Source organism: Mesorhizobium sp. M0058 (assembly GCF_040323095.1).
Classification (GTDB): Bacteria; Pseudomonadota; Alphaproteobacteria; order Rhizobiales; family Rhizobiaceae; genus Mesorhizobium.
In genome coordinates, this window is the sequence record NZ_JAMYUQ010000030.1 from 1 (window position 1) to 50,904 (window position 50,904).

A 50,904-nucleotide genomic window follows, 5' to 3' on the forward strand; every position below is an offset into this window, starting at 1 on the left:
AAAACACCACTGACGCTTACACGAGAGCGTCAGAAGACACAGCCGACGACGTCGGCGCTGATATCAGTGCGCCTCTTTACCCTGGAAGCCGAAAAGAACAAACAAAATCAACGCAAAATGCTTCCCGCGCACAGGTCTCATCTAATACCAAGTCTCTTGAGCCCTGACTCATGAAGGGGCTTTCCAAAATGGCTGGTGTCTGATTCATTGATCGCGAACCCAAGGAGGTTGGCGATGGCAGCGGCAGTGAAGCTTCGAGATGGTTATACGGCGTCGGCGATGCGGGCACTGGCCCGGTCGAGCGATAATGCGAACCAGGTTCGCCGGTTGCTGACGTTGGCGATGATTTACGAGGGCAGCACGCGCTGCGAGGCGGCGCGGGTTGGCGGCGTAGGTCTTCAGACGGTTCGCGACTGGGTGCTGCGCTTCAACGCCTCTGGCCCTAACGGCCTGATCGACGGGGTGCCTCCTGGTGGCGTGCCCCTGCTGGATGATGCGCAGCGCCGGACCTTGGCGAACATTGCCGAGAGTGGCCCGATCCCGGCATCGCACGGCGTTGTGCGCTGGCGTCTGATCGACTTGGCGCAGTGGGTCCGGGACGAGTTCACCATCTCCATCAGCAAGCAGACGCTGAGCCGGGAACTGCGCGCCATGGGCTACCGGCAAACTGTCGGCGCGGCCCAGCCATCATGCGCAGGATGCTGACGCCATTCCGGCTTTTAAAAAAACTTCCCCGCCGCAGTGGCGGCGATCCGGGCGACACTTCCCCGTGGCACACCCATAGAGTTGTGGTGGCAGGACGAGGCCCGGGTCGGTCAGAAAAACGGGATTACCCGCCGTTGGGCAAGGCGCGGAACGCGACCATCAGCCCCAAAGGATCAGCGCACCACGTCGGCCTACATCTACGGCGCGATCTGTCCGGCCGAAGGCAAAGGCGCGGGGCTCGTGCTGCCTCGCTGCAACACCGAAGGAATGACGCTCCATCTGGCGGAAATCTCTGGCGCCGTGGCGCCGGGCGCTCATGCTGTACTGCTGATCGATCAGGCCGGGTGGCATCTCTCCGCCGCCCTCGTGGTGCCCGAGAACATCACTTTGTTGCCGCTGCCGTCGAAATGCCCTGAGCTCAATCCGGTCGAAAACATCTGGCAATTCATGCGCGACAACTGGCTCTCCAACCGTATCTTCAAATCCTATGACGACATCCTCGACCATTGCTGCTTCGCGTGGAACCGTCTCATCGACCAACCGTGGCGCATCATGTCCATCGGTCTACGCCGCTGGGCACACGGGTGAAGATGAGCGAGACTTGGTATAAGGCGTTGATATTCCGAACGCGTGAAGACGGGTGGAAGCATCCGATTTCGCCGTTTTCGGCTGGAGTGCTTGCAGGCACCAGGCAAGCCAAAGAGCGAGAACCGTGAGGATCAGGCGCAGATTTTGGCCTGCGGCGGCGAGCAGCGCATTGATCGCATCGCCAGCATGGCCGAGGAGGAAGTTGCGGTCCAGTCGGCCGTCGGTCTTCATGTGACCGATGGTGGCCTCGATGGCCGATCGTCGTTTCAGTTCCCGACACATGGTGGCCGTCAGGCCACGCTTGCGGCCGGCGATCATCACCGATCCCGAGCCGGCATAGTCGTGACCGCGATAGCCCTTGTCGACGTAGATGCGGACCGGGTCTACGCCGCCGATCTCCACCGCCTGATCAACCGTTGCTGCGAGCGTGTGGCCATCATACGGATTGCCCTCGAACGCCTTGGCCGCCAGCACGAGGCCCTCGCGGTTGGTTGCCGCGATCCCGACCTTGCAGCCGAATTCGTAAGGGTTGCGGGCTTTGCCCTTCGAGATGCAGACCACCTCGGACGCGTGCAGGGAGTAGATCTTGTTCCTGTCCTTCGGCTTCTGCGCCAAGAGCCGCTCGACGAGCCCGAGCAACCGGGCAAATCTGGCCTCGAGTTCGGCATTGCCGGCGATCTTGCGGCCGATGTCGCGGAACACCCGGCCGAGATAGGTGCGAAGGCGCTTGAGTTCGCGACGCATCCGGCGGAACTGCCGGGCATGCGCATAACGACCTGCCCGCACCGCCGCTGCCTTGGCCAGCCGCATGTGGCTCTGCCTGAGCATGATGCCGTACCGCTTGGCCTGACGCACCAGGATCTGGATTGCCTTGAGGTAGAGCCGGCTGTCGGTGAGGTGGGCGATCGCCTTCGGCTGCACCGTCGTGTCGACGGTGATCCGCTCCAGCGAACCGGGCTTCGCAGTCCCCGTCTCGAGCGCGACGTCGACGCTTGCCTTCAGCATTTCCTCCAGCCCCTCGGGCCCGATCCGCTTGCGCCAGCGCGTCATCGTGCTGGCATCGATCGGCGGCTCGTGCTGGAAAAACTCCAAGCCGCAGAAAAACTGCCAATAAGGGTTTTCCACCCAACGCTCCACCACTTCTTCGTCGGACAGGTCGTGGACGTGCTTGAGGTAATGCAGACCGACCATCAGCCGCGTCGGCTTGGCCGGCCTGCCGACCGGGCGATGAAACCCGCCAAACGCCTTGTCAAAGCGCGACCACTCCATCAATGCCGACAACCGGACCAGCGGATGGCGCGGATTGATGATGGTATCGAGGCGCTCGCGGAACAAATCATTCTCGTGGAAAGCCCTTCCATGCGCGCGCGGCCGTGGCGTTGCGCATCTTGTCGAAATAGTCGAGGTAGAATTTGACGTCGCCGTGGCTGCCCAAATTGCCGTGACCATCATTGACGAAGTTCCAGGTCATCCCCTGCAGTTCGATCATGTTGTCTTCGAAGTTCCGCAAGTTCTCCTGGGGGCCGAAATGGGGGAAGAGCATACATTCCGGTTCGATCATGAATGGTCGCCGCGAATGTGCAATCTGTACCGCATGGAAGAACCCCATGGAATAAGGATTGGGTTGCGAAATGGGCTCAGAACGCTGAGAGCATGATCAATCTCGTGCCGGCGTACCAAATGAACCGGGATCACATGGGGCCGATCGTGCGCAATACGGCCGATGGAAGAAAGCAGCTGGTGCATGGGCGCTGGGGTCTGCCCTCCCCACTACTCGCTCTCAAGCAAGAAGTAGACAAGAAGGTCGAAAAAATTCCGAGATGAATTATTAGCGAAGCAGGGCACTCACTTCTCTCGCCGAACGGAAGCCGCTCTCAATTGCTCCGTCAATGAACCCTGGCCAATGTAATGCTGTGTGCGCTCCAGCAAAACTTAGCAATCCTTCCGTAGTGCGCACATGTTTGTCGTGGCGTGTGATCTGTCCGGGACGGAAGACGGCCCACGTCTCCAACGAAAATGGGTCATGTCGCCAGTCATGGCCAGCGATGGCAAGTACCTCGGCGTCCGGCAAAAACGAGCGGATCGCGCGCTGAACAGCTGCGTGGTTGGTGACATCCAGCGCCTCTGCATCAGAGCCATAACCGGCCATCAGCACACCGCCATCAATGATTATGTCTTCACTGGAGAGCCAGTCTAAGCCCGCCCCATTGCCACAGCCGAAGAAATTTGTAGGCGCTCCCTTCACGGTGGCCCAAACCTTGGTGCCGATACAGGCGAGCTCCTCAGTGGAAAGACGTCGTTTTCCCTCGCTTAGCGGCGGCTCGAATTCGATATGCTTCAAGACATTCAGAGGCAGTGCAATGACTGCTGCCCGCCCTCGAAACGTACCCGACTCCCATTCGACCGTCACACCGTCTACGTCTTGGCGGATCGCTCTAACACGATGCGAAAGGCGCACATCCGCCTTTGCATCAGCTAGGATTGCGTCAACCAGTGGTGCCGTACCGGAGCTCAACCGATAACCCGCGCTCGACATCACAAACTCGCTTACGCTTCCAGCGGCGGCAACGCGACGGATCAGGTGCAACGCGGAGATGTTCACCGCAGGAGCAGAGGCATAAGCTTGTAGATATGCTTCTGCGATCGTGCGCGTCTTCACCGTGAGACCCACGTTCTCCAGAAAATCGGTTAGGGATATATCGAGATCTGCCAGAGCCTGCTCGGAGAGTGGTCGGCTAACATCAATTCTGCGGGCCGCCTGATTGATAGCGACGATCAGTCGTTCGATGTCCGGGAGTTCCGACAATGGGATAGGCAGCGAGCTTTGCTTCAGCCCATCGGATGTCAACCAGGTCGATGGCCAATCGACAATGATCGGCTCCACCAACGAATGTCCGTATCTATCAGCCTCTGCCCAGATAAACCGCTCCGTCGGATAGAACCATTTGCCGCCCATCTCAAGCGGCTCATTTCCGATGGCATTCTGCTTGAACCACGCGCGACCGCCTACGCGATCGCGGGCCTCCAACACCAAAACATTCCATCCTTCTCGTCGCAGTTCACGTGCGGCGGTGGCGCCGGCGAAGCCGCATCCTACAATGATCACATCATATATTTGCCCCTCAATCTCAGCGCTGGATGAGAGTCTGGGACGTTCAATCATTTGGTCACTGGTCATGTAAGATCACCGAATTTTGTGCAAGACTGTCTTTCGAGTGCGTTCCCAAAAGCTGATATCAACAGCCACGGCGCTCGTCTTGAACACGATTGCTCTTCTGTGACTGGGCGACCGATTGGGACGCAGAATGCTATTTTGTACGACTGAGTTTGAGGCTGAGGGCAGGATTCACTTTGGTGCCGCGATACATCTCACGGACTGTCTTGCTGACCGCATCTGCATCTACGGCAGTTACCACAAAGGAGCTCGTCAAGCAGTGAAGCTCAATTGATAAGGTGGTCGGATATTGTTCTTCACAAGAATGGGAGCAGACGCGGCAACGATGCGGCGAGCGAGTGCTGCACACGAACGCAATCGATTCGCTTGTGTGATCAGCGAAAATTGCGTTCTCACTCCAACCCAGAGCAGGCTGAACAGATGACCTAATTGGATTCTGTATAGCGAAATCGAGGTCTAAGCGTCGAGCTATGCCGGCACATGTGCTACCCGGCCCAATTGCCCCCCGCCGACAATGCAGAACTGATAGCGACTATAAACCCTATTCTTTGAGGGACCCCATATCGATAACAAAACGGTATTTCACGTCGCTCTTTAGCATTCTCGAAAACGCATGTTCGATCTCTTGAATTTTGATAATCTCGATGTCTGCAGCGATGCTGTGCTTGCCACAGAAGTCGAGCATCTCTTGCGTTTCAGCGATACCGCCGACTTGCGAACCAGCGAAGCTCCGTCGACGACTCATCAGTTTCAAAGCGTCGACCGCCAAGGGGCCTTTCGGCGCACCAATCTGAGTCATGGTACCGTCGAGTTTCAAGAGTTCGATATACGCATTTACATCGTGATCAACCGCCACGGTATCGAGTATGAAGTCGAAACTGTCCCGGTGAGTTATGAATTCGCTGGGATTATTCGAGACAATCACCTCATCCGCCCCTAGGCGCATGGCATCTTCGCGTTTACTGGGCGACGTCGTAAATAGCGCGATGTGAGCGCCGAGTGCATGTGCGAATTTGACGGCCATATGGCCAAGCCCTCCGAGGCCCACTATCCCCACTTTTTGCCCAGATCCGACCTTCCAATGCATGAGGGGTGAGTAGGTTGTGATGCCGGCGCAGAGGAGCGGAGCAATAGCGGCCGGATCAAGGTTAGCGGGCAATATAAGTACGAAGTCCTCGTCAACGACAATATATTCGGAATATCCGCCGTAGGTTTTCGCCCCCGTATGTTTGTCAAAGCTATTGTAGGTACTGATCGCCCCGACCTCACAAAACTGCTCCAGCCCCCGTCGGCAACTATTGCACGTTCTGCATGAATCTACTCGGGTTCCAACACCTGCCATGTCGCCGACTTTGAACTTTGATACGCCTGAGCCAACTTCCGTTACCCGCCCAACAATTTCGTGCCCAGGCACAAACGGGTACATCGTATCCTGCCAGTCGTTCCGAGCGACGTGGAGGTCCGAATGGCACACGCCGCAATAATCGATAGCAATCCGAACGTCGGTCGGGCCTAGATCCCGCCGGTCAAATCGGAACGGTTCAAGCGGTGTGGTTGAGCTGAGCGAAGCATAACCGTGGCACAGAAACATTTGCACTCCTTATGTTTTTCGATAGTGCCGTCGCGGCCTTTAGCGCAATGTTCGCTTGTCCCGAAATCGCTAGTTGGTTGCGTTTGCGGAAGCGTCGCGGTGAGTTGTACCAACGCATTGGGAGTCAGTCTTGAACCGGATTGCTCTCATGTAAGCGCCAGGCGTGACGCCAAGAATACGGGAAAATTGACGTGTCAGATGGCTCTGATCAGCAAAGCCAATCTGGGCGGCAACATCGCAGATTGGAATGCCAGTCTCCATCAGTTGTTTCGCGCGCATGGTCCTAACCTGACGAAGATAAGCGTGTGGCGGCATGCCCACGGATCGCTGAAACGTCCTTAGAAAATAAAATGGGCTTAAGTTTGCAATCTCGCTAAGCTCAGTCAGGGAACAAGCAGCGGTGAAATGCTCTTCGATATACTGTTTCGCCAGCCTTACCCCTCGAGGTTCGTTTCCACGAAGGGCAAGCCGAGGTGTGGCATGACGGGCGATGATCGCACTGAGGACCTCCATAGTGCGCGTTTGACGCTCGATGCCGGAGTCCGCAGCAGCGAGTATTCGTGGAAGTGCAGCAATCGAGGCCGCAAGTTCATGATCAGAAACCACTGTATTGGGAAACCAAATTGCGGCATCCGTTGTCCCGCTGACCTCATCGCGGATTTCTTGCATGGCTGCAACATCCACGTAAAGCATCTCATAGCTCCAGCAGCCTGACTGTCCGGGCCCCCCTCTGTGAACCTCCCCGGGGTTGATGAACTCTACACTGCCGGGCACCGCAACGTATTCGGCACCGCTGCACCAAAAGTGCTCCGAGCCAGCGCTTACAGTCCCGATTGCAAAACAGCTGTGCATGTGTGGATCATATCGCTTGCAGATATTGCAACCGCTGAAGAATTCTATGCCGGGAAGCTCCGGATAGGCACTCCAACTAGCCCTTTCCTTGATTTGGCCGGGCATCGAACCCCTCCGCTCACTTATTCGTACAGCTCTCTCGTAAGCGCGATCAGCCGCGCCGGTGGGTGCGTGCAAGGACACCAGCTCTCGATGCCGGGATGGGTAATGAGGCCATCGAAGATGGAATTCTGGTACCGACCTCGCTGCTCATACGTCGCTTCTACCAACTGATCGCAGGCATTACAGGTTGTTTTAAAACATCAAATTGCACTCACCTTGTGCGCCAGATAGGAGCAGGTTAGCATCGTGTGACGCGGAAGTGCTTTTGATTTCCACTATTTTTGCGAAAACTCTTGCTGCATCGAAGTTCGACAACGGCAAGACGATAGTCTATCCGGCGGCTAGAGTTTGGTTGCTTGGTCAGACGTCCCCGCCGTGAAAAAGGACGTATCGACCGGGGAGGTCGGACCCGATCAGCTATCGGCCAATGCGGGTGCCAAATACCAGATGGTCGCGCGCCAAGAAACCTAGCAATCTCCAGACAAAATAAAGGCCGACATTTCCCAAGCTGATGATCATGATCATGATCATGGCCTAGTGTCACGTTTGAAACCGCACTCACCCGAGGGGTGGCCGTATTGATCAGCAAACTGTTGTCGCGATGAACGCCCAAATCCGGTTCGAACCTAGTCAGCTACCAGCCAACACTCACTAGCGGGCCAAGTCACTCTAACCCGGTCGCCGACGGCCCATGGCCGAGGAGCACTTGGCCGATGGGGATTCGCGACCGTGAAGGTCGTCCCGTTCTCGAGGTTTACGTGGTAGGAGCGATACATCCCCTTGAAAAGTACCTCCTTCACAGCCCCCAGCAATCCTGCGCCCTCTACAGGCTCAAGATCACAGCATTCCGGCCTTACAATGAGATACGCCTGTGCCCCTTGTTGGTAGCCAGCTAGATTAGGGAGGGGGCCTCGCATGCTGCTTGCAGCATGATATTCCAGTGTTCCTTGTGGTGTTTTACCGACCGTCACAGGGAGGCAGTTCGAGGCGCCGATGAATTCGGCTACATAGCGACTTGCCGGTCGATCGTAAATATCCTCTGGCGTTCCAAGTTGGCAAACACGCCCGCCACTCATCACCGCGATCCGATCGGACATGGTCAACGCTTCTTCTTGATCATGCGTTACATAGACAAACGTCATGCCGAGGCGTTCCTGCAGCGCCTTAAGTTCTATTTGCATTGTTTTACGCAGCTGCAAATCGAGGGCACCCAGCGGCTCATCAAGCAGGAGAATTCGCGGACGCTTTACGACCGCGCGGGCAAGGGCAACGCGTTGTTGCTGACCACCTGACAATTCGTTCGGGCGCCGCGCCGCGAACTCCTGGAGCCGAACCAGCGAGAGCGCTTCGTTGACGCGCTCCAGCCGCTCTTTCTTGGGGACTCCGTCCTCTCGCAGTCCGAAAGCTACGTTTTCTGCAACGTCGAGGTGCGAGAAGAGTGCATAGCTTTGGAAGACGGTGTTAATCGGACGCTTCTCCGGGGGATTATCGGTAATGTCGCGTCCTTCTAGCAGGATACGTCCGCTCTGCGGTCGTTCGAAGCCAGCAATAAGTCGCAGCGTCGTGGTCTTTCCGCAGCCGCTAGGCCCAAGTATGGAGAAGAATTCCCCCTGAGCGAGTGAGAGATCCATTGCAGCGATGCCATGGGCAGAGCCAAATAATTTCGAAAGGCCCCGGAGCTCGAGAAAGTTTTCTTTGGGACTTGCAGGGGCATCGTTGGCCGCCTCGATCTTCATCGACGCGCTAACCGTATTCATGACATCGCTCCATTGGAGATAGGTTTGCGTCGGCGCCGCCGAGCAGAGCGCACCCAATAATCAGCGGACAAGCCCAAGAGAATAACCAACGTCGAAAGCGCAATCATGAAAGTCGCGATCGCGTTGACCTCTGGAGTGATTTTTGTACGCATCAACGAGAAGAGAACGAGCGGGAGAGTATTGGTTTCCGATGAAAGGAAGAGAGATGTGATCACATTGTCCATGGAAAACGCGAAGACGAGGAGGCCGGAGGTGAGGATAGCGGGCATAGCTTCGGGGATGGTTACGCGCATGAGGGTCCTGGCGGGGGTGGCACCCAAGTCGCGCGCGGCTTCTTCGATATACGGGTCACGTCGTGCCAACCGTGCGCCAACGACCATGATGACGTAAGCGGTGTATAGACTGGTGTGTCCAATGATGACGGTACCAAAGCCGCGCGGCCAATTCACTGCCTTGAAGGCTAACAACAACCCGACAACGAGCACAAGTTCCGGCATAAGCAGGCGCGAATAGGTGGAGGCGCCGGTGACTGCGCGAAGTGTGTGCCCTGCTCGCCGGAGCCCGATCGCTGCCAAAGTGCCCGTAACTGTTGCCAGGAGTGTGGTGAACGCGGCAATGACAAGACTGTTGCGTATCCCTTCGAGAACTACTTCATTTGCAAACATTTGCCTGAACCACCGTGTGGTCAGTCCGCCCCAGGCCGTCATGCGATCGTCCGCATTCAGGGAGTTTGCTATCAGTAGGATGATCGGAAGGAATAGGAACGAATAGATTAAGATCACGAAGCTGTAGAGGGGCACCTGTCGCAAAGCACGCATTATCCCGGCACCCGCTCAACGTCCAGACGGCCGAAAATTCTTATACAAAGCCCGATTACTGCCAAAAGTAGGAAGACAAGAATGACAGAGAGCGCCGCTCCATAAGGCCATTCGAAGCTACTGCCGAACTGGTTTGCTATAACGTTGCCATACATAAGGGTTTTTCCGCCGCCTAGAATAGTGGGGATGACATACTCACCAGTTGCCGGAGCCCCCACAACTACTATCCCCGCCATCATGCCGGGGAGACTTTGAGGGAACACGACCCTGAAGAAAGCGGACGTCCCGCTCGCGCCGAGATCACGCGCCGCTTCAAGAACGTTCGGATTGATTCGATCCAAGGAGACAAAAAGGGTCAAAACCATCAATGGCAAATAGTTGTATACTATACCTATGATGATCGCGGGTGGGCTGAACAGTAAATCGAGCGGCTGGTTCACGATGTGAAGTGAGATCAGGGCGTCATTCATAAGACCATTAGTGTCAAGAATGCCCACCCAGGCATAGCTCCGGATCACAAAGGATGTGAGAAACGGAATGATTACAAGCGTCACGAGGTACGCTTTGAGTCGTCCCGCTTGAAAGGCTAGGAAATATGCCATTGGATACGCGAGCAACAGGCATATTAGAGTGGCCGCTCCCGAGATCCAGAGGGATCGCACTAACGCTTGCAGAATAATTGGGTCATTGATCCGCTCGTAGCTTTCAATTGTCCATCCAAAGGAAATTTTGGCGGTCAATGTATTTTGGGTAGCGAATGAGTACAGGATCATAAGTACGCTGGGTACGAAGAAGAACAGCACAACCCAAACGAGGTTTGGCAGAGACACCAAAACACGCGATAAGCCGGCGAGATGCTCCCTGATTTTCTGCGATTCAGGTCGCGCTGTTCGATCCGACTGAAACGGCCCTGGACCGTCATCGGCGGCCGAAGAAGATCCATTGGGCGCATTTCGTTCCGGATGCTCTTGCATTCCTAATATCCTTGCTTGTCATTAGGCAGCCTGGATGCGCAACCATTCTCGATCCCAGATTCGCTGACCATCACCCAACGACTTCGGGTACTGGACGCGTTCGAGAATCGACTGAGATGGATTGAGGATTTCCGAATTTGCTAAACGTGGCTCGATGAATGAGCGATTGGCCGCCATGCAAGATGCAATCCCGAGTGTGTTGACGAAATCAGCATACTGGCGCGGCTGAAAGAAGAAATCGAAAAACTTCCAGACAACAGGCAGGCGCTCGGAAGTGTTTATTGGAACCCAGACATCGAGGTAGCCGTACATGCCGTCCTCCGGCGCGACCCAAACGATGTTCTCGTTTTCCTGCTGCGCCAAAACGATGTCGTAGTCCCAGCTCATTGCTATCGCTACTGAACCATCGACCAATCCTCTTGATATGTCAGTGTCTACGAAACGCTTCAGATGCGGCTTGATCTCGATAATCTTGTCGGCCGCCTGCCTGACAGTACCTGCGTCAGTGGATGATATGGACTCTCCGTTTACAATGAGACCGGTCCCAATCACAAACTGTGGCTGATTGAGAAAGGTGATCTTGCCCGAGTACTTTTCGGCCACCTTCCACAGGTCGGCCCATGACTTCAATTCCTCCTGAACCAGATCACGACGGTAGCCAAACCCCGTTTTTCCGTAGTCGGTGGTCACGCAACGCGTATTTGAAGGGGAGGCATAGCCAACTTTGAAATTGCTATCGATGTTGGCGTAATTTGGCACTGCACCGAGATCCACAGAAGCCGCCACTCCCAGATCGACGAGGCGCTGAACGTCGTTCTCAACGAGCAATATGAAGTCCACCGCATGCGGGTCAATCGCCAGCTTCGCAATTCGATCTTCTTCGCCAGGGATTGACACCAATTTCACATCGTCATCGGGATAGGCTTGTCGAAACGACGCGATATTGTTCTTGCCCATCCAATCGGGCCATCCGCCCAAGGTGATCGTGCCACTCGTGCTTTGTTTGGCGGAGTTACCGCTGTCGTCGGCCCACGCGCGACCAAAACCTCCGAGTGAAGCGGCAACAAGCCCTCCAGCCATAGAATGGAACCGCCGCCGATTGATCAAGTTTCGTTGTGCGTTGGCGACCTTAAGGTCCTGAAGACTTTTTTCGTCCTTTTCCATTGCTCCTGTCTCCTCCCATTGGGGTTATTATACCAAGCCATTGTTCCCTTATTGCGGCTGGCAATTCATTCTCCTGATATAAGTCCAATCTTGACCCTGGCCCCCCAAAACCCTCGCGGCTGGTACCGCGAAGTCGCCAAGCACTGAGGGGCCGTTGATGCTTGACCTACGAATCCATGGCGCTTACAGCTGACTAGTGGACGGCGGCAAAAACGTGCGGGTAGTGTTTTCGTGCGGATTCTTCGCTGATGTAGCCTTCTTTGATATCCGCTCTAACGGCGTCTTCGTCTCGTTCAGCCGAAGGTCCATATCCTCCTCCTCCACCGCATTCGATTTCGAGTACCGCATTCACGGGAACCTCTACACGTGTCGCCTTCCCAATTACTCGGAACTGTCCGTCTGGGAGGCGTAGCACTGCGCGGTTCGCTCTCCCCTTTTCGCCCCCCGCAAGACCCCATGGCGGGTTCTTCGTTCGCTCGATTACGCTGGTTACGAAAGACGGCTCAAGCGCTCGAAAACTGATGTCCATCCCTAGTCCGCCGCGGTATCGTCCCGCTCCGCCAGAATCCTGCGCGAGTTCTACCTTCTCGACCAGCCATGGGTTCCTGGCTTCCCAGACCTCAGCAGATGGGAAACGTGTCGAAGTTTCCGAGATGTGCATCAAGCTATTGGCGCCATCGCCGGACACATGGGCTCCCTGTCCCACTGGGCAGACCATGGCGTCTGCCCATGGCTCACGCGTTTTCTCACGAACGCCCCATGGTACCAGCGTGAGAATGCAGCCGCCGCTACTCGCGGGGACACGCTCTGGCATCGCCGTCGCAAGCGCTTTGTAAATCACTTCCATGGCCTGTAGCGTCGCCCAGCCGACGAGGAAGCAAGGAGATGGGGGCAGAGGCTCGAACATTGAGCCTGGTCGGGTGATAACCTCAATCGGACGGAAATGGCCTTGGTTTGGCTGATCACCACTCCCTGCCAGCATCATGATGGCGACACTGCTGGCGGACACCGTGTCAGGACGCGGACAATTGATTGGCCCCTCCCTTGCGTCGGGAGCATTGGAAAAATCAACGGCCACGTTCGACCCTTTAACCTCAACGATGACTTCAAATTCGATTTCCTCATCGCGGATGCCATCGCTATCCATGCGGCCGAACGCCGAATATCGACCATCTGGAATATCCTGGAGATAGCTGCGGACCAGAGCCTCGCCGTGGTCGAGCATACGCTCGACGGCGCCGGCGAAGCGCTTTGCATCATACCGCTCGACTACTTCTCTCATGCCCGCTGCCCCCACCCTGGCTGCAGCCACCATGGCTTCGACGTCGCCACCGATTGCAGTAGGCATGCGCGAGTTTGCAAGCAAGGTGCGATAGATGTCGGCGACACGTTCGCCACGCCGATAGAGTTTGACGCCAGGGAAGATTGTCCCCTCTTGGAAAACATCGACCGTGTCTGTTGAGTACGGTTCCTTTCCTCCGACGTCGAGCAGGTGAGCCTTCACGGCGGAATAGCCGATCAACTCGTTGGCACCAGTGAATACAGGCATAATTAGAGCCGCATCCTGCGGATGGGTTCCGGTAGCGTAAGGCAAGTTGATGTAAAGGATATCGCCAGGTTCGAGTGTGCTTTCCCCTCCGACCCCTTTAATCGCAGCCTCGACGCAAAAGCTCAACGTTCCCATGAAAATTGGCAGCGTGGGTGCCTGCGCCAGCAATCGTACATTCCGATCGTAAATAGATACCGCGAAGTCGAGCACTTCATAAATCACGGGAGAGAAGGCTGTCCGGATCAATGTCCTCTTCATCTGCTCAGCCACAGAGTTGAGGGTATGCCTGATGATTTCCGTTGTGATCGGGTCGACATTTGCGACCTCGTCCTGCTTATTTTCCATCGCCGAGCTTTGCACAGTCATTAGCCTTTCCTATCATCCGTAAGTAGCATCGACCCGTCTTCCAAGACTCGTAGCGAGAATCCGGCGTCCAGGTAGGTCGTCGCAGTCTGTTCAAGCACGATCGACGGGCCGGAGATCATGTCGCCTACCGACAGGGAGGATCGCGGCACTATCTGAAAAGGCCTGACCGCATCTTCAGTGAAGGAATAGGCTTCGAACGATACGACCGATGTGGAAGGCGAACCTGGAACAGCTCTCTCATTTCTCGGTGGTAGCGGTGTTCGAACGGTGGCTCGCATCACAACGACTTCAAGTTCATCCTCAAGTGCATGGCCAAACGTTTTGCTATACTCAGCGACGAACAGGCTCTGGATATCCTCAAGCGAAACATTCAGTTCCCCGTTTTTGAAAGGGACTGGAATTGTAAGTGAGTGCTCCTGGCCGACGAAGCGAAGATCTAGCGCAATCTCGTCGTCCTGCGCCTCGGATAGGTGCCCTTCGGCCTTATCGGCGTTCAGCGTCTCAAAAGACTCCGTGAGCACACGGTTGACTTCTGAAAGGTTCGATGCGGTCAGTTTGAGAATTCGGGTTCGTGCTGTGGAACGGGTAATGTCGGCGCCTAGAAGGCCCCATGCCGAAAAATTGCCAGAGTGAGGAGGGACGATGATATCTCGAATCCCCAGTTCTTGGGCAATGAGAGTTGCGAATAGGGGGCCGGCGCCCCCAAACGCAACGATATAGGCTGTTCGCGGATCATGGCCCTGTTCGATTGTGATTTCTCGGATGGCATTTGCCATATTCGAGGTAACAATAGTTATAATGCCTTGCGCCGTTTGCTTGATGTCGCTGAGCCCCAGTTCTGTCGTGAGGTCACGCAGCGATGCTTCAGCCTTGTCTCGCTTTAGGGTCAGTCCAGTGGAAAGCTTCGCTTCACCAAGCATTCCAAGAACTAAAGCAGCATCTGTCACGGTGGCCGCGGTACCACCGCGACCGTAGCAGGCAGGTCCTGGCTCGGCGCCCGCGCTTCGCGGGCCGACTTTCATGAGCCCACCACGGTCGACGTAAGCGATAGAGCCGCCACCCGCACCAATCGTGCGCAGATCCACCCAAGGTACCTGAACCGGAAGTCCAACGACCCGGCCCTCATACATTAGTGGCGGACGGTTGCCCCTAATCAAACATGTGTCAAAGCTCGTTCCGCCAACATCGATCGAAATAACATCACCCAGGCCAAGCCGGCGTGCCAATTCTGCCGCACCTTCGGCACCAGCAGCTGGGCCTGACAAAACCGTCTCAACGGGTCGCTTGCCAGCTTCTTCGAAAGTCATCGCGCCGCCGCCGGAGCGGGTGATGAGCATCTTTCCTCGGAATCCCATTTCTCTCACTCGTTCCCCGAGCGATCGAACGTAGTTAGCCATTCTTGGCCGTACGAACGCATCAACAATCGTCGTCGAGGTTCGTTCGTACTCGCGATATTCGCGCGAAACCTCATGCGAAAGTGAGATCTCACCTCGATATCCCGCTTCCCGCAACGCTTTCGCCGCGGCGATTTCATGATCGGGATTCACGTATGAATGGAGAAATGCAATTGCGACTGATCCCACACCTTCAGCCTCCAGAGCTGCCGCAGCCTCGATGACGTCCTTTTTATCGAGGGGGGTGAGGATAGCTCCGTCAGCTGTCATGCGTTCTGTGATCGGAATTCGCAGTCGTCTCGGGACCAGGGGAGAGGGCGGAGTCCAAAACAGGTTATATGCGTCCTCACGATCTCCACGGCGAGCCTCAAGGACGTCTCGAAATCCTCGTGTGGTAAGGAGAGCGAGCTTCGGGCCTTTTCGCTCAAGCAATGCATTAAGAGGAACGGTTGTCGCATGAATAAAATATGCGGCTTCCCGGAGCGCTCGGGCAGGGATAGCTTCTGCGATTGCCGACGCCACACCTTCAACTGGGTCAGAGGACGTTGTTGAGACTTTGGCTGGCCAGACTTCACCAGTGGTGTCGTCGTAGAAGATCAGATCGGTAAACGTTCCACCCACGTCAACACCAACACGAGTAGCCAATTCAAGCCTCCACTTTGATTGCTAACTATGCTGTCAAGAATCCCAAATGATCGTAGAGTTCTCCACTGATCGTTCAGCCGCTATTGCGTGCGGCCGCTCGCGATGCCCGAAAGGCTCCCGCAATGATCACTTCTTCCCCTGCGATCCGCTGGCGATCCTGACAACGTCGCCAAATTCATTCACTCGCTACAAAACCGTATCGGTGTTCATGCCGTAAGTGCTGTTGAAGATTGCCCTCCAAACGAAAAGTCTTTCTGCTGAAGTCGCTATTTGAAGTCATATGCGATCCCCGCACGTTTCCACCCAGCGGGAGCTTTGGCGCGCTGAAATCTCGCCGTGGTACTAAGCAGCTTGGAACATCCACAAGCGTGAACTCAGGAAAGGATGACGACCGTCATCCCTTTAGCTGGCCAGGGTACCTCTACTCAGTTGGTCTGCCAGCACCGGCTTCCAACCGGCCTGACGGACATGCCGATTGGGCGATCGGTACGTCAGGTAGGCTTTGCGTCTGACACTCCAGCGAACTGGTCGTCGGTGCTAGGAGGTGTCGCACGCGACTTTCCAACTGCCAGTAGCTCCAGAATAATGCGCCGGACGTTCACAAGTTTAAGGCATTATTCGCGTCAGCGTTCCACGGAGCTGATACTCACCGGCACAGCTCGTTCGTCCTTGGCCGCCCGCGTTACGACATACGTCACGTATTTTTCCACGCCAAACGCCGTGCTCAGGAAGGTCTCCACTATTTCGTTGTATTTTTGCATATTTATTACAACAAACTTGAGGTGATAGTCGAACGATCCAGTTACTTCGTAGCATTCCACAATTTGTGGAATCTCGAGCACGTGGCGTTCAAAGGCGGCATAGATCTCGCGGCTACTTCGTGACAGAGTCACGTGTGCGAGTAAAACCTGGACGGTCTGGAGCTTTTCAATCGCTATTTCTGCCGTGTAGCGCCGAATTATGCCCGCTTTCTCAAGCTTTTTCACGCGTTGCCAGCAGGGTGAAACCGAAACCCCAACGATCTCGGCGAGCTGCTTTACTGGAAGACGACCATCGGTCTGAAGTGCCTCAAGTATCCGGAAGTCGATTCGATCGATATTTATCATTCTGCATTCTATTCAGGGAGTGACGCCAAGGGAATGGCCAAACGTTTTCGTTGGACCGAGGCTTAAGCTATAGCGACACGATTTGCAAAGACGGCATTGGGTCAGGAGATCGTGGAACTCTAAACCATCACAGCTTCCCGCGCTTGGAGCATTGCCTTCCAGGTCTAAGCGCTTTTACTGCCTCCCCGCGTCGATACGGCCACACGCTGTTGCATTTGTCGTGGGGGCCTCAGCTGACGGGGCCGCGCGGACCGATAGCCTCAAGTAGCGTTCTCATTAAGCCGGCATGTGGCGGCCAGGTTGAAATGTCCTGGCGCAAAGTAGAAATATTACTTTTGTCTGCCACACGGCACGACGACCAGCACCGATCTGACCGGCTGGTCCGGGTTGGAAGGGCAGATCGGGGCGGGTGGATTGGCCACTGATCGGCTTTAGCTTTCACAGCCCGATCAGTAGATCATTCTGCGGCATCGAGGTTAGAGAGCTACTGTCTCCGCCGAGCAATGACCGCCGGATCGTTCATGAAATCCGTCCGCTTGCCCGGTTTGCGTCCTCGCGGGGTGTAGCCATTCTTCTCGCTGCTGGTCTTGACCTTCGGCGACGGCGACTGAATCCTGGCGCGCCTTGATACAGGCCAGCACATCAGAAAGCCGCTTGTTCTCGGTGATCGCCGCATGCGTCACCCGCTGGTCCTTCTCGAACACCCGGTAGGGCAGGGAATGCCCTTTCCAGCGCACATCCAGCCTGCCGTCGGCAAGAGCGTAGGTCTCGACATAGGGACCGACCAGTCCGCGCGTCACCTGGTTCTCTTCCTAACGCTCCATGAACGGAGGCAGGAAAGCGTTGCCGTCGTCCCAGCGCTGTTGGGTCATGACAAACTCCTCCTTTGTCCGATGGAATGGGCTGCAAGCAGCCACTCCATGCTGACGCAGTCGGAGCTTGTTGTGGACACATGACCAGCGCGACAGACGACGCGATCAACACCACGCCGGCGGCACACACCCTCCTTGCCGCTCCGCGATCGCGGAGCGGGTTAGTCCAATGCCGCTAATTCCGAGCTCGGAATTAGAGACACTCGTTTGCCGTTGGCACACTCACGCGCTGGTACAGGCTCGGCCTCGATCCTCAGACGAAGCTTCTTGCGCTCTCGACTTTCATGGGGCACGGCGACTTCAGTTCCACTGCGGTGTATCTGACGCCGACCCCGGAGCTTCTCGAACACGCCAACCGACGCTTCCGTGCCTTTGCCGCGGCAACGCTCGCGGAGGATCGGTCATGACCCTCTCCCTCGGTACACTGGTCCGGTCATTTTTTGCTGATCATCTCCCGGTTCAGAAGGGGCTGCGGCTCGGTTCGATCCGCAGTTATCGTGACACGATCCGCCTGTTCCTGTGCTTCGTGGCCGAGCAGCGTGGCCGCAGAATTACTGCACTGGCCCTTGATGACCTGACGTTGGAACGGAGTCTGGCATTCCTGAAGCACCTGGAACAAGAACGGGGCAACTCGGTGCGTACTCGCAATCAACGTCGCGCTGCACTGAACACCTTCTTTGCCTACCTCGCTGTGCGTGCACCCGAAATGCTGGCCGTTTGTCAGCAAGTCGCGGCAATTCCCGTCAAGCGCACATCACTGCCCGACACGCACTTCCTGGAGCGGGAGGAGGTAGCGGCCTTGTTTCGTTCGCTGCCTCGGCAAGGGCATCTCGCGCTACGCGACCACACACTATTGCTCTTCCTCTACAACACGGACGCCAGGGTACAGGAAGTTGCGGATCTTCGTATCGTGCGCGGCGACAATCAAGGGTTCTTCCGCATATTTGGTGCAGGTTGCGGGATTCACGGACGGTGCGAATAAGTTCATAGAGTCGGAATCGCAGTCGACGCCGTGATTTGCCCGTGCTCCATGCCTTCCGTTTGCTGATTTCGCCCGAACTTTCGATTGTCCAGATTTTCCCGCAGGCTGACAGGGTTGTGCTTGTTGCCCGGCCGAAGGCGATGGAATCGTGCTGTCCATGTTGCGGCCGCCGGACGCGTCGCGTCCACAGTCACTACATGCGCCGGTTGGCCGATCTGCCGTGGCAGGGGCGGATTGTCGAATCCGGCTTCACGCACGACGGTTTCGATGCGCCGATCCACAATGCCCGCGCCGGATCTTCACCGAGAGGCTTCCCGAGACGGTTCAACCGAAGGCTCGACGCACGGTTCGGCTCGGCGAAAGCCAGCTGGCGATCGGCTTCGCGGCAGGTGGCGAGCCGGGCTCACGCCTGTCGGACAGGCTCGCCATGCCGGCGAGCGGCGACACGCTGTTGCGGATGATCCGCGCGGCTGGGTTCGAGCCGCCGCAAGCGCCGCGTGTGGTCGGCATCGACGACTGGGCCTGGCGCAAGGGGCAGCGCTACGGAACGATCATCTGCGATCTTGAGCGTAATCGCGTCCTCGATCTATTGCCGGATCGAAATGCCGACACGGTCGCATCATGGCTGGAACGCCATCCTGGCATCGAGATCATCGCGCGCGATCGTGCCGGCGTCTATGCCGAGGGCGCCCGTCGCGGTGCGCCCGATGCAACCCAGGTCGCCGACCGCTGGCATCTTCTCCAGACCTGGGCGAAGCGTTGCGTTTGGCCGTCGGCCGCCATCGAAAAGCTGTCAGCGCCGCGGGGAAGGCCATGACGTCCGAGATGGCCGGAAACGACGACGCCAAGCTATCCCCGAAACTTGATTGCCTGCGCCGGTCGAGGCGCAACCAGCGCAGTGAGCTCTATGCTGAAATCCTTCAGTTGCGGGAGACCGGTCTATCGCCGCGACAGATCGCGCCCCAGATTGGCCTGAACGTGAGAACTGTCAACGCTGGCTTGCAGCGGGCGGTGAGCCCGAGCACCGGCGGCCGCCCTCGCGCTCCGTCCTCATGGATCCTTTTCGAGACTATCTCGAAAAGCGCTGGGAGGAAGGCCAGCACAACGGGCTGCAGCTGTGGACCGAAATCAAGCACCGTGGCTTTGAAGGCAGTAGGGCGACCGTCTACAGATGGACCGCCGCCCGTAAGGAGCGGCCACCGACCGCGCCACCAAATTCGCGGTGGCGGCCGCCATCGCGCCGGAATTGCGCATGGCTCCTGAGCGAAGACCCGACATCTCTCGATGAGCAGACCGAGCGGTTCCTTCACCATCTCCATGAAAATGCGCCGGAGCTTTCGATCGCGGGCGAACTCGCCCGCCGTTTTGCTGCAGTGATACGCGGCGATGATGATGCCGGCCTCGAGCAATGGATCGCCGATGCCACGGGCAGTGAGCTGGCCTCCCTTGCAGCAGGCATCGGCCGTGACATTGAGGCTGTCCGGGCGGCAATCACCCAGCCCTGGAGCACGAGCCCGGTCGAAGGTCAGATCGACCGCCTCAAGACGATCAAGCGCCAGATCTACGGGCGCGCCGCCTATCCACTCCTCCGGAGCCGACTGCTGGCAGCCGCTTGACCCACCCGGAAAAGGGACACCCAAAAAAGTAGTTCCTGCACCAAATATGCGGAAGAACCCAATTAAAGTGATTGTCGCAAGGCCTCCCCCTTGTCAAATGACAATTATAAAGATAGACGTCCTATCGCTACTCGGCGACGGTCCAATTATGCTAGTTTAATTGTCGCTAGACGGACATCATAATTGTCGCGTTGCAGGCACCAGCATGGCATGGCGCGATCACTGCCGCGCAGCCAAGAAGCGGGCTCGCAAAATCCAGTTCACGCGCGGTCGACCCAACCGGGTCCAACTCTACCGCGAGCTGATCGCAATCACCCGTGCGACCTTGGCCTATCTGGAGCAGGCGAGCGAGCGTTTGGCCGTGGCGAGCACACCGTCCATAGCCCTGTGGCCCCATAGCCCTGTGGCCGATCCAGGTTCGCCATTATCGGCCGGTGGTCGAACGGATCATCAGACAGAGCGAGCGGCGGGTGTTGGCCGGCGAGCCGGTGCCCGCCGGCGAGAAGTTGGTCAGCCTGTTCGATGAGCATGCCGATATCATCGTCAAAGGCAGCCGCGATACCGAATACGGCCACAAGATCCTATGAGGAGGGTGGATAGCGACCTGCGCTGTGGCAAAGGTGAGGTTGCAAAACCCTAGACACCCTACCTTGGAGGCCGAGCATGCCCGTTGCAGCACACCGACCCGATGCGTTGACCGCCATCCGCACTGATCTTGGCGCAATTTTCGTCTCGTTGGAACTCAGCCGCTCGAAATGGCTGATCACCTCGCTGTCGCCGGGCGCTGGCGAGAAGATGTCGAAACACGCAGTGGCGGCCGGCGACGTGGCCGGCATGCTGGCGCGGTTTGCCGAGCTCAACCGGAAGGCCGAGGCGCGGACCGGGAAATGCTTTCCGATCATCGTCGTCCAAGAGGCTGGGCTCGACGGCTTTTGGATCCACAGGGTGCTGCAGGCCGAAGGAATCGAAAGCCACGTCGTCGATCCGGCCTCGATTGCCACCTCACGCCGGCGGCGTCAGGCAAAGACCGACAAGATCGACGGCGAGGCGCTGGTGCGCGCGCTGCTTGCCTATAAGAGGGGCGAGCCGCGCGTCTGCGCCATGCTGCGGGTGCCCACCCCCGAGGAAGAGGACCGCCGCCGCCTCTCGCGTGAGCGCAAGGCCTTGACGAACGAGCGGACCCGCCATGTCAACCGCATCAAAGGCCTGCTGTTTGCACAGGGTGTCTCCGGCTACGAGCCGTTGCGGCGCGATCGGCGCAGGTGCCTTGAGGCGCTGAAGACCGGCGACGGGCGTCCGCTGCCGGACCATCTGAAGCAGCAGATTGATCGCGAACTCGAACGGCTGGAGCTGCTGATGGAACAGATCAAGGCGGTCGAGGCCGAGCGCGACGCCATGCTTGCGACCGAGCAGAGTGCCTCGCCAGCCCCGGCCATGCTGCTCGACCTGAAGGGCATCGGGCAGGAGTTTGCCGCCGTGCTGTGGACGGAGGGCCTGTCGCGGCACTACGACAACCGACGACAGCTGGCCGCCTACGCCGGGCTGGCGGCGACCCCCTGGCAAAGCGGCTCCGTCTCACACGACCAGGGCGTTTCGAAATCCGGCAATCCAAGGCTGCGAACTACGCTGATCCAGCTCGCGTGGCTATGGCTGCGCCATCAATCGCAATCGGCGCTCTCCTTGTGGTTCAAGGAGCGGGTGAAGCAGAACGGCGGGCGCCTCAAGAAGGCGACGATTGTGGCGCTCGCCCGCAAGCTACTCGTGGCGCTGTGGAAATACGTCAACGCCGGCATCATCATCGAGGGGGCGGTCATGAAGAGCGCCTGATGCCGATTGCCGCTCACCCATGGAATGTGAACTAAGCACTTCTTCCAGGGCCTGATCAGTCCTGGCGGATCCAGGTGGACGAACCGAAGGTTGGGATGGCCTGAAATGCCTCCGCCACAAGAATGGTCCCGTCCTCCTGAGCCTGAGCCCGTACCCGCCGCAAGCGGGATGTTGGTGCCGCTGTTTCGAGCAGAGACCGTATATAAGTTGGATTGGGCTCGGATAAACGGGCCGCGTCATGCCATCGGGCTCAGACCATGGATTCCGCAACACATCCGAGAAGGTGAAGAAATGTTGCCCTGACACACCCGTTCCGTCTTTTCGAGGAAGAGATACGGGGGCTCCCGCCCGTCAGCTTGTTCGGGGCGCGCCATACCAGATCAGGCTGTCAGACCTGCTGAGCGAGGCGGTTCAGGCCGCGCTGAGGCGCAAAGACGCTCCTTGTCGCACAGATGAGACCGGTAATTTCTCTGGGGTTAGGCGGCGCGCAGAAGGGGCGGTTTAGGCTTGAAAAGAGAAGGCATGTTTGACACTGGCCGTCGAAACGGCGCAGCAAGAAGGCGAGTTCTCGATCGCAAGGCTTCATAGTCTCGGGTTGCAGCCTCTGTATCGATAAGCGGCGCAAAGGCGCCGACCATGCCCGGATAGCACTCCCGACACAGCAGCCAGCGCGGATTGCTAACCTCAACGGCGCCGAAGACGCTTCGGATCCGATGCGTTGTGTAGTCCTTAACCGGTCTGAATGTGTGGCAGTCCGGGCAAACCCGACGGAAAGCGCGTAGGCCTCTGCCTCCTGGTTCACGACCGCGCTCTGCAGCGCCGCCATAACTTTCTTGCCCTCTTCGATCGAGAAGCCGATTTCACCGTCGAACAAGCGCTCCCAGCTCTTGCCAACCCGGACTTGCCCACGACAGACGTTGCCGAATTCGTTCTTCCCCTCGATCATGCTCGTCCACTGTACCGCGACCGTCGCCTCGTTGAACCAAAACGACGGTCAAGTCAAGGACCGGTCGAGCCTAACAACCGGTATTCGACCCCAGAGAAATTACCGGTCTCCATTGCGGATGCCGGCCAAGACCGATGTCGTGGGGTGCCGCGACTATGCGATGATTCTCGCGTTGGCGAGGCTGGGATTGCGATCGAGTTTCCCTTGCAGGCCTTGAACCAGGGATCTTCAATCTGGCAGGCAGGAGCTGATCCGGGCATGGATCAAGGCGACCGACACCTACTGTCCGGTTTGTCGACTGCGGGACACAATGGTCCTGGCCATGGTCCTGACCAAGCTGATGCTGCTCTCCGGTTAAGTCATTGAACCAAAAATAAGAAAAGAAGTTCTAACGCTCCGTCAGCACCATTGGCACGACTTTTGAAGCTCCTTCTTCGTGAAGCGGCGGCCGCTCCCGACTTCATGTCGCTAGTGGCAACGGTCAATAAAGATCCATCGCCAGTACACGTTATTTAGTGGAGCTATCTCTATGGCAGAAGATCACCCTGGCACGGCCGCAGTGGCGACAGGCAACAAATATGAAATCATCGGCTCGGACGTCCCTGAAGAAACGTTATTCAACGGCGACCTCTTGGTGGCGTCCCTGTCGGAATCACCGCGTAGGGTGAACTCCGTATATTATTATGACGATACAGGCTCATTGTTGTTTGAACGGCTCTGTGCCGAAAAAACCTACTACTTGTTCAGAACAGAAAGAGATATTCTGGCAGAATGCGCAAAGACGATTGCCGGAATAACAGGTTCTGCCTTTCTCGTTGAACTTGGGTCGGGGAACGCCGAGAAAACAACTCTACTGATTGAAGCTTATGCAAGGTCGCATGGCCTGACCTCTTACGCCGCCGTCGACATCAATCGCTCGATTTTGGAGAGAGCGGCTGAAAACATTCTATCAGTGTCGCCGGATTTGAATTTCTTGGGAGTTGTCGGGACCTACCAAACCGGACTCGCAGAGGTTAAGAACCTCGCTGGTCCAAAGCTTTTAATTTGTCTCGGCAGCACTATCGGGAATATGCACGACGACGAGTTGGATAATCTGCTCCTATCGGCTCGCTCGTCCTTAACCCACGGCGATTATTTCTTAGTCGGGATAGATTTGGACAAAGAAACAAAAATGCTGGAAGCAGCATACAATAATCAAACTGCAATCCTTGCTAACCTATGCGTTCTACAGCATTTGAATTGGCGTTTCGGCGCAGATTTTCAAATATTCCAGTTTAGGCATGTATCAATTCATAACAAACAGCTATGTCGAATGGAGAGCTACTTAGAATCCACGATCGATCAAGTAATAAATATTAAGAAACTGCAATTCTCGTTCCGTTTAGAGAGAGGTGAATTGATTCTGACCGAGATCATGAAGAAGACAGAAATATGCGAGTTTAGTAATATGCTAAGCCGATATGGGTTTCGACGAGTACAGCATTGGACTGATTTGCAAAAGGGGTATGCATTGATGTTGTTTAGGCTTGTGTATAGCTGATTAATAAACTTTTCAAACAATTCCGAGTAGAACTCGGATGAATAACGGCGAGAATCGGTACTCGTCGCCAACCAGATTCAGCCGAAGGTGCCGAACGCAGCCAACATGGATGAGGCCGAGCATGACGTGCTCGCCTACATGAGCTTCCCAAGGAGCATCGTGTCAAGCTGCACAGCATAGACCCGATCGAGCGGCTCAACGGCTGCTTGAGCAGAGTGATGTGTATGGACCGCTCCCTGTTTGCAAGGCGAAATTGAACATAACGGCAGACACGGTGCTTGCGGTCGTGTATCCGGCCTGTTTATGCGAGCCCCTCGGCCGCAGGCCCTGATGGTATTCGCGGATCGGCGGCCAGACAAATGGACGAGCTCACTGGCTCGCATCGTTTCATGGGCCTTTGCCGAACCCGGCCGGTTTGCCATCACATTCGATTACCCTCGCAATAAGGTTTGACACATTGCGGTTGCGTCGTGACCCAGAGTGACTAGCTCGCGAGCCCAGTGGTGAGCGCTCGAGCATGCTTCCATCGCAATCAGGCAAGGCGGCAGCTTGGCGAAATAGGCGAGCAACTCGCTTCGCCGAAGGCGATGGCGAAGAACGGTTTGGCCGGCGTCATCAACACCGTGAGCTTGAAAGACGGTCTTCGCAAGATCAAGGCCAACGGTAACAACAGGCATGGAAACGCTCCTTGCCGCGCCGCACGGCGACCAATGCCGTCAGCTACACTTGGATGGGGCGATGATCTTGCTCCTGGTTCGTTCCTCATCTCCTCGTTCGCTCGATTGGCGACCATCTCCTCGTGCCGACCTGGCTTCAAACTGGCCGGCGCGCGCAGTGACGGTCAAGGGTGGCTGCAGGCCATCGCGAAGCGACTGTCCTTGACGGTCACGAGCACGGGCGGCCGGCTTTGCCGGGACGGGTGAGCCCGTTTCCGGCGGGCCAAATGCCGACGACAGATTTCCGAGGCGAGCTCGCCGAGCCAGGCGCGAAGGTCGCGCGGCAGACTTGTATGCGGTAGATCGCAGTGGATCTGACCATGATGCAGCATGCGCATCGGTGGCGAAGCTCCGGGGCGGCGGGGCCCATTCTACGTCGGCGGTCCGAAGGACCATGTGTAGCTTCGGGTTGCCACCACCTCGGATCGCCATCGGCAGCCCCCCGCTGCGGGCCCGCCAATTGGGGTGTCCCTTGTTTTCCCTCTTCCCACGCAATCAGCAGCCTGCGCGCCAGCGCCACGATCATCGTCTTGCGCGCGGTTTTGTGGCCGTCGGTCGTGTGCCTGGAACCATCGGGCGAGGTCGCTGGCCGCACCATCAATCTTGTCGGTGCCGATCTCCATCGCTGCAGCTTAACACAGACCGCACCCGCCGCGGCCCAGACCGGAGGGATACAAAGGGCGTCGGTGACGCGAAAGTCGACAATTGCGGGGCGGCTGCCGCCGAGACTTGCTCGACGGCAGCCTGCTTTGGGAGGCAAAAGCGGCTGTGCGGACGGTGATGACCTTCTTGGCTGCGGATTCCGACGTGAAGCCGGCCGCCATTCCGATCAAACACCGGCCACCATTCCGGTATGAAGCCGGCCACCATTCCAACCAAAGACCGGTCGGTTTTCGGCACTGAAGATTACCTCCTGGGTCAGCAACTTTGGCATCAATTGCCTCGCGATGAACGAGGACATTTTAATGCCGGCAAAGAGAAGGCTGACCATGAGACCGTTGAGACAAATGCTTCGGCTTGCCGGAAGCGGGACCAGCTCCCGCGAGATTGCGGTCGTGCTGGGAATAGCACGCAGTACGGTGCAGGATAATCTGCAGCGCGCGGCGACAATCAAGGGTTCTTCCGCATATTTGGTGCAGGTTGCGGGATTCACGGACGGTGCGAATAAGTTCATAGAGTCGGAATCGCAGTCGACGCCGTGATTTGCCCGTGCTCCATGCCTTCCGTTTGCTGATTTCGCCCGAACTTTCGATTGTCCAGATTTTCCCGCAGGCTGACAGGGTTGTGCTTGTTGCCCGGCCGAAGGCGATGGAATCGTGCTGTCCATGTTGCGGCCGCCGGACGCGTCGCGTCCACAGTCACTACATGCGCCGGTTGGCCGATCTGCCGTGGCAGGGGCGGATTGTCGAATCCGGCTTCACGCACGACGGTTTCGATGCGCCGATCCACAATGCCCGCGCCGGATCTTCACCGAGAGGCTTCCCGAGACGGTTCAACCGAAGGCTCGACGCACGGTTCGGCTCGGCGAAAGCCAGCTGGCGATCGGCTTCGCGGCAGGTGGCGAGCCGGGCTCACGCCTGTCGGACAGGCTCGCCATGCCGGCGAGCGGCGACACGCTGTTGCGGATGATCCGCGCGGCTGGGTTCGAGCCGCCGCAAGCGCCGCGTGTGGTCGGCATCGACGACTGGGCCTGGCGCAAGGGGCAGCGCTACGGAACGATCATCTGCGATCTTGAGCGTAATCGCGTCCTCGATCTATTGCCGGATCGAAATGCCGACACGGTCGCATCATGGCTGGAACGCCATCCTGGCATCGAGATCATCGCGCGCGATCGTGCCGGCGTCTATGCCGAGGGCGCCCGTCGCGGTGCGCCCGATGCAACCCAGGTCGCCGACCGCTGGCATCTTCTCCAGACCTGGGCGAAGCGTTGCGTTTGGCCGTCGGCCGCCATCGAAAAGCTGTCAGCGCCGCGGGGAAGGCCATGACGTCCGAGATGGCCGGAAACGACGACGCCAAGCTATCCCCGAAACTTGATTGCCTGCGCCGGTCGAGGCGCAACCAGCGCAGTGAGCTCTATGCTGAAATCCTTCAGTTGCGGGAGACCGGTCTATCGCCGCGACAGATCGCGCCCCAGATTGGCCTGAACGTGAGAACTGTCAACGCTGGCTTGCAGCGGGCGGTGAGCCCGAGCACCGGCGGCCGCCCTCGCGCTCCGTCCTCATGGATCCTTTTCGAGACTATCTCGAAAAGCGCTGGGAGGAAGGCCAGCACAACGGGCTGCAGCTGTGGACCGAAATCAAGCACCGTGGCTTTGAAGGCAGTAGGGCGACCGTCTACAGATGGACCGCCGCCCGTAAGGAGCGGCCACCGACCGCGCCACCAAATTCGCGGTGGCGGCCGCCATCGCGCCGGAATTGCGCATGGCTCCTGAGCGAAGACCCGACATCTCTCGATGAGCAGACCGAGCGGTTCCTTCACCATCTCCATGAAAATGCGCCGGAGCTTTCGATCGCGGGCGAACTCGCCCGCCGTTTTGCTGCAGTGATACGCGGCGATGATGATGCCGGCCTCGAGCAATGGATCGCCGATGCCACGGGCAGTGAGCTGGCCTCCCTTGCAGCAGGCATCGGCCGTGACATTGAGGCTGTCCGGGCGGCAATCACCCAGCCCTGGAGCACGAGCCCGGTCGAAGGTCAGATCGACCGCCTCAAGACGATCAAGCGCCAGATGTACGGGCGCGCCGCCTATCCACTCCTCCGGAGCCGACTGCTGGCAGCCGCTTGACCCACCCGGAAAAGGGACACCCAAGAAAGTAGTTCCTGCACCAAATATGCGGAAGAACCTTTAATTGTCGCTGGATGTTAAACCGTTGCCTCATCTGATTTGCTCCCCGCATTTGTGTGGCAGGAGCAAATCAGATGAGGCAGGTCAGCATGGCGACGCGGGATGAGCTGGTGAGCGCGGTAACGGAGCGCTACGCCCGAAGCGAGCGGGCAGAGAAGTCGCGCATTCTCGATGAGTTCGTGGCGGTGAGCGGTTTTCACCGCAAGCATACGATGCGCCTATTGCGCAACGGACCGCAGGTGGGCCGTTCGGGGCCGCGGCCGGAACGGCGGCTTTATGACGATGCGGTTGGTGAAGCGCTGATCGTGCTGTGGGAGGCCTCGGACCGGATCTGTGGGAAGCGGCTGAAAGCGTTGGTGCCGATCCTGGTCGAGGCGATGGGGCGTCACGGCCATCTTCAGCTTGCGCCGGAAATCCGGACGCGGCTTTTGGCGACGAGTGCGGCAACGATCGACCGTGCGCTGCGCGCGGTCCGCGAGACCGCAGTTGGCGGCAAGCGGCGCCGGCCCGCGGCATCCTCGGCGCTGCGGCGGAGCATACCGATCCGCACCTTCTCCGACTGACAGGATCCAGCGCCCGGCTTTGTGGAGGCCGACCTGGTGGCGCACAGCGGCCCGGTGACGAGCGGCAGCTTTGTGCAGACGCTGGTTCTCACCGACGTTGCGAGCGGATGGACGGAATGCGCGCCGTTGCTGGTCCGCGAGCAGAAGCTGCTGAGCGAGGTGCTGGCGGAATTGCGGCGGCTGCTGCCGTCCGACCTTCTCGGCTTCGACACCGACAATGACAGCGTGTTTCCTGAACGAGACGGTGCGCGATTATTGTCAGGAGGCCGGTATCGCGTTCACGCGCTGCCGGCCGCACCGCAAGAATGATCAGGCTTTTGTCGAGCAGAAGAACGGTGCCGTGGTGCGCCGCATCGTCGGCAATCGCCGGCGGGAGGGGCTTGAAGCCGCCGCAGCCCTCGCACAGCTCTATGCGACGGTGCCGCTGTTCGTGAACTTCTTCCAGCCCTCCTTCAAGCTGGCCGCAAAGGAGCGGAACGGCGCTCGCGTGCCAAGCGTTGTCATCGCCCGGCGACGCCCTGCCAACGATTGCTGGCGGATCCGCGAACGCCGGAACCCGGTTCGCGCCGCACTCGCGCAAACATATGCGCGGCTGGACCCTGTCCGGTTGCTGAGCAAGATGCGGATGGCGCAGCAGCGCCTCGTCGACATCGCCGACAGGTCCGGCACGCCATCGGTTGTGGCGGCCGATCCGTCTCTCGACCGGTTCCTGTCGGGCCTGCGGACGCCTTGGAAGGAGGGTGAAATCCGCCCAACCGCGCAGGCCAAGCCGAAGCAAAAACGGGGCCGTCGGCGACCGGATTCCTTCGCCCTCGTCACCAAAGAACTGCAAGCGTGGTTTGACGAAGAGCCCTGGCGGACGAGCCGCGAATTGCTGGAGCGTCTGCAGGCGGAGCGTCCGGGGCAATATCCCGATCAGTTGCTGCGTACGTTGCAGCGCCGCTAAAAAGGCACACGCAATGGTGTTCGCGCGATGCAGTTCGAGCCGGCAATCGGGCCGATGACGATGAGGCAATACGGACGGACATCATAATTGTCGCGTTGCAGAAGCCGCCCCGGCGCATTTGAAAACCCAGCCGAATGCAGCCGCTGTCCTATTATCGGCATCGCGCAAAACTGTTGAGCAGGGCTAGATCGGGTATTTATTTGTCGAGCAGATCGAGGGTATCGATATGGGAAATTACGGCAGCGTCGTTGAGGGATGGCAGGGATTAACTGACGATGAGGCGATAGAAGCAGCGACCGAAAAGCATGGCAAGGACTTTACGACGTCAGTTGCTTATTGCGCCTTCGAAGCGTCTGGCGACCCTGACGATCCGGAATACCGATTCTGGTTCGATCTGTTTCTGAAACTTTCAAAAAGGACCATGTCGGGTGGGCTTAGTCTACGAACGACCCTGTCGGACTGAGGCTTATGACAGCAGATTCTCTCTCGGACAGCACCGACCGCAATGGCTACCGCCACTACAAGAGCGACCCAGCTATCTGCCGCGACTGCCCACTGCTCGCCTCCTGCACCACCAATGCCAAGGCCCAGCGAACCATCATCCGCCATGTCTGGGCCGATGCGAAGGAGCGCACCGACGCCAACCGGCTCACCGCATGGGGCAAGGCCATCTACCGCCGCCGCAAGGAGACCGTCGAGCGCTCCTTCGCCGACGCCAAGCAACTGCACGGTCACCGCTATGCGCGGTTCCGAAGTCTCACCAGGGTCGCCTGCCAGTGCCTGCTCGCCGCCGCCGCCCAGAATATCAAAAAGATCGCCCTTTGCCTGTGGCCAAAGCCCAACCGGCCCGCGCATGAGGCTCAATGCCTCCTGCCAAAATCTCCTGACACAAACAGTCCAAGACACTTCAATCACATAACAAAACACCCCGCCGAAAATCGACGGAGTTTGTCAGCGGCCTGAGGCGGGGTTGTTCCCCGCCTCTTTAATATTCTGCGCAGCTTATTCCTGAGGACTGCTCCGCTCCGGAGCAAAGTACGCATCCGAGCAAGGCCGCCTTGTAGGCCTCGTGGGGGTTGCGCACTGACTGTCCTTGTTGACGTCAATAAGGACAGTGCGGAATGGAACGGCTTGAGATTATCGATAGCGGTCGGCGGCGACGCTTCAGCAGAGAGAAGAAGCTCCAGATTGTCGCTGAGAGTTATTCGGAACCTGGCTTGTGCGCGACGACGGCGCGGCGACATGGGATTTCTCGGTCGCAGCTCTATGAATGGCGGCGGCTGGCACGAGCATGGCAACTGGATGTCGCGTCGCCTGCCGGCGGCTTTATCCCAGCACTGCTTGTTCCAGAGGTAGAGCCGGCAGCAGGGTCATTGCCGCAGGCTGGCCGGATTGAGGTTGTCAGCGCAAATGGTCGCCATGTCATCGTGGACCGCGATGTCGACGTTGAGGCGCAGCTTCGGATCATGCGCGGACTGGAGACGTTGCGGTGAATCCGTTTCCGATGGGGACCGGGGTCAAGGTCTGGCTTTCGACGGGGTATACGGACATGCGCTGTGGCTTTCCCTCTCTGGCGCTTCGGGTGCAGGAGGTTTTGAAGCATGATCCTTTGTCAGGGCATCTCTTCGTCTTCAGGGGCCGCAGATCGAATATTTTGAAGATCATCTGGCATGATGGCCTGGGCGCGTGCCTTTTTACCCGTCGGCTGGAGAAGGGCCGGTTCATCTGGCCGAATGTGGAGGGCGGTGCTGTTGCGATCTCACCGGCGCAACTGTCTTATATTATTTGTTGTCCGGGATCGACTGGCGCAATCCGCAGGAAACCTGGCGTCCGACACGGGTCGGATAGCATTATTGCATTGAAAATATTGGGGCTGCACGAACTACTGCCCTGGCAATGGAAGCGCTTGCGCGAAGTCCCCAAGCCCGCCAATCAGCAGGCCGTCTGACCTTCACGCAACGCCATCATAGAGCGCGCTGCGAGCACGCGCGTGTACCAATCATGCGGCCTTTGTCGTATGCGTACGGAGCAAACCTCGATTGCCGAAATCGAGCTTCTGAAAATCAAGGTGCGACCTTCTTGCGGGTCCGCTTCGCCGGCTGCGGCTCTTTCGGCTTGCGGCCGAGTCCCATCGTCTTGGCCAATGCGGAGCGCGCCGCGGCATAGTTCGGCGCGACCATGGGATAATCCGTCGGCAGACCCCATGTGGCGCGATATTCGTCCGGTGTCAGTCCATAATGGGTCGACAGATGGCGCTTCAGCGATTTGAATTTCTTCCCGTCCTCAAGCGAGATGATGTAGTCCGGTGTCACCGACTTCTTGATCGGGACTGCAGGCTTGAAAGCCTCCGGCTTTGCTGCGGATACGCTGCTGGCCGTGCCCTTTAGTGCCGCATGCACCTGGCCGATCAGGGTGGGAAGATCGCCCACCGGGACCGGATTGTTGGAGACATAGGCTGAGACGACATCAGCGGTGAACTCCATGAGGGTGTCGATATTGTTGTCAGCTTCTTCTATCATGAAACTCTCCGGACGGTGTGAAACATAGTCAGCGAAGCGTTGCTTCATAGTGGCGGTGGCTGCTGAACGCAATGAATGTGTCGGCAATTTGTTGGAATGTTCGTCCGGCTATGGGGCTGCCTCCCGCCGTCGTGCACAAGTTTAGCGGCTCGCCGTTGGCGGTCCACGTCACCGGGTCAGAGTTGGCTTTGGCGATCCGATCCCTCCGTGCAATTTTTCAAAATGAAAGGGCTGCTGTACATCTTTCGCGCTGCCCATGAAGCGCTGAATGTCCCGCTACGAAGCCTCGCATCAAGGATGGAGTGACCAGGCTTCTGCGTGTGATCCAAATGGGCACCCATGATCTACTTGATCTGCGCCTTCCGCTTGGTTCCGCTACGAACAACTTGATAGGAAAAACGGGAAAAATGCCAAGTTCCGAGTCCGCCATTTTCAATGGCGACTTATATTAGGCGGATCCGGTTCCGCCATCAGGGACACCTGTCTGCGGCTCAATCTCGACATAGCGTCCGATGCGATTATCTCATCCATGAGATGATCGCGTCGCCGTAGGTTTCGGCAACCAGCGCAGTTGTGGCACGATGGCCTTCTGTTGCGCCGGCGTTAACTCGCCATCACCAAAAGACGTATCCCCAGTGGCCAATCGCGTGTATGTCGCAGCCAATATCGACAACTGCTTGCACGAACGCCGGGATGTCCTTTTCCGGCATCGTCTTCATGTCAACTTCTCGTCCAATGGGGCTTTCCACTGTCCGATGCCCATTTCAAATACTTCTAGCGCGGCGAGAGCACCCTTACGCCTTGATGTCCCGTGCCACGAACTTCTCACCCTCAGGTGCGATTTCCCATGGCTAGCCTTAGTCTAGGTCGTGACTTTGAGCTTCAACAATCGTGCCAACTGCGCCCGTAGAGCGTCAGCACAAATTATCCGCAAGTCTTTTCAATGGTTAAATTGCGTACAGCAGGACATCCGTTCTAACGCGGGTCGTGTGGCGAACTTGACAAAAACCGATAGCAGTTGTTGGTTTTCGACGCCATTCGAGGCTGTCGGTTATGATTCCTTCGCAATGTCATTCCCGACGTTCTAGCCTGCGGCTTTAGAACCCGCTGAGGGCGCGAGGTGCCGCTATAGTAAGACTGGTGTCGCGCGGCCGATCCGCCGTTACTGGCGCTGTTCCCGGACAGCCATGAAGACTATGTCAGTTGCGAAAGGCAGAGGCGATCCGCAAGATGGTGAGCGACAACGTGCCCACGAGCCGGCATCACGGGGCGCCCAGGCACGGCGACGCTCTTCTCGCCGTGCTTGTCCGCTGCCGGCACTGCGGCCGCAAGCTCACGGTGCGGTACACGGGCACCAAGCACAACATTCGGCGCTGCTGGCGGGGTCTGCTCGACAATGGCGAGCCGCGATGCATCGCCTTTGGCGGACTGCGCGTCGATGATGCGATTGAGGAAGCGCTCCTGGGAGTCGTGGAGCCGGGAGCGATTGCTGCCGCTGCCGAAAGCTGAGGCGCAAGTTGCCAATCGTCGTGACCAGGTCCGGGACGCCCTCAGTCGGGATCTTGAGGCTGCCCGCTACGCTGATGCTTGTTGCGGAACTCAAGACCCAACTCATTGTAATCCTGCGTGTCTTCTTCATGTTGACGATCCATCCCTCCCGGCGCAACAACACATGGACGCGACGGTAGCCGTAGCGAACTCGCGTCTCGCATATCTCCCGGATCCGTCGTTCGAGCGCGGCCTGCCCGGTGCGGCGAGATTTGTAATGATAGGTGGAGGTGTCGAACGTCAGCATCTTGCAAGCCCGCCTGATCGATATCCCCCAATCCGCCAGCATCCCGTCGACCAGCTTGCGCTTCCAGGCAGGCCTTAGACTTAGAGCCTGACTCGAAACTCGGTTACGCACGACGCGGAGCTGCCATGCGGCGAAGCATGAGGCGGATGGAGGCGATGAAGATCCACGCCTCGGCGCTGGCGATGGTCGCCTCGAAGGCTTGGCGAGCCGGCGACAACGTCCCAGCCAGGCGAAAGTTCGTTCGACGAACGTCTGTACAATGTTGCGTGGAACTGGTCATTTGCTTGGTGATTTTGGGCGGGCTGGGCCCTCGAGCGGGGGAACCCGGAAGATGATCTCGATGTCCGCGTCGTCGATTTCGACCCGGCGAACCACGGAGCGGATGATCTGGCGCATGCCGGTTCGATCAAGGCCGGCGAGCCCTGCTGTCACCTTGGCGGCGAAGTCTTCCAGACGGCTGATGAGGAGTGAGAGGTCGCGTTCGTTCTCGGCCACTTCGACCGCCGCCCGGTGCCGCTCCTGAAGCTGGGAGAGGCGTTGTTTCAGGCCAGCGATACGCGGTTCGAATTCCGCCTTGTCGATGACGCCCTCCGCCTAGCTGTCGATCAGCCGGCAGATGCCGCGCCGCAAGGTGGTCATCTGTCGTTCGAGGCGGATGGTCTTGATGTAGACTTCCTCGAACCATCCTGTCCGGCCGATTTGTGCCAGACCGGCCGCGTCGTGCCGGACGGCGCTGCCTGATTCATCGACATGGTCAGGTTGGGGAACTGCCGCCCGGAATGCGAGAGGCGCCACCCGCGATTACGCTCATTCAAGGAGGCTTTCCGACGCAATTCGCTCGTTCATTGTCGGAACCTTGACAAAATTGCGCCACGGCAAACAGACCGAGTCAGGCAACAAAAGCCAACGTATTGAATCACATTTGCTTTTTGGTTGGCATGGCTCTTGCGACTTAAGCGTTGACATTCGCCCAAACACGGACCCGTTTGATGTCGTTGCTGAGATTTTCGTTTGAAAGCTTGACCAACACGAGATCCTTCGACCGGTTATTGTTCGACGGCTCGATACAGCGAGGTTGTCGGCGATTTGGTCCTGCTGCGTGAGCCGGATCACCAGACTCTCGCTCAGTTCTACGGGTACGCGTTTTCCGTGGAATCTCTGTGAAACCTTCTCAGGCTTGGTCGATGGCTCGGGACAGCGACGGGTTGTCACGAGTTCAATCCATCAGAATGAACCGTGCGGCGTGGCTCCGAAACAGTCGAATTCCGTGACGGGAGTACGAGGAGGTCTCGACTAGTACGTATACAATGTGAACAAGAAAGCCAGACAGGAGAATATAATATGCCTGATTACTTCGCCTACAACGAGAATTGGTCTTCGATTTATGAACAATTTACCAGCATCCATGGTCGAGTAGCTGAAGCAGACGAGACTGCCGCATTTCTCGAGCGATATTGCAGTGGAGGGAGTGCTCTTGAACTTGGTATTGGCGACGGCCGCGTGGCAGTGCCGTTGAGCGACCGGGGCGTCAGGGTCGAAGGTATCGACAATTCTGATAATATGTTGAAACTTCTCGAGAAACGTACCGACCTGATCAAGACGTGGAATGGCGACATTGCCAATTTCAGATCGGATAAACGCTACAATTTGATATATTGCGCTTATAATACGTTCACAGTGCTCATCACCCGCGAAGCGCAGATAGGTTGTCTCCGGTCTTCCGCTGAGGCACTGCATGATGAGGGCACTTTGGTGCTAGAAATACCTGTGCCGGACATGGTTGGTTTCGTCAGCGGCCAGAAAACTACTACTACGTTCATGGATCACGAGAATACGTTTATCAATGCAGATGTACACGATCCGCTAAACCAGAACCTAGTCTCAACCCTCCTCTGGTTTTCTGGTACATCGGTCAGAAGTTTGCCGTATCGCTCTCGTTATGTTTATCATCAGGAACTCGATACGATGGCCGAATGTGTGGGATTGAAGCTAGCGGAACGGTGGGGAGATTGGGCTAGAGGTGCTTTCAACGAAGAATCCCGACGTCACATCTCGGTTTACCGCCGGGCCGGCCTTTAGTCCCGCACCTTTCGGCGGCCATTCGGTCGCCACCAGCACAAGGATGGGGTGTAACTTTTGATTACGGGCGGCAGCCCAGCTATCTTCAAATGTCCGAACGGTGCCTTTGAGCGCAGCCGTTGGCCCTTCAGGCAGCGGCCGCGGAGGAGCAACGAGATCGGGCCTAGAGGGTATGCCTTATCCAACTCTTTGCGACCGAAATTACTGAGACAGGTACGTTCAATGTGATTTCTGAGTTAGCAGCCTGGTTCTGCGTTGGCTCGGGCAGCTTGGCAGCACGCAACAAAGGTCCAAGAACATGACAAAAAGAGCACTTATTATGATTGAAGGCGCGAGTAATACTCCGCGCTACGCTCAAGCCGCAAAGCGCCTTGGTCTTGATCCGATTGTCCTCTCGGCTAACCCAACCCAAGACGGCTACCTTGCAGGGGAGGAGCTTAAGGCCATCACGGTCGATACAGATAATTACGATGAGGTGGTCAGTGAATGTTCCCGACTACGTGCTACCTATGAGATTTCTGGCATTACGTCGGCCCGCGAATCGGCCTATGCAACAGTTGGTAAGCTCTGCCGGCATTTCGACCTACCGGGACCCAACCCTGAATCGATTGCGCGGTGTTGCGACAAATTCATTCAACGTCGGCTCTTAGCAGAGGCCGGCGTTCCGATACCTGCTTACATCCTGGCAGCGAATGCGATGGAAATAGAAAGCGCTGCGACGAAAATCGGCATGCCGGTGGTCGTCAAGCCAGCCGTAGGGATCGGCAGCGTCGGTGTCCGATTGTGCCGCAGCCTCGCTGAGGTGGCCGAACATACCACCTATCTATTGGATGAAGAGCAAAGGCGGTCTTCGCCGATGATACTGGTCGAAGAATTCGCACAAGGCCCTCAGTATTGCGCCGAAACAATGGGCAACGAGCTCGTTTGGATCGGCTCCGGTGATTTCGGCCCGCCACCGCATTTCGTCTACTATAAGTGGAGCTATCCGGCACTGCTTACCGATGACAAGCACAAGCGCATCGCCGATGTTTCGCTGAGCTGCTTGTCGGCTCTCGGCCTTGGCTGGGGGCCCACAAACATTGAACTCCGGTGGACGAAGCGCGGCCCAGTCGTCATTGAAGTCAATCCGCGACTTGCGGGCTCGCCTACACCTCAACTAGTCGAGCTGGCTTACGGCATCGATCTCATCACAGAGCACATCAAGCTTGTCATCGGCGATGAATGCGATATGCGCAAAAGACAATCCCACTTTGCGGCCGCGCGGTTCCTGATTGCTGATTGCGATGGCACCCTCGATTGGATCGATGGCGGTAGCCAGGCCGCTGCTATACATGGTGTCGCCGAGGTCAAAGTTTATGTTAAGCCCAAGACGCAAATCGCCAGGAAAGGCGATTACCGAGACTGCATCGGACATATCATCGCTTCTTCACCTACGAATGCTCAGACCGACGCGATACTTCAACGTGCCGTCGACTCAATCGATTGGTGCATTACGCCACTTCCGATAGCTGGCGACTAGGAACATCTTCGGCCCCTTCTCACCGATGCGGGGGCGCCAGATCCAAGGTTATCGTCGCCGACCAGAATTAGATCATCGGGAGCAGCGGCCTGCCGGAAGTGAGCCCCCCCCCCACGACGCCATGTCATCACCAGCATCCAACCGCAGCCCTATATTAGCTCTCTTTTCTTCCTAAGGTCCCAGTTTCTAGAAATAATGCGCTTGTCACCCTCAAAAGCGTCTAGCTGAGCCTCGATGATGAATTCGGTCTCAGTGGCCCGGAAAGAGGTACGAGACTTAGCATGCGCCTGCCAATCACCGCGTCCCCGCCGGTGCCAGTTCTCAATCTCCACCCTTGCCGTTAACGGGCCATCCTCTCCAATGCGGAATGTCTCACGCTTTCCGCCTTCTGTTTCTAATCCTATATGCTCGATGGTCTGAGATCCATAGTCCCTAGCGAGAACATACGTCGTTTCCCCCGTCACCAGATCACGGGTGGTTGTTTCTCGTGTTGAGAAGTCGCGATGGATCGTAGCTTGCTCCAAAGGAGCGGATTCGGCGGGCAGGAACGGTTTCAAGTCATCGTCTTCTGGACGCGGAGCTCGCGTGGGCAATTCCAATTTGCTTGCGCCAGCAATAACACTGACTGTGACTGGTTCCGGACTTGGCCAGACCAGCGGCCAATAAGCTGAACTCACAGCCACACGAATTCGGTTTCCGGGTGGAAAGGCATAAGCCGAGTCCTTTAACTGCACCCGAACCCTATACCGCTTCCCGGGTTCCAGCGCAGTCGGCGCTTCATGGCTGTCACGATGTGTGAGATTGAGCAAGCCGTAGCTGACCCGCGTGGAAGCACCATCCGGCGCGACATCGTTTAAGCGCACACAGATCTGTGCCACAGGTTTGTCGCTCGATATTTCCAGCTCGACGACAGGGGCGCCGTGAATCTCCAATCTCCCCTCGAGCGGCTCACTATCGAAGCACAAGGATTTCCCGTCGTCCTCGCGCTGGTCCGCCGGCAAATCGCCGGGAACGCCCCATGCGCTAAAACGGCCAGCAGCAGCGCCCGTATGAAGAGGCGAGCGGATTGTCAGTTCAGTTTCTGGTCCGCGCGTTATAGAAAGCGTACCTACATTGAGCATCAAAGATTGCGGCTTAATATGGGGACTAGGCCAAGACGGTTCGGCAATCCAGCGACCTGGACGTTCGCTATAGAAAGTCTTCGGTCGCGCAGATTCATACATCCAGACGCGATACATCGGTTCATCCATGATGCCGGTGTCCTTGCCCTTCAGCCAGTGATCCCACCATCTTAGACACTCCTGCAGAAATCCAATTTGTGGGCCCGGTAAAGCGTTCGGCATATGGGGGTATTGATGACCCCAAGGACCCATTAGTCCTTTTCGGGGTACATTCAATTCGGATAGAAGCCGCGGCACGGTGTTGGTGTATCCGTCGGGCCAACCGCTAACCGCGTAGACAGGACAAAGGATGCTTGTGTAGTCCTCACAAACCGAACCGTGTTTCCAATAAGCGTCCCGACGCTGATGCTCAAGCCAATTGTCCAGCATCAGAGGTTGGTTCTCCAATCGCTTAAGCCACATATCCCGCCAACGCTCTCCCACCACCGCCGGATCGGGCACGTGGGACAATACCGCAGCCATTTCCTCTGCCCATGTAATATTCCGAAGCAGCAGGCATCCGCCCAGGTAATGAATGTCGTCTCGATATCGATCATCAGTAGAGCACAGTGTAACTACCGCTTTCAATTCCGGGGGGCGCCTCGCAGCAACCTGCAATCCATTGAACCCGCCCCATGAAATACCAATCATCCCACATGCGCCGGTGCACCAAGGCTGCTTTGCCAGCCAGGCGAGAACCTCGATGCAGTCATCCTGCTCCTGCTTTGCATATTCGTCCGCAAGCAACCCATCCGACTCGCCCGTGCCTCTCAGGTCCACACGCACCCCAGCATAACCATGACCTGCATAGTACTGATAGGTACTTGTATCCCGTCCGGATGTACTTCCATCGCGCTTACCATATGGGATGTACTCAAGGATCACTGGCACGGGATCGCTTTTTGCGTCCTCCGGAAGCCAGATGCGCGCGGCTAGCCGCGTGCCGTCAGAAAGGGGGATGAACATGTTCTCGATCTCACGAACTTTTCGTGGGAAATCCGTCACGATCTTCATTTTTGAATCCTAAGAGTCCGATTAAGACGTTAGACGAAGTCGGCAGACGCCCTTCGCCTGACACAAGTGTCCGGTTTGAAGAATGAAGCTGCTAAAGGATAGCAGTAGTAGGTTGCTGCCTAATACAGAAACCAGCCGAGCGAGGTTCTTGTTCCGGGTTTTGGGGTCGCGTTATGCTTGCGCATACGTCAAGTCTCGCGAAAGTAAGGAAACATTGGCCTTGCCGTGGCATCAAAAGCCGGCCCGACCTTATCTGAACTGACACAGAATGAGGGAGGGAACGTCAACCAACAATAAGCGCCCGTATCCTCCATGATCTCCTGCATACGCACATAGATAGGCGCCCGTTTATCGGCATTCTGTTCGACGAGTCCCTTCGACCACAGATCCTCAAACTCTGGATCGCTCCAACGTTCCCAGTTCCATATGCCAATTTGGTCTTTTTTAAACCACTGGAGTATTCCCGCGGGATCTGGTTCACCGGAGAATTCCATTATCCACATCTCTAGTTTTTTCCAGTCATCGCCTTTGGATTCCTGACCGAGATTCCAATATACACCTCCATTTGTGGGGACGATATTTGCCTCGATTCCAACATCTGCCAGATTGGCCTGGATGATCTGTGCCGCAGCTACATGCGCTTCTTCAGAGGTCAGCACCACTAGCGAGAGCGACAAGCCAGAAACTCCGGCCTCCTTTAGAAGCGAACGCGCTTCGTCAGGTGCGTATTTGTAATTTGACTTGCCTCGATGGCCTACAACGCCTCCGAAGACTACTCCAAATGCTTTGGGTGCGAGGCCACTGTACGCCCCCTGGAGCACCGATGTGACATCAACGGCGCGCTGAATCGCCTTCCGCACCCGTGGGTCTTGCAACTTGGGATGTTCGGTATTCATCCCCATCCAAGTGTACGTAAAGCCGGGCAGTTCAATCAGCTTCGCATTCGCCGGAGGAGAGGAACGGTAGCGAGCAGCGGTCTCGGCGGAGATTTCCGTCAACTGAACTTCGTGGGCCTCGAATGCAAGTTCAGCGGATTTTCTGTCAGCGACAACCAACATCTCAATCTCGCTGAATGCTGGCTTCTTCCCTTTCCACTGAGGATTCGCCTTGAGTACTGCTTTTTGATTTGGTGTCCAGGAGACTAGAGTGTAGGGGCCCAGCTGACCAGGAAGGTCAGTCGTGAACCTGCCGTCCTTGATGTTAGTCATGGCCGCTTTTGGCAAGATCGCCGCAGGATAATTAGCAAGTCCTGTGAGAAAGAGACCAGGAAAAACGTCTTTCAGTATGACGACACCGCTATACTTGTCCTTGACGTCAACACGTTCGATGCTCGAGAATTTGTCCTTCCAATCAGAGGTTAGCAGTCGTTCAAAAGAGTACTTAACATCATCTGCTGTCAACTCACCCAAATCGCCACTCCACATCTGCCCCGGCTTTAGTGAAAAAACGATATGGGTTTGGTCTACAATCCCAATATTTTCGACATTGTCTGATGCTCGCCAGCCCCAGTTGCCCGCGGCGTCCCTGATTGTCACCGCCAATCTCGGCAAGCAAGCATAAATAATTCCAGCTTCGATATCAGTGCCGACAAAATATCCCGGGTCGAGGCTCTGTAGATCACTACGGACACGAACTTTCAGAGTGCCGTCAACAGCAGCGAGCACAGCCGCAGGCTTTAGTCCCAGCGCTGCAGTCGTTGCCAGCACACCCGCACCAGCCAACACTTGGCGGCGATTAGCAGAAATGTCCCTCATTGCTTCCCTCCCTGTCGTGGGCTTTGTTCTCGAATTTAGCCGGCTAGAGCCACGCTGGTGCCTCGGTCGACAATCCCCATTATTCTTTTAGCAGCTTTTTCTCGCAGCTTTTTCGCGGCCTGGGCATCAGAAGATCGACGGGTTTCTCGAGATTTGCGACGCCCATCCGATTGCAACAGGTCGGCTAGATTGAGATCGTCGGTCACAACTGTTGACGTATATCGGCTTCCTGATGCGGCTGGACAACGTCGTCGCCGCGAGCCCCGATGGATTTTCGCGCGCTTCCACCTCATCGGCCCCTAGATTGCCCCAAGCCAAGCCGGTCCACACACCAGGTTATGCATCTGCCGATACCGCTCGCTGCTTACCATGAGCTTCTAGGCAATACGGGCGATCTTGATGGCCAGCGCCACCGCAACCAGCTTCGGTTTTTTCCGTTGCGGGAGCTCGATGAGCCATCGGGAACCATATCTGCTTCGACCCGTTCTGATATGAGGCTCCACATTTAGGGTGTCCGATTGTCTCTCGATTCAGATGGCCTCTTTCCGAAAATCCGCTTATACCACGTCGAGAAATGGGAGGCTGAATCGAACCCGCAAGATAGAGCTACGTTGATCACAGATAGGCTGGAGTAGATGAGAAGCTCGCGCCCACGCTCAACACGGAGCTGCATATAATACCGCTGGGGCGTCAGGCCGGCGTGTCTTTTGAATCGGCGCTCTAGCTGACGCACCGAAAGTCCCACCCGTATGGCAATGTGCGGAACTGGTATCGGCTCCTCAACATGACGCTGCATTAGATCGATTGCGCATCGCACTTTGTCTGGCAGATATGCAAGATGTTCTAGACGGCCACCGAACTGATCTTCATTCTCATTTCGGATATGCTCATGGTGAAACTGGTTGGCTACGCCCCGAGCAAGATCCATGCCGAAACGCATCGAAATCAGATGCAACATCATATCCATGGCCGCAGTACCACCCGAACAGGTCAAGCGATCGCGGTCGATTTCATAAACCCGCTTCGTGCAGTTAAGATCGGGGAACTCTTCTTGAAACGCAGAACGACTCTCCCAATGTATTGTGCACCGATAGCCTGAGAGCACGCCCGCCCTCGCCAGTAGCCGCGTGCCGGTTGAGAGTGATCCAACCGCGAGTCTACGACGCACTGCTTCTCGGATAATCGTCAGGTAGCTTTTTTCATCATTCAAGTCAGTGTGCAAACCCGCGCAGACGAAGAGATAGTTTGCATCGCGGAGCGCTGCTTCAGGCTCAAGCGTCGGCAGCGGAATACCACTTGAGGTTTCAATATCGACGCCGCTCGGACTTGCTAATCGCCACAGGAAAGCGGGCCGCTGTATCAATCGGTTGAGGCCGCGAAGCGGCTCAATCGCCGAGGCCATGCTCATTAGAGAGAGACCGGGTACCAAAAGAAAGACAAAGACCTGCGGTTTCTCGTCCGCATCAAAGACGGTATCTTGGGTTATCGGCATATGTCCCTCCCTGCCTCAAGCAAAGTGACGTAGCCTTCGTAGTCTAGCGACTTGGCGCCCACCAGGGGTGGCGTAGTGTTAGGCGATCTTCTCGGCCTAAATGCTTGTTCGTAGGCATAAGCCAATGCGACTAGGCGATCGTCCGCCAGCGGACGGCCAAGCAACTCCATGCCAATCGGCAGATTGTCCGAGGTGAATCCTGCAGGCATCGCAATTGCCGGAAATCCAGTTACAGCGCTAAGTCTGGTGTTCGTTTTGGGCGATGCACTGCCGATGAGGGTAGGCCTACTTGGAAGTGTCGGATAAACGAGAGCATCTAACCCGTACAAGTCAAAAACACTCAAGAGCGCGCGCTGAATGATTTGTCGACGCGCGAGCGCTAGGCGGTATTCGGAACTGTCTTCACCAGCGAAGGTATTCGCAAGCTCCAGTTGTTCTCGCAGCTCTGGATTAAACGATCCTTGCCTCAAGATCTCCGACAGTGAGGACACAGGAGCGCCTGGGATACCGGCAAGGTAATCCGCTAGATCGAGCCTAAACTCGAAATCCCACACTACACCATCCGAGACCTCCAGCAGAGTTGGGAGTTCGATTGCAAGAGTGACCGCACCACACTCTTTCAATCGCTTCACTGCCGCTTTTACGACCCCCATCGCCTCCGCATCGTCCGCTTCGCGGAAGAAGTTACCGACGATGCCCAGTCGGGCGGCCTTTAGAGCTGCCGCATTAAGTGCTCCAATAAAGGACGGCACACGGCATGCCGCCCCTCTCGTTCTTGGATCGGCAGGATCTGGTCCGACCGTCGCTTCAAGTCCAACCGCGAGATCGATTACTGTACGGGCGAGCGGCCCTGCCGTGTCGTGCGTATGCGAGTAAGGTATGATACCCCTGTTACTCGACAGCCCCTTTGTCGGCCGCAACGCAAATAAGTTATTGTAAGCTGCGGGTATGCGGATAGATCCCCCTGTATCGGTACCGTATGCAATGGCGGCAAGACTCGCCGCAGTGGCTACACCACTACCTCCACTTGAGCCTCCAGGAATTCTGTTTAGATCGTACGGATTGCGCGTCTGGCCACCCAATGAGCTTGTGCCGGTTATGTTCTCGCCAAGATCATCCATGCTTGCTTTGCCCAAGATGACTGCACCCGCCTCACGCATTTTTTTCACCTGAAAGGCATCATTCCGTGGCCACAGCTTAGCTAATGCAGCGCAGCCCGCCGATGTAGGCATATCCGATGTCGCAAAGTTGTCTTTCAGGATGATGGGCACTCCGTGCATTGGCCCCCGCACCCGACCAGCCCGCCTCTCATCATCGAGCGCGGCGGCGGCATCATAGACGAACTCATTCAATCGAATTACTGCGTTAAGGCAGGGACCCTTTCGATCATACGCTTCTATCCTCGCAAGGTAAGCATCGACGAGGCCTTGAGCTGTTACGCGACCTGAAGCCATCGCAACCTGCAGCTCGGGGATAGTGGCTTCGCAAATCTCAAACGGAGTGGTCATGCTCGAAACTTCCGATCAGTTGGCCTGACGCCCGTAGCTCACGTCCGCCCCAAGCTATCGCGGGGGCAGCTGTTGGTTTGGGTCGAGGAGGCAGCAGGTACCAGCGGTCCAATGGGTTGCGCGGTCGAAGAACACGCCGACGATGCAAGCCAATCCGTTCAACCGCGCCAACACATAACGGCGATGAACCGCACCGAGTGCCCGCTTCGCGAAGTGGCGGCGTCAAATGGGCCGCTTTGCGTGTGTTATCGTCTTTAAACGCAAGGAATCCCCTCGGTCCGGCGCGTCCACTAAGGGAAAGTGACATCGATGGAAGTGAGTCGGTGACCTTTGATGAACTAATGGCAGCTCCTGTTGACACAATGTCTTCCCTTGTGGGCAGCGCGTATGGAACTCGCAGCCAGGCGGTCGAAAGGCTAAACTTGGCACTTCACCCAAGAGCGGTAGTTCTTCGCGGCGTCTATCAGGATCGGGATGTGGTTGGGCAGCCAGGAGTCCCGCGGTATATGGATGGGACGGATGTTTAAAAATCTCCCGCGTTGTTCCTTGCTCGACGAAACGTCCCATATACATGACGGCCATCTCATCGCTAACATGGCGAACTACGGCGAGGTTGTGAGTGATGATGAGATAACTAAGTCCAAATTCACGCTGCAGCCGTGTCATCAAATTCAAGACCTCACCCTGGACCGATACGTCGAGCCCCGCGGTGGGTTCATCGGCGACAATAAGCTTGGGTGAGAGTGCCAGCGCCCGCGCGACCCCGATACGACGTGCTTGGCCGCCCGACAGTTGATGCGGATAGCGCTCACCGAAGTCTTTAGGCAAGCCAACCAAGCCCAAGAGCCGGTGGGCCTCAGCATCGAGGTCGCGACGACTCAGCCCATGAATAATGAAAGGCTCGGTGATTAAGGAGCGCACTGTACGTCGCGGGCTCAGGCTCGCGATTGGATCCTGGAACATCATCGCCACGTCCCGGCGGTAGGCCATTCTGCTGCGAGAATTGCTATTCAGCGGTTCTTGACCTTCGAATCGTACTCGGCCAGCAGCCAGGGGAACCAGACCAGTAATAGCGCGCCCCAGCGTGCTTTTTCCCGAGCCGCTCTCGCCCACCAGCGCCAACGTTGTGCCAAGGCGCAACTTGAACGACACGTTGATCACTGCATCAAGAAAACGGTTTGGCCATCGCAGAACCGTGGCTACAATCGGCCCAACCATTGGATAACGTACGTGGACATTCTCAACCTCCAAAAGGGAGGTGATAGACTTGCTCGGAGTTATGGCCCTCGATTCACTCATTGCCCTGGTTCCCACGCAAATGGCAACGAGCTAGGTGTCTTGGGTGTACCTGGTAGTCCACTGGATGGACTGCATGGCATAGATCAAAGACTTTTGGGCAACGCGGCGCGAAGACGCAGCCGAAAGGCACGCGCAATAGATTCGGCACATCTCCGGCAATTGTCGGCAAATCGCGCCGAATTGTTTCAATCCGGGCCGGATCGCATTCCAGCAACGCTTGGGTATAAGGATGTCGAGGTCGGTGGAAAATGTCGTGCACGGTCCCATGCTCTACCACCTCGCCGGCATACATCACGACTACAATGTCACACAATTCAGCGATCAGTCCAAGGTTATGCGAGATAAACAAGATTGACGTATCAAACTCCCGACGAAACTCGCGGAGCAAGTGTGTTATCTGAACCTCCAGGCTTGCATCTAGCGCAGTGGTCACCTCGTCGGCAACCAATAAATCCGGTCGCTCCAGAACTCCCATGGCGATGGCTATACGCTGCCGCATACCGCCTGAAAACTGGTGGGGATATCGGTTAAGCTGGTGCTCTGGATCTGGGATACCAACACGGCGCAGCATCTCTGCCGCCCTCTGTTGCTTGCCATTTGAAGAAACTTCGCGCTTGCGGTACTGAACGTCCACCATCTGCTGCCCGATTGTCCGCACGGGACTAAGAGATGTCATGGGATCTTGAAAAACCATCGATATCCGATCACCGCGCAAGCTCCGGAGCTCAGCGGGTTTGAGTGTTCGTAGATCGCGGCCTAGAAAGCTAATGGTGCCTTCGGAGATGCAAGCATTATCAGATAACAATCCCATAATCGCTAATGCGAGCGTGGACTTTCCTGATCCGCTTTCACCTACCAACCCAACGACACTTCCCCGCGGCACATCGAGGTTGATACCACGAAGTGCCAATATCGGGCCGCGTGGGGCCTGGAAGCGAATGCTGAGGTCACGCACCTCCAAGACATTTCCTGCTTTGATGACTCTGGACAGTTCGAGCTTTGACGTAGATACGAGACTCATGGCTCATACGATCCGACGGAGCTTTGGATCAAGGAGGTCACGTAGCGCTTCACCGAGAAAAGTGAATCCAAGCGTAGTCACAACAAGCGGAATACCACCCGCAATGACGATCCACGGCGCCTCCCGAATGCTCCCGAAGCCCTCCTGCAGAATACGCCCCCAACTCGGCGCCGGAGGTGGAATGCCAAGTCCAAGATAGGTGAGACCCGCCTCCAGCGCGATCATCGCTGGTATGTCCATGCTGGCAACAATGAGGAGTGGGCCAACGATATTGGGCAGTATGTGCACCAGTAGGATTCGACTTGGAGAGCCACCCAGTGACTGAATGGCGAGGATGTACTCGGAACTCTTGATCGAGAGCGTTGCGGTGCGAACTAGACGGGCATATCCCGGCGCTTGGATTATTACCATGATAAATACCAAGGCCGCGATGCTAGGGCCAAGCAAGGTCATGACCATGAGCCCGAGTATCACCGTGGGGAAGGAGTAGATCGAGTCAAACAACAGGAGCAAGAAACTATCGAGCCAACGCGGTCCGTAGCCTGCGATGAGGCCTAATATCAGGCCAATAGCGAACGCTAGGATAATCGAACCGCCGCCGACGCCAATTGCAACCCGAGTGCCCGCCAGTACACGACTAAAAACATCGCGCCCGAGATTGTCGGTTCCGAAAAAATGATTGGAGATACCTTCCGTCCGCTCTCTATCGTCGAACAAGCCGATGACCAAAGGGGGACGAAACCGCTCCGTGATGTTGATCTTAAAAGGATCATATGGTGTGATCACTGGCCCCACGATAGCGCAAATGGTTACTGTCAGTACAATGAGCAGGCCTAGAACCCCAAGCGGATCACTCCGCAGCCGACGCAAGGCAACGACCGCCAAGCATGACGACGTTGGCGGGGGCGCATCGATGACGTCGACCGATGGTTCAGAGCGTTGAGCGTACACGAGGATCCATCCATGCGACAAGGAAATCGGAGATCGGCATAACGAAAACGAAGATTACGACGGTCGTTAGCACTGCACCCTGGACAACCGGATAGTTGTGCACAAAAGCGGAGTCGACAATCACCTTCCCAAGGCCGGGGCGAGAAAAGATGTTTTCGGCGAAAACAGCGCTTGAGAATAAACTGCCTATTGCAAGCGCAAGCATCGTTACAGTGGGTAGAATCGCTATTCTGAGCGCGTACTGGAGAATGATCTTGGTTTCCGGCAAACCGAAAGCGCGCGCCGTCCGTATGTGGTTCTCGCCCATTACCTCAAGCATCGAAGCACGCACCAAGCGGGACAGATATCCTACCCACCCAAGCCCAACAGCGAAGCTCGGCAACACTAGATGCCATAGCTGATCACGCAAATCTCCTTGCTCGCCTGCGCCGATGACTGGAAACCATTTGAGCTGAATGGCAAAAAACAGCAACGCGTAGATTGCAACGACGAACGAAGGGATGGAAATCGTACCTACCGAGAGCACCCCGGTAAGGCGATCGATCCAGCTGTTGCGTCGAATTGCCGAGTAGCAACCGAGTGGAATTCCCACTAGCGCCGACCATGTGAGGCCGCTTAACATGAGTACCAGAGTATATGGGAGATTCTCCACAATAATAGAACCAACGCTGTGCTTGGTTAGCGGGTCAGTACCAAGATCACCACGGACTGCCCCACCCAGGAATTTGGCAAGCTGCATGGGGAGCGGTCTATCGAGACCCATATCTCTATTCAGATTGGCGCGCATTTCTTCAGTGGCACGAGGACCTAACATGATGGTCGCGAGGTCGCCAGGTATCAAACGGAATGCTCCGAACAAAACGCACATTGACGTGACACATATCAGAGCCGCCAACCCCACACGTTGCAGACCATAGATCAACATTGTTTTGGTTCCGTTCGCACCGTCGAGCCCTGGAACTTACATTGCCTCGCACGGCCCCCGGTCCAAAAATACGACGCCATCGTCAAGGAATACGACAGACACTTGCTTGCGTTGGAGCCAGAGTTGGAGCCAGAGATGCGAACCGGCAGCAATAGCGGTGGTGGTCGAGCTGCTGCCCGCAAGGTGATGCCGGAGCCGCAGCACCTTCTGCGACGATACTATCCGCGGATCTTTCGAGAGAAAGCACTCGGCCACTAAAAAAACGAGGTTGAGGCGACGGGTTGGCTGGTTAGTGTTCTCCACCCAGTCATTCAGTCCCGATGCTGGCGATGTTCGACACCCGGTCGTGGGCCCGGCGATCGGAAGCTGGCGACTTTTTGATATGGTTTGTCGAACTGTCAGAAGGCAAGTGGGCCGGGAGACGGATATCGTTCAGTCGTTCTATGGAGCGGCCGATGATGAAGCTTGTATCGCCACGGATTGATGCTCATGCGCACTTCTACACAGCCGGAGATCTGCGCGTTGCGGGTGTGGATACCCCTACGCATTGCCTGCTCCGCATCCTCTTAGTGTTTATCTCGACGCTTTGATTAATGCTGGGGTGAAGCTCACTCTGCTCAACAATGTTCACCTGAGTATTCTGCCTGACTCCGAGAACGTGTTTGCCTCCTTTGACCGAGATGGCAGGCTTACAGGAGCGCGATTCCTTACGCTACGGGAGCGTCCGGCTGGTCGGCACGATCCTGGCCGATCCTCTCTATGCGAGCGCCGGACGCTTGGCGCATCCGCAGGTGTAGGGTGTTCGTATCGTGCTTCATGACGCGACTCCCGAGGCGATCAGGGATGATGCCTATACCTATACCCGTGCCGACTGGCCGCAGCTTTTCGCGCGGTTGCGCGCTGACCAGCATGTGCATGTGTATGCGCAGGAAGCCGCGGTCAACCTGAAGGTGCTGAGACAACTGCCCGAACGAGTTCCTGTCCTGATTGACCACCTTGGCACGTGCCATCCCGAGCGGGGCGTTGACGACCATGCATTCGCCGCTTTGCTCCGCGAGGCCAGTGAGCGTGGCAACGTGTACTTTAAGGGACCTGGATACCGCACGGCGATCGATGCGGTGGCCGCGGTGCCTTTCGCTGTCCAGATCGTCAAGCGGGTGGGTGCGCACAGGCTGCTGCTGGAGGCCAGCGACGCCCCCCACGTCAGAGCCGGCCGGGAGGGCCGGGCCTACGCCAATCACTTCACTCCTGCGGCTGCGTTCGACTTCGTCGCGCGGCTTGCCCGCGCCACCGCCGCACGGACGGGCACCACAGCGGATGCGCTGCTTCGTGGCGCATCCGCCGAGATCTTTCCCACCTCCCCTTGAAGGGAAAAACCATGACCATCCTGATTGAAGAAGATATCGCCTTCCCTGTGGCCTACCACGACGGCACCCATCGCCTGCATGGACGGGTCTTCCGCCTTGCCATCGGAGCGATGAGCAGCAAAAACTCCCTCCGGTGGTCTTCAACTCGGGCTTCACCGGCGGCACCAGTATGTACGGCCAGTTGGTGGGCAAGGCCCTGGCCGGGCGCGGCTATCGCGTGATGACCTATGACGTCGCCAACTTCTTCAAGAATAAGGACGTGCGCAACACCGTCAAGCGCGGCGACCTCACAGTGACGAACATTAGCCTCGAGGGCCAGAAGGCCGAGGTGCTCGCTGCGACCTCCTAGACCAAGGAGCGCTTTGGCCGCATGCCGGTCGTTGCCTCATGGGCGATGGGTTCGGTCGCGCCGCAGCCATCGCCGAACTGGCCCGCGCGGGCGGCAACCAGGTTCCGTACTACGTGCCGATGAACTACACCCGCATGACCTCCTTGCAAAACCTTCGCGCCGACAAGACGGCCGCACACGCGGCGCTGCTGGAGTTGCCCGATGACGAACCGGTACCGTCGTTCGACACGGGGACCGAAGAGACGAGGCTTAGTTACTGCCCCCTCGACTCGGCGACGCAAGCCTACGCCGATGAGCAGCTCGGCAGCTATACGGATGTCGACGGGGTTGATCGCTGGCCAGGTTGCAGCACCGTGAGCGCGAGGTCGAGATAATGAGACCTGTGCGCGGGAAGCATTTTGCGTTGATTTTGTTTGTTCTTTTCGGCTGCCAGGGTAAAGAGGCGCACTGATATCAGCGCCGACGTCGTCGGCTGTGTCTTCTGACGCTCTCGTGTAAGCGTCAGTGGTGTTTT

Annotated in this window: 43 protein-coding genes and 12 pseudogenes; 26 read left to right on the plus strand and 29 right to left on the minus strand. The window is 57.1% G+C overall.

Annotation, left to right across the window (positions count from 1 at the left end; genetic code table 11):
* Positions 1-234 precede the first annotated feature (234 nt).
* Together NKJ75_RS31150 and NKJ75_RS31155 are read left to right on the plus strand one after the other, a co-directional pair.
* Positions 235-705 (plus strand): helix-turn-helix domain-containing protein, encoded by a 471-nt coding sequence (locus tag NKJ75_RS31150; RefSeq protein WP_352500617.1) that lies wholly within the window; start codon positions 235-237, stop codon positions 703-705.
* Between the two features lie 36 nt (positions 706-741).
* On the plus strand, positions 742-1,293 hold the full coding sequence (locus tag NKJ75_RS31155; protein WP_502903947.1) for an IS630 family transposase: 552 nt from the start codon (positions 742-744) through the stop codon (positions 1,291-1,293).
* Here the strand turns inward: NKJ75_RS31155 and NKJ75_RS31160 are convergent.
* Complete coding sequence (locus NKJ75_RS31160; RefSeq protein WP_352500654.1) at positions 1,270-2,691, minus strand: IS5 family transposase; 1,422 nt, start codon at positions 2,689-2,691, stop codon at positions 1,270-1,272. The two genes, NKJ75_RS31155 and NKJ75_RS31160, sit on opposite strands and share 24 nt — an antisense overlap.
* Positions 2,630-2,854, minus strand: a complete 225-nt coding sequence (locus NKJ75_RS31165) for an MBL fold metallo-hydrolase (RefSeq protein ID WP_352500655.1) — start codon at positions 2,852-2,854, stop codon at positions 2,630-2,632. Before NKJ75_RS31165 ends, NKJ75_RS31160 begins: the two co-directional genes overlap by 62 nt.
* A gap of 15 nt (positions 2,855-2,869) precedes the next feature.
* Here NKJ75_RS31165 and NKJ75_RS31170 point away from each other — a divergent pair.
* Positions 2,870-3,108, plus strand: a pseudogene (locus NKJ75_RS31170) (SOS response-associated peptidase); the annotation flags it as partial.
* A 13-nt stretch (positions 3,109-3,121) separates the two neighbouring features.
* Here NKJ75_RS31170 and NKJ75_RS31175 read toward each other — a convergent pair.
* The 11 genes and pseudogenes from NKJ75_RS31175 to NKJ75_RS31225 all read right to left on the minus strand — a co-directional run.
* On the minus strand, positions 3,122-4,471 hold the full coding sequence (locus NKJ75_RS31175) for a flavin monoamine oxidase family protein (RefSeq protein ID WP_352500619.1): 1,350 nt from the start codon (positions 4,469-4,471) through the stop codon (positions 3,122-3,124).
* Positions 4,472-5,009: 538 nt separating this feature from the next.
* A complete protein-coding gene (locus NKJ75_RS31180; protein ID WP_352500620.1) occupies positions 5,010-6,059 on the minus strand; it encodes an NAD(P)-dependent alcohol dehydrogenase in 1,050 nt (349 codons plus the stop codon).
* A 69-nt stretch (positions 6,060-6,128) separates the two neighbouring features.
* On the minus strand, positions 6,129-7,016 hold the full coding sequence (locus NKJ75_RS31185) for a helix-turn-helix domain-containing protein (protein WP_352500621.1): 888 nt from the start codon (positions 7,014-7,016) through the stop codon (positions 6,129-6,131).
* Positions 7,017-7,639: 623 nt separating this feature from the next.
* Entirely contained in the window at positions 7,640-8,770 is a 1,131-nt protein-coding gene (locus tag NKJ75_RS31190) for an ABC transporter ATP-binding protein (RefSeq protein WP_352500622.1), read from the minus strand.
* Positions 8,767-9,588 carry an ABC transporter permease gene (locus NKJ75_RS31195; RefSeq protein ID WP_352500623.1) on the minus strand — a complete coding sequence of 274 codons (822 nt, stop codon included), beginning with the start codon at positions 9,586-9,588 and terminating at the stop codon, positions 8,767-8,769. Before NKJ75_RS31195 ends, NKJ75_RS31190 begins: the two co-directional genes overlap by 4 nt.
* Positions 9,588-10,562: an ABC transporter permease gene (locus NKJ75_RS31200; protein ID WP_352500624.1), complete on the minus strand. Its 975-nt coding sequence runs from the start codon at positions 10,560-10,562 to the stop codon at positions 9,588-9,590. The genes NKJ75_RS31195 and NKJ75_RS31200 overlap by 1 nt, the downstream gene beginning before the upstream one ends.
* A 21-nt stretch (positions 10,563-10,583) precedes the next feature.
* Positions 10,584-11,726 carry an ABC transporter substrate-binding protein gene (locus NKJ75_RS31205; protein WP_352500625.1) on the minus strand — a complete coding sequence of 381 codons (1,143 nt, stop codon included), beginning with the start codon at positions 11,724-11,726 and terminating at the stop codon, positions 10,584-10,586.
* A 193-nt stretch (positions 11,727-11,919) separates the two neighbouring features.
* Positions 11,920-13,641: a hydantoinase B/oxoprolinase family protein gene (locus tag NKJ75_RS31210; protein ID WP_352500626.1), complete on the minus strand. Its 1,722-nt coding sequence runs from the start codon at positions 13,639-13,641 to the stop codon at positions 11,920-11,922.
* Positions 13,641-15,680, minus strand: coding sequence for a hydantoinase/oxoprolinase family protein (locus NKJ75_RS31215; RefSeq protein ID WP_352500627.1), 2,040 nt, complete (start codon positions 15,678-15,680; stop codon positions 13,641-13,643). Before NKJ75_RS31215 ends, NKJ75_RS31210 begins: the two co-directional genes overlap by 1 nt.
* Positions 15,681-16,303: 623 nt before the next feature.
* Positions 16,304-16,786: an Lrp/AsnC family transcriptional regulator gene (locus NKJ75_RS31220; RefSeq protein ID WP_352500628.1), complete on the minus strand. Its 483-nt coding sequence runs from the start codon at positions 16,784-16,786 to the stop codon at positions 16,304-16,306.
* A gap of 484 nt (positions 16,787-17,270) precedes the next feature.
* A pseudogene (locus NKJ75_RS31225) lies at positions 17,271-17,598 on the minus strand (ISNCY family transposase); the annotation flags it as partial.
* 463 nt (positions 17,599-18,061) lie between these two features.
* On the opposite strand from NKJ75_RS31225, the gene NKJ75_RS31230 reads away from it, so the two are divergent.
* The 8 genes and pseudogenes from NKJ75_RS31230 to NKJ75_RS31260 all read left to right on the plus strand — a co-directional run.
* Positions 18,062-18,640 carry a tyrosine-type recombinase/integrase gene (locus NKJ75_RS31230; RefSeq protein ID WP_352500629.1) on the plus strand — a complete coding sequence of 193 codons (579 nt, stop codon included), beginning with the start codon at positions 18,062-18,064 and terminating at the stop codon, positions 18,638-18,640.
* A 140-nt stretch (positions 18,641-18,780) separates the two neighbouring features.
* Positions 18,781-18,834 (plus strand): annotated as a pseudogene (locus tag NKJ75_RS32920) (hypothetical protein); the annotation flags it as partial.
* A gap of 26 nt (positions 18,835-18,860) precedes the next feature.
* On the plus strand, positions 18,861-19,457 hold the full coding sequence (locus NKJ75_RS31235; RefSeq protein WP_502903948.1) for an ISL3 family transposase: 597 nt from the start codon (positions 18,861-18,863) through the stop codon (positions 19,455-19,457).
* A 235-nt stretch (positions 19,458-19,692) separates the two neighbouring features.
* Positions 19,693-20,256: a transposase gene (locus NKJ75_RS31240; protein ID WP_352500630.1), complete on the plus strand. Its 564-nt coding sequence runs from the start codon at positions 19,693-19,695 to the stop codon at positions 20,254-20,256.
* A 205-nt stretch (positions 20,257-20,461) separates the two neighbouring features.
* Positions 20,462-20,837, plus strand: a pseudogene (locus tag NKJ75_RS31245) (ISNCY family transposase); the annotation flags it as partial.
* An 82-nt stretch (positions 20,838-20,919) separates the two neighbouring features.
* Positions 20,920-22,083: an IS110 family RNA-guided transposase gene (locus NKJ75_RS31250; RefSeq protein WP_352500631.1), complete on the plus strand. Its 1,164-nt coding sequence runs from the start codon at positions 20,920-20,922 to the stop codon at positions 22,081-22,083.
* 1,475 nt (positions 22,084-23,558) lie between these two features.
* Positions 23,559-24,569, plus strand: a complete 1,011-nt coding sequence (locus NKJ75_RS31255; protein ID WP_352500632.1) for an L-histidine N(alpha)-methyltransferase — start codon at positions 23,559-23,561, stop codon at positions 24,567-24,569.
* 60 nt (positions 24,570-24,629) lie between these two features.
* Positions 24,630-24,784: pseudogene (locus NKJ75_RS31260) on the plus strand (transposase); the annotation flags it as partial.
* A 240-nt stretch (positions 24,785-25,024) separates the two neighbouring features.
* Here NKJ75_RS31260 and NKJ75_RS31265 read toward each other — a convergent pair.
* Together NKJ75_RS31265 and NKJ75_RS31270 are read right to left on the minus strand one after the other, a co-directional pair.
* Positions 25,025-25,246: pseudogene (locus NKJ75_RS31265) on the minus strand (IS110 family transposase); the annotation flags it as partial.
* Between the two features lie 868 nt (positions 25,247-26,114).
* Complete coding sequence (locus NKJ75_RS31270; protein ID WP_352500656.1) at positions 26,115-26,612, minus strand: hypothetical protein; 498 nt, start codon at positions 26,610-26,612, stop codon at positions 26,115-26,117.
* Between NKJ75_RS31270 and NKJ75_RS32925 the strand changes: the two are divergent.
* The 8 genes and pseudogenes from NKJ75_RS32925 to tnpB all read left to right on the plus strand — a co-directional run.
* Positions 26,594-26,647, plus strand: a pseudogene (locus NKJ75_RS32925) (hypothetical protein); the annotation flags it as partial. The gene NKJ75_RS31270 and the pseudogene NKJ75_RS32925 sit on opposite strands and share 19 nt — an antisense overlap.
* A gap of 26 nt (positions 26,648-26,673) precedes the next feature.
* Entirely contained in the window at positions 26,674-27,270 is a 597-nt protein-coding gene (locus NKJ75_RS31275; RefSeq protein ID WP_502903948.1) for an ISL3 family transposase, read from the plus strand.
* Positions 27,271-27,505: 235 nt separating this feature from the next.
* Positions 27,506-28,069: a transposase gene (locus tag NKJ75_RS31280; RefSeq protein WP_352500633.1), complete on the plus strand. Its 564-nt coding sequence runs from the start codon at positions 27,506-27,508 to the stop codon at positions 28,067-28,069.
* A gap of 134 nt (positions 28,070-28,203) precedes the next feature.
* Positions 28,204-29,635 (plus strand): annotated as a pseudogene (locus NKJ75_RS31285) (integrase catalytic domain-containing protein); the annotation flags it as partial.
* A 229-nt stretch (positions 29,636-29,864) separates the two neighbouring features.
* The gene (locus NKJ75_RS31290; protein WP_352500634.1) at positions 29,865-30,101 is read left to right on the plus strand and encodes a Y4oE-related protein; all 237 of its coding nucleotides are present in this window, start codon (positions 29,865-29,867) and stop codon (positions 30,099-30,101) included.
* Between the two features lie 29 nt (positions 30,102-30,130).
* Positions 30,131-30,601 (plus strand): annotated as a pseudogene (locus tag NKJ75_RS31295) (transposase); the annotation flags it as partial.
* Between the two features lie 158 nt (positions 30,602-30,759).
* Positions 30,760-31,131, plus strand: coding sequence for an IS66-like element accessory protein TnpA (gene tnpA, locus NKJ75_RS31300; RefSeq protein ID WP_352500635.1), 372 nt, complete (start codon positions 30,760-30,762; stop codon positions 31,129-31,131).
* Complete coding sequence (gene tnpB, locus NKJ75_RS31305; RefSeq protein WP_352500636.1) at positions 31,128-31,586, plus strand: IS66 family insertion sequence element accessory protein TnpB; 459 nt, start codon at positions 31,128-31,130, stop codon at positions 31,584-31,586. The genes tnpA and tnpB overlap by 4 nt, the downstream gene beginning before the upstream one ends.
* 115 nt (positions 31,587-31,701) lie before the next feature.
* Here the strand turns inward: tnpB and NKJ75_RS31310 are convergent, their stop codons facing one another.
* Both NKJ75_RS31310 and NKJ75_RS32930 read right to left on the minus strand, forming a co-directional pair.
* On the minus strand, positions 31,702-32,157 hold the full coding sequence (locus tag NKJ75_RS31310) for a Ros/MucR family transcriptional regulator (protein WP_352500637.1): 456 nt from the start codon (positions 32,155-32,157) through the stop codon (positions 31,702-31,704).
* 614 nt (positions 32,158-32,771) lie between these two features.
* Entirely contained in the window at positions 32,772-32,876 is a 105-nt protein-coding gene (locus tag NKJ75_RS32930; RefSeq protein ID WP_502899981.1) for a Y4lK-related protein, read from the minus strand.
* A 511-nt stretch (positions 32,877-33,387) separates the two neighbouring features.
* On the opposite strand from NKJ75_RS32930, the gene NKJ75_RS31315 reads away from it, so the two are divergent.
* The gene (locus tag NKJ75_RS31315; protein ID WP_352500638.1) at positions 33,388-33,666 is read left to right on the plus strand and encodes a recombinase zinc ribbon domain-containing protein; all 279 of its coding nucleotides are present in this window, start codon (positions 33,388-33,390) and stop codon (positions 33,664-33,666) included.
* A gap of 77 nt (positions 33,667-33,743) precedes the next feature.
* Here NKJ75_RS31315 and NKJ75_RS31320 read toward each other — a convergent pair.
* The 3 genes and pseudogenes from NKJ75_RS31320 to NKJ75_RS31330 all read right to left on the minus strand — a co-directional run.
* A pseudogene (locus tag NKJ75_RS31320) lies at positions 33,744-34,033 on the minus strand (IS3 family transposase); the annotation flags it as partial.
* 22 nt (positions 34,034-34,055) lie between these two features.
* Positions 34,056-34,198: pseudogene (locus NKJ75_RS31325) on the minus strand (IS5/IS1182 family transposase); the annotation flags it as partial.
* A 30-nt stretch (positions 34,199-34,228) separates the two neighbouring features.
* Positions 34,229-34,447 carry a hypothetical protein gene (locus tag NKJ75_RS31330; protein WP_352500639.1) on the minus strand — a complete coding sequence of 73 codons (219 nt, stop codon included), beginning with the start codon at positions 34,445-34,447 and terminating at the stop codon, positions 34,229-34,231.
* Between the two features lie 42 nt (positions 34,448-34,489).
* Between NKJ75_RS31330 and NKJ75_RS31335 the strand changes: the two genes are divergently transcribed.
* From NKJ75_RS31335 to NKJ75_RS31345, 3 genes are all read left to right on the plus strand, one after another.
* Positions 34,490-34,693, plus strand: coding sequence for a hypothetical protein (locus NKJ75_RS31335; protein ID WP_352500640.1), 204 nt, complete (start codon positions 34,490-34,492; stop codon positions 34,691-34,693).
* Positions 34,694-35,293: 600 nt separating this feature from the next.
* Complete coding sequence (locus tag NKJ75_RS31340) at positions 35,294-36,031, plus strand: class I SAM-dependent DNA methyltransferase (protein ID WP_352500641.1); 738 nt, start codon at positions 35,294-35,296, stop codon at positions 36,029-36,031.
* A gap of 298 nt (positions 36,032-36,329) precedes the next feature.
* A complete protein-coding gene (locus NKJ75_RS31345) occupies positions 36,330-37,550 on the plus strand; it encodes an ATP-grasp domain-containing protein (RefSeq protein ID WP_352500642.1) in 1,221 nt (406 codons plus the stop codon).
* Between the two features lie 149 nt (positions 37,551-37,699).
* Here the strand turns inward: NKJ75_RS31345 and NKJ75_RS31350 are convergent, their stop codons facing one another.
* From NKJ75_RS31350 to NKJ75_RS31390, 9 genes and pseudogenes are all read right to left on the minus strand, one after another.
* Positions 37,700-39,724: a CocE/NonD family hydrolase gene (locus NKJ75_RS31350; protein WP_352500643.1), complete on the minus strand. Its 2,025-nt coding sequence runs from the start codon at positions 39,722-39,724 to the stop codon at positions 37,700-37,702.
* 188 nt (positions 39,725-39,912) lie between these two features.
* Positions 39,913-41,478: an ABC transporter substrate-binding protein gene (locus tag NKJ75_RS31355; RefSeq protein ID WP_352500644.1), complete on the minus strand. Its 1,566-nt coding sequence runs from the start codon at positions 41,476-41,478 to the stop codon at positions 39,913-39,915.
* A gap of 377 nt (positions 41,479-41,855) precedes the next feature.
* A pseudogene (locus tag NKJ75_RS31360) lies at positions 41,856-41,972 on the minus strand (IS110 family transposase); the annotation flags it as partial.
* An 11-nt stretch (positions 41,973-41,983) separates the two neighbouring features.
* Positions 41,984-42,970: a GlxA family transcriptional regulator gene (locus NKJ75_RS31365; protein WP_352500645.1), complete on the minus strand. Its 987-nt coding sequence runs from the start codon at positions 42,968-42,970 to the stop codon at positions 41,984-41,986.
* The gene (locus NKJ75_RS31370) at positions 42,961-44,478 is read right to left on the minus strand and encodes an amidase family protein (protein WP_352500646.1); all 1,518 of its coding nucleotides are present in this window, start codon (positions 44,476-44,478) and stop codon (positions 42,961-42,963) included. Before NKJ75_RS31370 ends, NKJ75_RS31365 begins: the two co-directional genes overlap by 10 nt.
* A 222-nt stretch (positions 44,479-44,700) precedes the next feature.
* Positions 44,701-45,777 (minus strand): oligopeptide/dipeptide ABC transporter ATP-binding protein, encoded by a 1,077-nt coding sequence (locus NKJ75_RS31375; RefSeq protein WP_352500647.1) that lies wholly within the window; start codon positions 45,775-45,777, stop codon positions 44,701-44,703.
* Positions 45,770-46,732 (minus strand): ABC transporter ATP-binding protein, encoded by a 963-nt coding sequence (locus NKJ75_RS31380; protein ID WP_352500648.1) that lies wholly within the window; start codon positions 46,730-46,732, stop codon positions 45,770-45,772. Before NKJ75_RS31380 ends, NKJ75_RS31375 begins: the two co-directional genes overlap by 8 nt.
* A 69-nt stretch (positions 46,733-46,801) precedes the next feature.
* Positions 46,802-47,749 (minus strand): ABC transporter permease, encoded by a 948-nt coding sequence (locus NKJ75_RS31385; RefSeq protein ID WP_352500649.1) that lies wholly within the window; start codon positions 47,747-47,749, stop codon positions 46,802-46,804.
* Complete coding sequence (locus tag NKJ75_RS31390; RefSeq protein ID WP_352500650.1) at positions 47,730-48,674, minus strand: ABC transporter permease; 945 nt, start codon at positions 48,672-48,674, stop codon at positions 47,730-47,732. The genes NKJ75_RS31385 and NKJ75_RS31390 overlap by 20 nt, the downstream gene beginning before the upstream one ends.
* Before the next feature lie 809 nt (positions 48,675-49,483).
* On the opposite strand from NKJ75_RS31390, the gene NKJ75_RS31395 reads away from it, so the two are divergent.
* The 3 genes from NKJ75_RS31395 (at position 49,484) to NKJ75_RS31405 (ending at position 50,764) form a co-directional block, all read left to right on the plus strand.
* Entirely contained in the window at positions 49,484-50,041 is a 558-nt protein-coding gene (locus tag NKJ75_RS31395; RefSeq protein ID WP_352500651.1) for an amidohydrolase family protein, read from the plus strand.
* 133 nt (positions 50,042-50,174) lie between these two features.
* Complete coding sequence (locus NKJ75_RS31400; RefSeq protein ID WP_352500652.1) at positions 50,175-50,390, plus strand: hypothetical protein; 216 nt, start codon at positions 50,175-50,177, stop codon at positions 50,388-50,390.
* A 38-nt stretch (positions 50,391-50,428) separates the two neighbouring features.
* Positions 50,429-50,764 (plus strand): hypothetical protein, encoded by a 336-nt coding sequence (locus NKJ75_RS31405; RefSeq protein ID WP_352500653.1) that lies wholly within the window; start codon positions 50,429-50,431, stop codon positions 50,762-50,764.
* Positions 50,765-50,904 lie beyond the last annotated feature (140 nt).

Coding starts and splice junctions, on each gene's coding strand:
- NKJ75_RS31210 (WP_352500626.1), bottom strand. CDS start 13,641: ATGACTGTGCAAAGCTCGGCGATGGAAAATAAGCAGGACGAGGTCGCA.
- NKJ75_RS31370 (WP_352500646.1), bottom strand. CDS start 44,478: ATGACCACTCCGTTTGAGATTTGCGAAGCCACTATCCCCGAGCTGCAG.
- NKJ75_RS31250 (WP_352500631.1), top strand. CDS start 20,920: ATGCCCGTTGCAGCACACCGACCCGATGCGTTGACCGCCATCCGCACT.
- NKJ75_RS31345 (WP_352500642.1), top strand. CDS start 36,330: ATGACAAAAAGAGCACTTATTATGATTGAAGGCGCGAGTAATACTCCG.
- NKJ75_RS31405 (WP_352500653.1), top strand. CDS start 50,429: ATGGGCGATGGGTTCGGTCGCGCCGCAGCCATCGCCGAACTGGCCCGC.
- NKJ75_RS31185 (WP_352500621.1), bottom strand. CDS start 7,016: ATGCCCGGCCAAATCAAGGAAAGGGCTAGTTGGAGTGCCTATCCGGAG.
- NKJ75_RS31340 (WP_352500641.1), top strand. CDS start 35,294: ATGCCTGATTACTTCGCCTACAACGAGAATTGGTCTTCGATTTATGAA.
- NKJ75_RS31205 (WP_352500625.1), bottom strand. CDS start 11,726: ATGGAAAAGGACGAAAAAAGTCTTCAGGACCTTAAGGTCGCCAACGCA.
- NKJ75_RS31270 (WP_352500656.1), bottom strand. CDS start 26,612: ATGGACAGCACGATTCCATCGCCTTCGGCCGGGCAACAAGCACAACCC.
- NKJ75_RS32930 (WP_502899981.1), bottom strand. CDS start 32,876: ATGAAGACGATGCCGGAAAAGGACATCCCGGCGTTCGTGCAAGCAGTT.
- NKJ75_RS31350 (WP_352500643.1), bottom strand. CDS start 39,724: ATGAAGATCGTGACGGATTTCCCACGAAAAGTTCGTGAGATCGAGAAC.
- NKJ75_RS31190 (WP_352500622.1), bottom strand. CDS start 8,770: ATGAATACGGTTAGCGCGTCGATGAAGATCGAGGCGGCCAACGATGCC.
- NKJ75_RS31175 (WP_352500619.1), bottom strand. CDS start 4,471: ATGACCAGTGACCAAATGATTGAACGTCCCAGACTCTCATCCAGCGCT.
- NKJ75_RS31240 (WP_352500630.1), top strand. CDS start 19,693: ATGGATCCTTTTCGAGACTATCTCGAAAAGCGCTGGGAGGAAGGCCAG.
- tnpA (WP_352500635.1), top strand. CDS start 30,760: ATGGAACGGCTTGAGATTATCGATAGCGGTCGGCGGCGACGCTTCAGC.
- NKJ75_RS31355 (WP_352500644.1), bottom strand. CDS start 41,478: ATGAGGGACATTTCTGCTAATCGCCGCCAAGTGTTGGCTGGTGCGGGT.
- NKJ75_RS31280 (WP_352500633.1), top strand. CDS start 27,506: ATGGATCCTTTTCGAGACTATCTCGAAAAGCGCTGGGAGGAAGGCCAG.
- NKJ75_RS31230 (WP_352500629.1), top strand. CDS start 18,062: ATGACCCTCTCCCTCGGTACACTGGTCCGGTCATTTTTTGCTGATCAT.
- NKJ75_RS31390 (WP_352500650.1), bottom strand. CDS start 48,674: ATGTTGATCTATGGTCTGCAACGTGTGGGGTTGGCGGCTCTGATATGT.
- NKJ75_RS31220 (WP_352500628.1), bottom strand. CDS start 16,786: ATGATAAATATCGATCGAATCGACTTCCGGATACTTGAGGCACTTCAG.
- NKJ75_RS31180 (WP_352500620.1), bottom strand. CDS start 6,059: ATGTTTCTGTGCCACGGTTATGCTTCGCTCAGCTCAACCACACCGCTT.
- NKJ75_RS31290 (WP_352500634.1), top strand. CDS start 29,865: ATGGGAAATTACGGCAGCGTCGTTGAGGGATGGCAGGGATTAACTGAC.
- NKJ75_RS31310 (WP_352500637.1), bottom strand. CDS start 32,157: ATGATAGAAGAAGCTGACAACAATATCGACACCCTCATGGAGTTCACC.
- NKJ75_RS31165 (WP_352500655.1), bottom strand. CDS start 2,854: ATGATCGAACCGGAATGTATGCTCTTCCCCCATTTCGGCCCCCAGGAG.
- NKJ75_RS31195 (WP_352500623.1), bottom strand. CDS start 9,588: ATGCGTGCTTTGCGACAGGTGCCCCTCTACAGCTTCGTGATCTTAATC.
- NKJ75_RS31150 (WP_352500617.1), top strand. CDS start 235: ATGGCAGCGGCAGTGAAGCTTCGAGATGGTTATACGGCGTCGGCGATG.
- NKJ75_RS31315 (WP_352500638.1), top strand. CDS start 33,388: ATGGTGAGCGACAACGTGCCCACGAGCCGGCATCACGGGGCGCCCAGG.
- NKJ75_RS31255 (WP_352500632.1), top strand. CDS start 23,559: ATGGCAGAAGATCACCCTGGCACGGCCGCAGTGGCGACAGGCAACAAA.
- NKJ75_RS31200 (WP_352500624.1), bottom strand. CDS start 10,562: ATGCAAGAGCATCCGGAACGAAATGCGCCCAATGGATCTTCTTCGGCC.
- NKJ75_RS31375 (WP_352500647.1), bottom strand. CDS start 45,777: ATGAGTGAATCGAGGGCCATAACTCCGAGCAAGTCTATCACCTCCCTT.
- NKJ75_RS31365 (WP_352500645.1), bottom strand. CDS start 42,970: ATGCCGATAACCCAAGATACCGTCTTTGATGCGGACGAGAAACCGCAG.